Origin of the sequence: Crossiella sp. CA198 (assembly GCF_052078295.1) — a bacterium.
GTDB lineage: Bacteria > Actinomycetota > Actinomycetes > Mycobacteriales > Pseudonocardiaceae > Crossiella.
The window spans coordinates 1-55134 of record NZ_JBQJIM010000013.1 but is presented as its reverse complement, the minus strand read 5'-3'; the positions used below and the strand labels follow the sequence as shown (position 1 = coordinate 55134).

The window sequence follows — 55134 nt, the reverse complement described above, 5'->3', positions numbered from 1 at the left end:
TTGGAAACATCGCAACGTACTTGTCCTGGGCAACGGTGGCTGAAGGCGACACCGACGGAGTCACCGACAGGCTCGATAGTGATCCCAGATCCCGTCCGCCGCCACAGGCGGTTGCGACCAGGCTGACCAACACCAGGCTCGCGATTCCTCCGGCAGCACACCGCCCGCGGCCCAGGGACCCGGGAACCTGTCGCGATCTACGGGACGCGCTCACTCCCACGGCACTCCCTTCCACAGTTCTTCTTCCTCCTCGCCGGCGACTGGATCCTGCCGCCGCCTGGGCCGACTGGCCGGGGCCCCCGTAGCGGAGTCGGGTGAGGTGAGACCCGCCGCGGTGAACCCGTCCCATAGGTCCTGCTGCAGTTGACCACCGCGCGCCCGGGAAATCCGTTCGGCGTCCACCGTCAGACCGACGAGAGCGCCGGAACGGACTTGCAGCGTCAGGTATCCGTGTGGGCTGCGAATCTCCAGCACCTGCCCAGACCTGCCGTCATCCTCTGCCCGAGCCTCACGGAGTTGCCGGTCGAGGTTGGCGTGCCTGGCCTCGATCTTGGAGAGCCATTCATCCAGGCCGAGAACACCGTCGGATGCCTCGGTATCGGCGGTGGCTGTCTGTGCCCGGTTCCGTTCCCGTGCCTTGGACTCGACGACGGCGGCGGTCTCCGACGCGCTCATGTAGGTCGTCAACAGGGTGCTGGCGAACTCACCCGCGGGCAGGCGAGTATGCCAGCTGGTGCTCACCTCAAGACGGAGCACCTTTCCTTCCTTGTCGACCGTGATCCACAACGAGTTCGAGGAATCAGCCGCCTTGTACTCATCGGTCGGCTCGGCGGGAAATTCTCGGGCGGGGCCTGCGGGCCGACCGGCACCGACCGTGCTCACCGGCGGCAGGTTCAACTCGGCCAACTTCAGATTGCGCAGCTCTTCTTCCATCATGTGCTCACCTCACCGCCTGCGGCCAGGCGCCATTCGGATATGCTGCCAGATTGTTCTGGATACTGACCGCAGTATGCATGAAACCAATGGCGGATCCGTAGTACTTCGCGGTGTCAGCGAAGACGGAGATGGCGGATTTCACCAGTGTCCCAGCGAATTCACCAGCCTTGCCGAGAGCCTCCAGTGCGCCCACGATAGTGCTCGCGGTCACAAGGGCGGCCACGAACTTGCTGGCAAGTTCGCCAATCTTTTCGGCGTACTTGCTGAGAAACTCGATGTTCGCCTGGGCCACCTTGATCAACCACTCGGCGATGGCGAAAGCCTTGGAATGCGCATCGCCCAACGCCTTCGCCTGCGGCGCGACCACAACCTTCTGGTAGCTCGTGGCCGTGGGGCCGGTCCACCTGTCCAGGTTCCTGTCGACGGGGTCCTTCACCTTGGTCTCCATGTCCGAGACAGGCTTCTGGATCATGATCAGCCAGTCGAAACCGGCCTGAATCAACGATACGATGGGGAAGTGGTGCTTCGTGAACTCCTGCATGGCTTTCAAGAATTTGGCGACGTATCCACGCAGCTCGTCTACTTTGACAATCAGGCCGGTCATAAAGTTCGGCGCCAGGTAGATAAGCGGGTTGTTGTTGATGTTGTCGAGTCCAGCGTTGAACTTGTCCACGAGAAGTTTCGTGGCCTCGTTGGCGAGGCGAAAACTGTCGTTCAATGTTCGGATCAACGCCGGATATTGCGAAGTGTCAGGATTGGTCACGCTGTCCCCCCTGGTTTTCAGAAAACCTCGTTGAGGTCCATCTCGACGATTGCTTCATTCTGGTCGTACGTGTTGGCTATCTTGACCAGTGCGTCACCAATCTCCGAAAATTCAGTTTTCGCGCCACTGAGCAGCTTCTCCATGAACGAGCGGACAGCTTCGTATGAACTTGCCAGCTCTTCTGGTGGCGTGGGCAGATTCAGTGGAAACACCATCAGTGTGATCGGATCGAGCACGAAGAACGCCAGCGGTGAGAGCGTCATTCCACTCGCCGCACTGTGCGCCGGTGCGATTTGTTTCGCGAATTCATCCCACTTGGCCGCCTCTGTGCGAACCGCCGTGGTAATTACCTTGTAACCAGCCATGCGCCCCTCCTCGCCTGTGGTTGCGCCGGTCAGCCTAGCGCAGCAAGGGGAGTCGCACCCCGACTTGGGTGTTTTGCCTGCTGCACGGGAGAAGTGGGGAACCCTTCAAGGTGACTCTGGCTTCCGACACGCCGAGGGCAGTGAGGTGCTGTCTTCATCCGTTTCCTCGGGGTCGGACTTGGCGATGTTGTCCTCCCAAAACTCCCGCACCAATGGTGCGACCACAGTCATGGCGATCTGAATCGCCTCCCCGCGGCTGAACCGGAACCGGCGCCCCAGCTCGGGAGTCCACTTCGCCACGCCCTTCTCCCACAATCCATTACCCATTCGATCGAAGGAAGCGCTGTTGTGCCGCACCGCCCAACACGGTCCATCGGCATCGTCCGTGTCGCACCGGGTGACCATGACCGCCAGCTCCGGTAGATCCTCGTCCGCATCCTCCGGCCACACCGGGAACCGGAACTCAGTGGCGCGAGCGAGCAGCTCCTTGCGGGAGTGCACGCCCGAATCCGACCAGCCGGGCCGGAACCGCACGCTCCACCAGGCGATCAGACCCAGCACGAGGAACCCGGTGATGAAACCTGCGGCGACGATGACGTCGCGGAGTTCTGGAGACATTTCCTGTTCCCTTCAACGGGCCAACACATCCGGTTGACCGCGATCGCGTATCGACCAGACAGGTAACGCACTCCTGCCGCACGGCCCGCACAGCTCCCGACTCACCTGGTTGTGCTGCAACGGATGCTGGAGAAGATCGAGTGCTGGGTTCCGCGGCGATTCCGGGTGATCGCCCGCGACTGCGTCGCCCTCCAGCCCCGATACCGGAGCCGCGCCGACGCCGATCTGACGGCGCGGTACCGGCGACTACGTGAGTTGGCGCACCACCAGCCCCCGACCCACACGCTGCGCCGGTACCTCATGGCGCACACCTTCACCGTTGGCAGAGAAGCAATCCGTCGAACCCTGGGAATCGAGCACCGGCCAGTGCAACTACTCGGCGCCGCCGTAGTCGCACACGGGCACCTCGCCGAGATCGTCACCGGCGAGGGCAAGACGATCACCTTGTTCCTGGCCGCGGCCGTCCATGCCTTGCGCGGCAACGGGGTACACGTCATTACCGCCAACTCCTACCTCGCTGCCCGGGACGCGGCTGCCCTCGAACCCGCCTACCGGCTGCTCGGCCTGACTGTTGCCTCGGTACCTGCCGAAACTCACCGGAAGGCCCGCCGGAGCGCCTATGCCGCCGACATCACCTACGGCACGCTCGCCGACTTTGGGTTCGACCACCTCCGAGACGCTCTGGTCACCGATCCCGCGGACCGGGTGCACCGCGGGCACCACGTGGCGATCCTGGACGAGGCGGACGCGGTGCTCATCGACGAGGCCAACACCTCGCTGATCCTCACCACCTCAACCGACGCCGCGGCCGGCCGCTGGGCATCCGCGCTGGCCGCCGTTGTCCCGCGGCTGACGCCGGTGCTGGATTACCACGGCCGCCTGGGCGAAGGGCAGGTCGGCTACACCGACCGCGGCTGGCGCCGCCTCCACCAGTTCTCCGCTGTCGATCCCGAGGCGTGGCGATCCGCGGAATTTCTGGCCGCCGCACAGAACGCCCTCACCGCGCACCTGCTCTACGAGGTGGGCCGGGATTACATCGTTGACGATGAGCAGGTTCTCCTGGTTGATGTCCACACAGGACGATCACTGCCGGGCCGCCGTCTGGCAACCGGGCTGCATCAGGCACTGGAGGCCAAGGAGAAGTTGCCCGTGCGCGCCGATCCGGTTCCCCGGGCATCGATCAGCGTGCAGAGGTTTCTGCGGCAGTACCGCATCCTCGGCGGGGTCAGTGGCACTGTGATGTCGGAGGCCGCCGAACTCCGCCGCGTCTACCGGCTTCCGGTCACCCGCATCCCGCCGCACCGGCCCACGCGCCGAGTTGACCTGCCGGACCAGCTGTATCCGACCAGCGCCGCCCGGGATCGGGCCCTTGTCGACGAAGTGCTTGCCGCGCATCGGCAAGGGCGACCAGTGCTGGTGAGCATGCCCAGTTGCTCGGCCGCGAGGAACCTGTTCCGGCACCTGACGGCAGTCGGCCTCCGGCCTCGCCTTCTCACCGCCGAAGACGACCAGGCCGAGGCCCAGGTCATCAGCCAGGCCGGTCGAAGCGGCGCGGTCACCGTGGCCACCGGGCTCGCCGGGCGCGGCACCGACATCCGCTTGGGCGGCTCCGACACCGCGGAAGCCCGGCGAATCCGCAGGCTCGGGGGTCTGCTGGTGCTGGCGGCGGGGCGGTCGACATCACCTCGGGCGGACCGTCAGCTGGCTGGCAGGGCCGGGCGGCAAGGAGACCCCGGGACAACAAGGTTCCTGCTCTCCGCCGAGGACGACCTTCTCCTGGACAACGCCTCCACCGAGCTACGCCGCGTCCTCGACGCCCATCCCGGTCACACCGAAACGCCCTTGGTCGGCCGACCGGTTGACCGGCTTGTCCGTCGCGCTCAGGCCACTGCGGACTGGCGGCAGTTCCTTGCACGACGTCAACTCCAGCGCTACGACGAGGTGATCGACCACCAGTGGCAGGCGGTCACCCGCAGCCGCAACCACATCCTGACTGGCGACCTCCACGACGCTCTGCCCACACTCGCGGCCGCGGTCCGTGGGTGGGCGCCGGTCCAGCTCCGCGACGTCGGCGGCCGGATGTGGCCGGCAAGCGCGTTCTGCGGGCCGGATGGTGCCGAAGCCGCGACCCGGGACCGGATCGGGGACGCGCTTGTCCAGCACGGACAACAGGAAATCCGGCAGCGCCTGCTCGCCGTCGTGGCCCAGGCGTGGACCGGCCACCTCCACACACTGCTCGTGCACCAGGACGCCAGCCACGCCGCGGCCTGGCTGCACCTCGACCCGGTCGAGGAGTTCCGCCGAGTAGCGATCAGCAGCTATCAGAACATGATCACCTTGGCCCGTCGTGAACTCCTGCGAACACTCCTGCAGAACCCGTCGCCGCCTGTCCTCCCACTGCGACACCGAGATCGCCGCTGTCGGGGAACTGCACAGAACGAACCTCCGCAGGACCCGCCCTCGCACCGTCCGACCCGATAGCCGTGGCCGCTGGTGCAGGCGATCTGGATGGGTTCGGGCCAGCCTGCGTTACCTGGCCAAGCCGAAGGCCAGAACAGGAGGAGTGCGCCGTGCGACGCGACTTCTACACACCGTCCACACAGGACAACGACCCGGACGGCACCCCGATCGACGAAGACCTGCAGCGCGGGCAACAAGCCGTTGCGCATGCACGCCAGTTGCTGCGCGGAGACACCGACGCTGGCCGCCGGACCCGGGTGGGCCTGGCAGTGCTCGGCGGTATTGGCGCCTTGGCCGCTGCCGCCCCGATGGTCGCGGCCATCCAGGAACAGCCTCAAGCCCCTGCCCCGGACGCACCTGTGGCTCAATCACCAGAACGCGGCGGTGCGGCGGAGCAGTCACCGGCCGCGCCCAGCCCCCTGATCGCCCAGCTTGACCGCGGCGAGGCGCTGCTGCGAACCGTGGCGGGCTCGGTCGAAACGGCCGAGAAGGCCCTGAACTCAACCAACCGCAACACCACCACGTCGCCCGGCAAGGCCCTGCCCGCGGTCACCGAAGCCAAGGACAAGACAGCAGCGGCAGCGGCTCTGGTGGCCGAGCTGGTCCCGGCAATTGAACAGCTCGGCGACAGCGCCCTTACTCAGCGGGCCATCGGAGCCAGGGACGCCGCCGCGTCATTGGTCCAACGCGCGAACACCGCCTGGGAACAGCACCAGAAGGCGGTCGAGACCGCCAAGAAGACCAAGCTCGTCACTGATGCTCGTACCGCGTCGGCGACCGCCACCGGCACACTCGACACCGCCGCTGACGGGGTCCACGGCGCGCGGTCGGCGGTTGCCGCGGTGGTGGCCGCCGTGCGAGAGCGCAAGCCCGCCCTGCACGTGGAGAAGCTGCTTGACCAAGCCCGCACCACGCTGGAGGAGGCCGCGGCCAATCTCGCCACGGCTGGAGCCTCCGCACGCAAGGCCGTCGACACCGCGGAATCCGCAGGCGTTGCACAGCCGCGCCACGCGGCCAAGACCCTGCTCGACCGGGTGCGGCGCCTGGAGGACACCCTGGCCGCGGCGCGCGGTGAACTGCCCAAGCTGCTCGACAAGGTCGCCGACCTCCGCCGAGCGGAAGCGCTGGAGCTGGCGACCGCTACCGCCCGAGTCGCCGCCGACGCGGTTACCGCGACCAGCCACGGCCTGGACGCCGCAGCCGGCCCCCTCGCCGAGGCCGAAGCACAACGCAGCGCCCAGCAGTCCGCGGCGGAGGTGCGGGACTTCGCCACCACGACAGCCCGGCTCAGCCAAGCACGCCAACTCCACACCACCGCCGACCGCGCGCTGCGCACCGCGACGGAAGCACTGCCAGCCGACTCATCCGACCCCAGCGCACCGGCGACCCTGCTCAGGTCCGCGATCACCACGAACACGGCCAACAACGACCGGCTGGCCAACCTCGAACACCGCATCCAGACACTGGCCGCGCACCTGGCTCAACAGCCACCGCCGGCACCAACACCAGAGCCGCCGTCGCTCTCCCCGGCACCGGCCGCGCAAGCCCCGGCACGCCAAGTGGCAGGAGTCAGCGTGCAACTGCCCGGCGGACGCGGAACCGTTCAGGCCCCCAACGCCAAGGCCGCCAACGCGATCCGCGCGGCCCTGAGCCAGCTCGGCACCCCCTACGTCTGGGGCGGACAGCAGCCCGGCCGCGGCTTCGACTGCTCCGGCCTGACCAGCTGGGCCTACCGGCAAGCAGGCGTGCACCTGCCCAGGGTCTCCGCCGCCCAAACCGTCGGACCCCGCATCCAGGCAGGCCAGCTCCAACCCGGCGATCTGGTGGTGTGGGCCGGACACGTCGCGATGTACGTCGGCAACGGGTACATGGTCGAGGCGGGCAGCCCCGTGCAGGTCAGCCGCCTGCGTACGACGAACCTGAAGATGCGGTTCCTGGGCTTCCACCGACCGACCGGCTGAGCAACACGGGAGGGAGGCGCCCCGATTGGACGCCTCCCTCCCGAACAGCGCGCCGCTACAACGGCAGGCATTTCCTGCCGGTGCGGACCAGGTGCTTGGCCCACACCCAGCCGCCGCCCGAGCCGGTCAACTCGCGGACCATGTCGCCGGAGGCGCGGTGGGGGAAGGCGTGCTGGTCGGCCCACACGATGGTGCCGCTGTAGAAGTAGCCGATCCTGCTGGCCACGTCAGGGACGAACTGCTGGTTGGCGTACTTGTGCGTACCGCCACGCCAGACCGCGAACTCGCAGACGATGACCTGGTTGGTTGTCATCGGCGCGGCCGCCGCGGTCCCGGTCAACCCAGCGACCATGGCCAGCGTGCTGACCAGAAACAAGATCGCGATGTGCTTCATCAAGAGACGTTCCTTTCGAACAGACAACGGGAACGCCCTTCCAGGTAACGCGGCCGAGGCCGCCCCTGCGTTACCTGCTCCAGCACACAGAAACATCGGGAGGAGGCCGCGATGCGACGCGACTTCTACGCACCGTCCACATCGGACGAAGAACAGACCGAACCGCCAACCGCGTCGGCGCCACCTGCACCCGCCGCTGCTCCCGTCCGAGAGGCCGCCGGAGTCACGGTGCAACTCCCCGGCGGTCGCGGGACAGTGCAGGCCCAGAACGTCAAGGCCGCGGCCCGGCGACCTGGTCGTGTGGGCCGGACACGTGGCCATGTACATCGGGAACGGCTTGATGGTCGAGGCCGGCAGTCCCGTCCAGGTCAGCAGGCTCCGGACTACGAACTGATCAGGTAGGCAGCGTGGGCACTTTGTGGAATGTCCCCGGTGAGGTGACATCGGTTGCTGACCGGATCGTCGCTTCGTTGGTGCCTCGGGTGCCAGAACTCCAATCGGTGTCGACTATCCCGTTGCCTGAGCTGTCCGCCCTGCCCGGAGACACCTCGATGCTTTACGGAATGGGCACGGTGGACGCATCAGGCCGGGTGGCCGAGCGAGCTGTCGTCCAGTCGTTGTCCTGGAAGCAGGGAGATAGGCTACAACTGCACGTCGTCGAGAACATCGTGGTCCTGCGCGCCGCGCCACTGGGACAGACCGCGATAGTCTCCGGCCCTTACGTGGCTATTCCGGCAGCCGTACGAGTTCGACTCGGAATTCGAGCAGGTGATCGTGTGCTGCTTGCAGCAGCGCCTTCCTATCAGGTGTTGCTGGTCCTGACCAGTGCGGTACTCGACGTAGTGTTGGTGTCGTTCTGGCAACGTCAATAATGAAGGTCGGTGGCCGAACAAGCGGATGCGCGGCCACCGACCTCTCAGTAATCAGTTTTTGGCGAGTGGATGTGGCTCACCCGTCAAAGCCGCCAGAGCGGCGGCGACCTCATGGATGGATGCGCGAACGTATGTGTTCGTCGCCCCTGTGTCAGTTTTCTCTGCGTGTCCCGCGAAGGCACGAGCCACAGCGTAGCCAAAATTTCTCTCTACCCAGGTCAGAGTCGTGTGCCGGAGCCAGTGGGCAGTAATCATCTGTGTGTGCACCCATGGGAGGGTCATGCCGATTCGTTCCCATAGTCGGTCATATCGGTTGTATCCCATTGGGCGTCCGTTTCGGTATCGCAGTAGCTGCTCGGAAGGGTCGCCGCCGCATCGTTGACTGAAATGGGCTTGGAGATGTCTCATCAGGGTCGGTGAGACTGGCTGCCATCTATCTTTCTCCCCCTTTTCGTGCAGTAGGATAAGACATTGTTCAGGATCCAGGTCGCACGCTCTCAGTGCAACGGCTCCACCGCGGCGGCAGGCGGTTTCGATATGCAGCCGGAGCAAAATTCCGTCCAAGACCGGGTCATTTCCGGTTGTGGTCGCAACGGTGTTGATCTCAGCGAGGCGTGTGTCTTGCAGGCCGTGTCGCCTGCTTGGCTGCTGGCTTGGTTTCTTGACCTTGAGCGCAGGATTATCGTCCCTGCTCATCAGTTTGTCGTCGACGAGATGTCGATATAGGCATCGCAAGGCGGAGATGAAGTGTGCTGCCGCGCTGTGGCCTCCTCTGGCGCTGCGTCGGACGACGACTTTCGTGCGGACCTCCTCAACTTTGGTTCGAATTTCTGAGGGGGAGAGATCGTCCATCCTTCGGTCTCCCCAGAATTCTAGGATGCGATTCCAATACGGCTCGTACGTGTTTCGGGATCCCTTGGGAACTGCTGATGAGACGGCGGGGACGTACTCCTTGAATGTCGGAACGAGCGGCCGCGCCCGAGGTGTTTCCAGCAGATCCTCAGCGGTGAGTCCCATGCTGTGGAGCACCACTCTGGCCGCCTCGGTCTGGGTGGTTGCGGCCGGACTGTCGCGCTGGGTCGTCACTGGGCATCACCAGGCAAAAGAGAAGCGTGGTGATCGTGCAGCAGCTGGTCGAGGACCGGAGTGGTGTAGACGATGAGGTTCTGATGGGCTGGATGAGCCACCACGAACACCCGGTCACCACTGCGTAGTCCGCAGAGATGTCGGATCGGCGCCGGGATCGCGACGTAAGGGGCGTGCCACATCGTGGCCAGACCATGGGGGACTGGTCTGGCCACGATCACGCCGCCTGCGACCTGGAACTCCAGTCGATCGCCCGTTCGCCAGCCGAGTGCCTTCACCACCGTCCGGTTGGCGATCCTGCCGGACGCGTCGATGCTTCCCATGCCGTAGTACGTCGCGGGATTGGGGAGCAGCGAGGCCAGTTCGGCCAGGGGAGGGCGCCCGAGGTTCGGCCTTGACGTGGACGGGAGCCTGTCCGGCGAGTGTGCGTCGGTTGGTGGCAGCAGCGCCGAGATGATGGCTTCAGTCATGGTGACCGGCTGACTGGCCCGTCGGCGCCATGCTGTGAGCAAGCGGTTGCTGCCCGTGAGGATTTGTGGTAGCGGCGCTGGTCACGCCTGTTACATGGGGAGATCTCACCAGCCTGAGCGTCCGAACACCTGTTCGGTTACCCTGTTGTCCACATCGGGCCGGTTATCCACAGACGGCAAGTGCCTCCCGGCGGATTGTCGGTCCTGCCCGCTAGCGTGAGCGCGACCCCAGAGACCAGCCCGGAACAGAAGGCGGACAACGCGATGCCACCCGCAGCACCCGACAGAGACAAGGCCCTCGAACTGGCGCTGGCCCAGATCGACAAGCAGTTCGGCAAGGGCTCGGTGATGCGCCTCGGCGAGGAGGGGCGTCCGCCGATCGAGGTCATCCCGACCGGATCCATCGCGCTGGACGTGGCCCTGGGCATCGGCGGCCTGCCGCGCGGCCGGGTCGTGGAGATCTACGGTCCGGAGTCCTCCGGTAAGACCACGGTCGCCCTGCACGCGGTGGCCAACGCGCAGAAGAACGGCGGCATCGCCGCCTTCATCGACGCCGAGCACGCGCTCGACCCCGACTACGCCAAGGCGCTCGGGGTGGACACCGACGCGCTGCTGGTCTCCCAGCCGGACACCGGTGAGCAGGCCCTGGAGATCGCGGACATGCTGATCCGCTCCGGTGCGCTGGACGTGCTGGTGATCGACTCGGTGGCCGCGCTGGTGCCCCGTGCCGAGATCGAGGGCGAGATGGGCGACAGCCACGTCGGTCTGCAGGCCCGGCTGATGAGCCAGGCGCTGCGGAAGATCACCGGCGCGCTGCACAACTCCGGCACCACCGCGATCTTCATCAACCAGCTCCGGGAGAAGGTCGGCGTCATGTTCGGCAGCCCGGAGACCACCACCGGTGGCAAGGCGCTGAAGTTCTACGCCTCGGTGCGCCTGGACGTGCGCCGGATCGAGACCCTCAAGGACAGCGGTGACGCGGTCGGCAACCGGACCAGGGTCAAGGTGGTCAAGAACAAGGTCGCGCCGCCGTTCAAGCAGGCCGAGTTCGACATCATCTACGGCACCGGCATCAGCCGTGAGGGATCGCTGATCGACGTGGGTGTGGAGCAGGGCATCGTGCGCAAGTCCGGTGCTTGGTACACCTACGAGGGCGACCAGCTGGGCCAGGGCAAGGAGAACGCCCGCAAGTTCATGCGGGAGAACCCGGACGTGGCCAACGAGATCGAGAAGCGGATCAAGGAGAAGATGGGCATCGGCGCCAAGCTGGACGCCGACGACAGCGCGCCCGCCCCGGCCCCCGTCGACTTCTGATCGTGGGCTTCGGAACGCGCAAGCCGGAGCAGCCGCAGCCGCAGGATCCTGTGGCGCACGCCAGGGACATCTGCCTGCGGCTGCTCACCGCCCGCCCCCGCACCAAGTCGGAACTGGCGCAGAGCCTGACCCGCAAGGGAGTGGACCCGGAGGTCGCCGAGGGCGTGCTGGCCCGCCTGGACGAGGTGGGCCTGATCGACGACGCCGCCTTCGCCGAGGTCTGGGTCCGGTCCCGGCACGCCTACCAGGGCATGGCCAAGCGCGCGCTGAGCGTCGAGCTGCGCCGCAAGGGCGTGGCCGACGAGGTGGCGGCCGAAGCGGTGGCCGCCGTGGATCCCGCCGCCGAGGAGGAACGCGCCAGGGAACTGGTGCGCAAACGCCTCCGCGGCGGCAGCCTCCAGTCCGCCGACGAGCAAACCCGCATCCGCCGCCTGGTCGGCATGCTGGCCCGCAAGGGCTACTCCGAGGGCCTGGCCTTCCGCGTGGTCCGCGAAGAACTCCGCGAAGCCAACCTGGACGCCGACCTCCTGGACAACCCTCCGGACTGACCCCGGGCGCCGCCGGCGGCGCCGGTCCCATCGAACTCGCCCGGCTCGGCGGTGCTCCGCCGGGGCCGCGCGGCCCGCTGGCGTCGCCAGTTTTGCCAGAGCTGTCTGGCCGACCGGCGGCACTGGCCCCACCGGAACCGCCCGCCCCACTCGCGCCACCGGAGTCGCCCCGTGCCGCCGCCGCAAGACCCGCCGGACCCGCTCTCCGCCCTCCGAGCCCTCTGCCTCGCCCTGCCCGACACCACCGAACGCCTCAGCCACGGCGAGCCCGCCTGGTTCATCCGCGGCAAGAAAACCTTCGTCACCTACGCCAACCACCACCACGACACCCGCCTCGCCTTCTGGTGCGCGGCCCCGCCCGGTGCCCAGGAAGCCCTCATCGCCGAGGCTCCGGAGCGCTATTTCCGGCCGCCCTACGTCGGGCACCGGGGCTGGCTTGGCGTCTACCTGGATGTTCCCGGCCTCGACTGGGCCGAGATCGCCGAACTCGTCGAGGACGCCTTCCGCGCCGTGGCTCCCAAGACCCTGCTCGCCCGCCTGGACGCTTCCTGAGCACACCGGGTCACCGCCCGGCCACCGCTTGTCGCGTCGCCTTGCCCACCTGAGTACTATGCTTGTAGTGGTTGACGGGGGAGGTGGCTGGTGGTTCAGAACCTGGCTCGGCGGGCGGCACTGGTGGATGCGGCGATCGAGGTGCTGGCCCGGGAGGGGGCCCGGGGGCTGACGTTCCGGGCGGTGGATGCGGCGGCGGGGGTGCCCAAGGGGACCGCGTCGAACTACTTCGCCAATCGGGATGATCTGCTGCACCAGGTGGGCGGGCAGGTGCATCTGCGGTTGGGGCCGGATCCGGCGACGCTGGTGGACACCATGCGGGCGCCGCGGTCGCGGGAGCTGGTCGACACGCTGATGCACCAGTTGCTGGACCGGATGAACCGGGATCCGGCCGGGTACCTGGCACTGCAGGAACTGCGGTTGGAGGCGACCCGGCGGCCGGAGTTGCGGGCGGCGATGACCGAGACGATGCAGGCCAACTTCGACTCCTACGTGCAGTTCCATGTGGACAGCGGGCTGCCGGGTGGGGCGGAGACCGTGGCGTTGCTGTACCTGGCGATGACCGGGCTGGTGGTCGAGCACCTGACCCTGCCCGAGGCGATGCGGCCGTTCGCGGCCGCCGAACTGGTCTCGGCGCTGGTGGCGCGGATCGTGCCGGTGGAGTGACGGGTCAGAAGAACTCGTCCAGCAGGCGGTGGAAGCGGATCCGGGCGGGATCCGGTTCGGCGCGGCCGTAGCGGGAGAGGAAGCGGGCCGGGTCCAGGTTCGCGCGGGCCAGGCTCCTGGTGGCCAGGGCCAGATCCAGGTGCCGGTCGGCGCGGCCGAGGTGGCCCAGGTCCAGCACGCCGGTGACGGCCAGGGAGTCAGGGTCCAGCAGGACGTTCGGGGTGCACAGGTCGCCGTGGCACACCACGGGGTCCTCGGTGTCCGGGCGGGTGCGGTCGAGTTCGGCGACCAGGTCCGCGGTGGACCAGCCCGCGTACTCGGCGGCCAGGTGGGTCAGGTCGATCAGGCCGGCCGCGGCGGCGGCCTTGGCCAGCGGGACGGTGACGGCCAGGCCGCGGTCGAACGGGCAGTCGGCCACCGGCAGGGCGTGCAGGTCGCGGGCCAGTCCGGCCAGGGCGTCGACCACGCCCGCCGCCTGGCGGGCAGGCCAGGGATCGCTGATCGGGCGGCCGGGCAGGGCGGTGGTGACCAGCCAGGAGAAGCCGTCGCGGTCGCCGTGCTCGACCACCTCCGGGGCGGGGAAACCCTGGGCGGCCAGCCAGCTGCAGCGGGCGGCCTCGGCGGCGGGGGCGGCGGCCGGGTCGGGATGCGGCGAGGTGAGGGCGATCTTGAGGTAGTGCTTCGCCGTGCGCCAGACCCGCGCGCCGGACTCGCCCACGGTGACCGGAATCCAGTCCTGGCCGTAGCGGGCGCCGAGTTCGGTGATCAGGTCAGCCACTGCGGTCCGGGCCTGCCCTGGTCAGCTCGACGCGGATCAGCACCCGCCGCTCGGACTCCATCGCGGCCCGGTACTCGGCCCAGTCCTGATGCTCGCCGGTGACCCGGCGGTAGTAGTCCTCCAGGCCGGGCATGGCCTCGGGCAGGTCGACGACGGTGGCCGTGCCCTCGACCTGGATCCACCGGCCGAAGAAGGCATCCGGCAGCACGCACAGCCAGATCCGCGGATCGCGGCGCAGGTTCTTCACCTTGAACGCGGTGGTCCGGCTGCTGATCAGGATCGTGCCGTCCTCGGCCACTCCGGCCAGCACCGGCGACATCTGCGGGCTGCCGTCGGCGCGGGTGGTGGCCAGCACCGCGCGCGGCTGTTCCCGGACGATCCGGCGTGCCTCGCTGAGATCCATGACCCCATCATGCCCAGTGCCGCCCTATCGTGCCCGGCATGGACATCGTCGACGTCTGGGCCCAGCAACCCACCGACCGCTTCATGGCCGCGCCCTGGCTGGACACCCTGTTGCGCTGGACCGGCATCTCCCGGGAGACACCCACCGTGGCGCAGAACCTGGCCGCCATGGACGAGGCCGGGGTGTCCCTCGCCCTGCTCGCGGGCTGGCACGGGCCCACCGGCTCGCTGATCTCCAACGACGAGGTGGCCGCGGTGGTCGCCGCGCACCCGGACCGCTTCCGCGGTGTGGCCACGGTGGATCTGGGTGATCCGATGGGCGCGGTGCGCGAGATTCGCCGCTGTGTCACCGAATTGGGCTTCGTCGGGGTGCGGGTGGTGCCGTGGTTGTGGAACCTGCCGCCGAACGACCGGCGCTACTACCCGGTCTACGTGGCCTGCGTGGAGCTGGGCGTGCCGTTCTGCACCCAGATCGGGCACACCGGGCCGCTGTGCCCGTCCGAACCGGGCAGGCCGATCCCGTACCTGGACGAGGTGCTGCTCGACTTCCCCGAGCTAACCGTGATCGGCGGGCATGTCGGCTATCCGTGGATCCACGAGGTGCTCTCGCTGGCCACCAAGTACCCCAACTTCTACGTGGACACCTCGGCCTACGTGCTGCACCGGCTGCCCGCCGAGCTGGTGGACTTCCTGCGCGGGCGGGGCCGCGACCGGGTGATGTTCGGCACGAACTGGCCGATGCTCAGCGCGAGCAGGGCACTGGCCCGGATCGACGAGCTGGGGCTGGACGAGCAGGCGCGGCAACTGTTCCTGGGCGGCAACGCGCGCCGGGTGTTCCGGCTGGCGGCCGACTGAGCAGGTCGGCGGTCGACCGGGCAGGCCGGACCGGCGGGGCGGGCCGGACCGGCGGGGCTGGCGGGGCCGCGCCTGGCCGGGCGGCGCTGGTCAGCGGTGTGGCCGGATAATCGGGCGGGGGTTGTCGGTGCGGCGGCTTAGTATCCGGCCGTGACGACACGGGACCGCACACTCCGCGCCACACACGTTGTCTGGGACTGGAACGGCACCCTGCTGGATGACAACCAGGCGGTGCTCGACTCGGTGAACCAGGTCTGCGCCGGTTTCGGCAGGCCCTCGATCACCATGGACGCGTGGCGGGACACCTTCTCCCGGCCGCTGGTCGACTGCTACTCGCGGTTGCTGGACCGGGAGCTGACCGCCGAGGACTGGATCCGGCTGGACAAGACCTACCACGAGGCCTATCGGTCGGTGCTGGACACCTGCGCGCTGGCCGCCGGGGTGCCGGTGGCGCTGCACGACTGGGCCGCGACCGGCGGCACCCAGTCGCTGCTGTCCATGTGGTTCCACCACGAACTCGTCCCGCTGGTCACCGAGTTCGGGCTGCTGGACCTGTTCGCCAGGGTGGACGGGCTGCGGGTGGACACCGGGGGCGGCTCCAAGTCCGGGCACCTGGTGGCGCACCTGGCGGCGCAGGAACTCGATCCGGCCGAGGTGGTGCTGATCGGTGACGTGGTCGACGACTCCGATGCCGCCGAAGCGGCCGGCGCCTCCTGCGTGCTGGTCACCACGGGTGTGATGAACCGGCGCAAGCTGGAGGTCACCGGCCGCCCGGTGGTCGACTCGATCCCGGAGGCGCTGGCCCTGCTCCGGCGCCCCTAGACCGAGCCGCGGTTCTCGCTCAGGCTCCGCAGGCGGCGTCGCGGGTGCTGGTGAGCGAGAAGGTGTACGCGAGGTCGTGCTCATTCAGCACGAAGTGGTACTTCGCGTTGTCGTTGCCCGGGACCGGGGTCTTGTGCAGGTAGGGCTGGTCCGGGTCCTGGGCGAGCTTCGGGTAGATCACCTTGACGTCGCTGATGCGCATGTTCGGCCAGGCTCCCTCGCGGGTGAGCATCCGTGAGGTCGCGCCGATCGAGTTCAGCTTGCGGTGCTCGTCGAAAAGCACGCCGCTGTAGGCGGGCATGGTCCCCTCAGTGGTGACGAACCGGTAGCTGACGTAGTTCCCCAGTACCCGGTCAGGCTCCGCAGCCGGGGTCCTCGGTGAGCTGCATCGAGATATCGGTCGCGATGTTCTGGTTGTTGTTGACCAGGAAGACATACCTCGCGCGGCTGTTGCCGGGCACCGGGGTCTTGTACAGGTAGGGCTCCTGCGGGTCCTGGGTGAGCTGCGGGTAGATCGCCTTGACGTCGTCCAGGCGCATGTTTTCCCAGGCTCCCTCGCGGGTAAGCATCCGCGAGGTCGCGTCGATGGAGTGCACCTTGCCGTTCAGGCCGATGGTCACGTCGCCGTACTCGGATCCGGTGCCCTCGCTGGGCCGGAACCGGTAGGTGAAGCAGCTGCCCATCCCCTGCTTGTCGGTGAGCAGGCCGGTGGCCACCGCCTGCGCCTCGGTCATGTCCAGCTTCAGGGTCTTGTAGCCGGTCGGGCCGAGGTAGGGCAGTGCGGCCGGGGCGGCGGCCGCGGCGGTGGCGCCGCCCAGCAGCAGGACCGCCGCGGCGGCCGCGACAACCGGGACGTGCTTGTTCGCCAGAGCACTCATGTTGTTTTCCCCCAACGGGTTTGATGGCGACTCCAGCGCTCTCCCGCGCTGGATCCACCCTCAAGACGTCCCGCCCTGCCCGCGGGTTGCGTCCGGTCAGGGACGTTTCTTTCCCAGACCGCTACAGCTCGCTGGCCTGGAGCCCGAAGTCGGTGACCCGGCCGCCGTCCACGGTGAACCAGTAGTGCGCGCGCGGGTTGCCGGGGGCGGCGGCGCGGTAGATCCAGTCGCACAGCCGGTCGCGGCGCAGCACCGGGTAGGCATCGCGCAGGTCGGCGAGTTCGCTGCCGCGCCAGATGCCTTGCGGGGTCAGCATCTTCGAGGTGCCGCCGATCATGACCACGCCGTTGGTCGGTGAGATGAACACGCCGCTGGTCTTGGGCTGGCTGCCCTCGGCGGCGGCGAAGCGGTAGAAGCGGCACACCCCGCTGGTGTCGTCGGTGCTGAGCAGTCCGGTGTCGAGCGCGTCCGCCTCGCTCATGCCGAGCCGCAACGCGCGATAGCCGTGCGCGTGCAGAAGTCGCAACTGAGCGAGGTCCGTGTGTGTTGTGACGGACTCCGCGAGATTGGTCATGGTCCACCCCCGGGGCAGGAAAACGCAGCGCTGACACTTGTGACACGCATGGGCCGCGCGGGTGGTTGCCGATCTTCCGGACTTTTTTCCGGCTTCCCTCGAACGGGTGGTGCTCAGTCGCGCTGGAGCAGGGCGCGGATGGTGTCGGTGAGCACCGAGGCGGGCAGCGTGGGATCCAGCGCGCGCTGCATGCCCAGGCCGATGCCCAGGCTGAGCAGGGCGGGCGCGAGCACCTCCGCGGACAGTGCGGGCCGCAGGCCGAGTTCCGCGCTCTGCTGCTCGATCAGCGCGGCGATGGCCCGGTGCAGACCGCGGGCCCGCCGGGCCAGCTGCCCGCCCAGCTCCGGATCACGCCGGGCCTGCACCGCGAACTCCACCTCCAGCAGCGTCCAGCCGGTGTCGCCGAGCATGCGCTGGGCCCAGGCGTCGAAGGCGGCCAGCCGCTGCTCGCTGTCCGCGCTGGACTGGAAGGCGGCCACGATCTGCGCCGCCTCGGCCACGTGCAGCGCGTCCAGCACGGCCAGGCACAGCTCGTCCTTGTTGCGGAAGTTCGAGTACACCGCGCCCTTGGAGAACCCGGCCGCCTCGGCGACCTTCTCCAGCGAGGTGGCGTGGTAGCCGTCGCGCAGGAACAGCTCCCGCGCGGTGTCGACCAGCAGCTCCCGGGTGCGGGCCTGGCTTTCGGCGCGGCTCAATCGGGGCACCCGGACAGCCTAGGGCGCTGGCTCTCCGCCAGGAGGCCCCGGCCATCGCCGGGCGGCGCACACCCAGCGTGCCGGCACCCGCCAACGCGGCATAAATACTGCTAGTCTCCGGAAACCGTCGGTATCCGGAACGGGGTGTCGCTGATGACGAACCGGCTGACCAGGGATTTCCCGGTGCTCGTGGTGGGCGCCGGGGCGTCGGGAATCGGTGCGGCGGTCAAGCTGCGCGGAATGGGTCTCACCGACTTCGTGGTGCTGGAGAAGGCCGCGGAGCTGGGCGGCACCTGGCGGGACAACACCTACCCTGGCTGCGCCTGCGATGTGCCCTCGGCGCTGTACTCCTACTCCTTCGCGCCCAACCCGGAGTGGACCCGCGCCTTCGCCACCCAGCCGGAGATCAGGGACTACCTGGAGCACATCGCGCACCGCTACCGGGTGACCGGGCACCTGCGGTTCGGGGTGGAGGTGCTGGCCGCGCGCTGGGACGGCGAGCAGTGGGTGCTGGAGACCACCGACGGGCGCTACACCGCGCGGGTGCTCATCGCCGGGGCCGGGCCGTGGCATGAGCCCAAGGTGCCGGACATCCCTGGCCTGGCCGACTTCCCGGGCGAGAGCTTCCACTCGGCGCGCTGGAACCACGACTACGACCTGCGCGGCAAACGGGTCGCGGTGGTGGGCAGCGGGGCCTCGGCGGTGCAGTTCGTGCCCAGGATCGCGCCGGAGGTGGCCGAGCTGCACCTGTTCCAGCGGACCGCGCAGTGGGTGCTGCCCAAACCGGACCACTACGTGCCGCGGCTGGAACGCTGGCTGCTGCGGAACTTCCCGCGTGCCCAGCGGGCGCTGCGGGCGGCCGAGTACGCCGGACTGGAGGCGCTGGGCGTGGGCTTCCGGCATCCCTGGGTGCTGCGGCTGGTGCAGCAGGCCGGGCGGTTGCACCTGCGTGCCACGGTGCCGGAGCCGCGGTTGCGGGCCGCGCTGACCCCGGACTACACCTTGGGCTGCAAGCGATTGCTGCTGTCCAACAGCTACTACCAGGCGCTCACCCGGCCCAACGTGCGGGTGCGGCCGACCGAGCTGAGCCGGATCGAGGGCAGCGTGGTCGTTGGTGCGGACGGCGGGCGCACCGAGGTGGACGCGATCATCTTCGGCACCGGCTTCCACATCACCGACATGCCGGTGGCCGACCGGGTCTTCGACGGGCAGGGTCGCAGCCTGGCCCAGGTCTGGCGGGGCAGTCCGCAGGCGTACCTGGGCACCTCGGTGGCCGGGTTCCCGAACCTGTTCCTGTTGCTGGGCCCCAATCTGGGCACCGGGCACTCCTCGGCGTTCGCGATCATCGAGGCCCAGCTGAGCCACGTGCTGGCCGCGGTGCGGTTGCTGGCCGAGCGGGACTGGCCCGCGCTGTCGGTGCGCCCGGAGGCGCAGCAGCGGTTCAACGTGGCCGCGCAGCGGGCCCTGGCACGCACGGTGTACAACGCGGGTGGCTGTGCCAGTTACTACCTGGATGCCAACGGGCGCAACAGTTTCTCCTGGCCGTGGTCGACCGGCGAGCTGACTCGGCGGGTGGGCGCGTTCGACCCGGCGGACTATCTGCTGGTGGCGCGGACGGCCGCGGGCTCGGGGAAGGAGCCGGGCGGACCGGTCAGCTCAGGGCGTGCGCGAGATCGGCGATGAGTTCGCGGGACCTGGTGCGGGACAACGAGATCCCGTCCAGGTCGGTCAGGATTCGGCGGTAGGTGGCCAGGTCGGCGGGGGATTCCAGGTACAGGTCCTGGGTTTCCTGGGGCAGGTGCACGACCGGGCGGTCGTCGCCGTAGTGCAGCAGGGAGAAGGGGCCGCCCAGGCCGGGGCAGACGCCCGCGGACAGCGGCACCACCCGGATCTCCACGTGCTTCCAGTTGCTCAGGAAGACCAGGTGCAGCAGCTGCTCGGGCAGCACCGAGGGCGTGCCGACGGTGCGGCGCAGCGCGGATTCGTCCAGGTGGAACAGCGTGGTCGGCGGGTGGGCCCGGCGTAGCGGGGATGGTCGTTCCGGCGGGCGGCCCAGCGCCCTGGCGTAGTCGTCGGTGCGCAGCAGGGGCGGGATCAGCACCGGGGCGAAGGTCTGGATCGAGCTGGCCTGGTTCTCCTGCGAGGTGCGCGGGCGGGGGCAGGCCCAGACGCCGTCCGGGGCGTCGCGCAGCAGGTCGAGCAGGCGGGTGGTCTCGGTGTCGCTGGCGCCGTAGAAGCCGAGCACGTAGGCCACGTCGGCGACGGTGGTGCCGCGGTCGCCGGTTTCCAGGCGGGAGATCTTGCTGTGCGACCAGCCGGTGCGGCGGGCGAGGTCCATGCCGGTGTACCCGGCCTGTTCGCGCTTGCGGCGCAACTCGGCGCCGAGGGCGCGGGAGCGGATGGTGGGGGGTTGGGTGGGCATGGGGGTGAATCTATTGGGGGGTGGGGTGTGGGGGGTGGGGTGGAGCGGGGGAATCGCTGAAAGGTGTGGGGGTGTGCCGGGGTGGCACAGAGAGGGCGGTGCGGGCTGGTCACTGCGCGTGCCGGGGGCGGGCGGGGGTGTTGCCGGGTGGTGGGGATTGTGTTGCGGGGCAAGGGGATGGGGTGGCGGGGGTGCTGGGCGGGCGGACCCGGGTGGGTGAAGTGTGGCGTGGGGTGGGGCGGTGGGAACTTTCCTCTTGGGGTCTTGGGTGGGGTGGGAGTTGTTGTGGGGTAAGGGAATGGTGACCGGGGGCGCACCGGGGGAGTGGCCCCCGGTGCGCGCCGGTTCAGGTCAGCTCACCCACGGCAGGGTGACCTGCCAGGTGGCGTCCTCGGCGAAGAGGTGCGGGTTGTCGAAGGGGAAGCGGTTGCTGTTGTCGGCCAGGTAGATCCCGCCGTCGCTGTGCCGCAGGAAGCGGCCGGGCAGGTTGACCGACTCGAAGGAGACGTCCGCGCCGGTGCGGCCCTTGCGGGCGCAGAAGGTGGCGTCCTTGGCGAACAGCTCGGTGTTGTCGTTGCCAGCCAGGCTGATCCGGAAGTCGCGGTGCCGCAGGTAGCTGCCGCGGAAGTTCACCGACTCGATCGAGTAGCAGTCCGGGTCGGCCAGGCCGGGCACCACCATCCAGGTGGCGTCCAGCCGGTCCACCGGGCCGCTGATCGGGCTGATGACGGCGACACCGTTGGCGTGCCGCAGGTACGGCGAGCCGGACAGGCCCGGCGAGGTGGCGTGGAAGGACTGGCGCAGCAGCGGCGCGCGGTCCCTGGCGAGGAAGGCCGCCCGCTCAGCCGGACCAGCGGCCAGCGCTTCCTTGCCCGCCGTGACCAGCAGTGGGCTGACGCCGGTGTTCTCCGCGTGGGTGACCATTTCCAGGATCTTGCGCTGGTTGGCCTGGTCCTGCTTGACCGCGGCCTCGGCGAGGTCCTTGGCGTGCGCCTGGTGGATGCCGGTGAAGACGTAGTGCCGCAGCGCGCCGGGGTCCTCGCTGTTCAGCGCCTCGAGCGCCGCTTCGGCGACCCAGCTGAGCCGGGGCGCCGCCTGGTAGACCTCGAAGACGAAGCTGCGCTCCGGCATCCCCAGCAGCGCCTCGGTGACCGGCACGTTGATCACAGTCAGGGCCTTGGTCCTGGCCTCGATCACGCGCAGCCGCTCCTTCTCGGCCTCCTCCTTCTCCTTGGCCTCCTTGGCGATCCGCTCGTCGGCGGCCTGCTTGGCCGCGACGATGCCGGTGGTCAGGAATTCCTGCTCCTGCTCGGCGCTGCCCCGGTAGGCCACCAGCGCGGCGTCCCTGACCTCGGTGAATTCCTTCGGGCAGGCCTCCCAGAGGCGGAAGAGGAAGTTCTTGCGGTCCACCAGCAGCATGGACTCGGTGGGCGTCACGCCGATCACGGCCGCGGCCTTGATCCGCAGTGCCCGCTCGGCCTGCCGCGCGGCCTCGGCGGCCAGGTCCTGCTCGTGTGCCTGGTGGATGCCGGTGTTGACGAACTGAGCCAGCGCCTCGGGCGTGTTGGTCTGGTAGGCGAGCAGGGCCGCCTGCCGGACGTTGGCCGCCTTCTCGTTGTCCGCGGCGCGCCGCCACAGCTCGTAGACGAAGTTCCGGTCGGTGAAGACCAGCAGGCGGCTGAACTCGCTCTCCGCGAAGCCGACCAGTCTGGCGGCCTTGATCTTCGCCTCGTTGGTGATGACGTTCTGCTGTGCGGCGGGCACCGGCGGCGCCGCGGCCAGCGCGGTGCCGGAGGTGAGTGCCGCCAGTACGGTGGTCGCGGCGAACGCGCGCGCGACAAAGGACATGGGCTTAGCCATGCGATTACCCCCCAGGTGATCGATTCACTGGAAGCCTCGCAGGGCGGGCAGGACGGGTCAACCCGTTGTTTGGCAAGCGATCCGGTCCCGGCCCTGGCCTAGATCCAGGGCCGGGACGGGACGGGTCAGGCCAGTGCGGCGGCCTCGGCGGCGAGCTTCTCCACCACGGCCCAGTCCCCGGCGGCCAGCGCGGCCTTGGGGGTCAGCCAGGAGCCGCCGACGCAGGAGACGTTGGGCAGCGCCAGGTAGCCGCGGGCGCTGGTGACGGTGATGCCGCCGGTCGGGCAGAACCGCAGGTGCGGCAACGGTCCGGAGAGCGCCTTGAGGAAGGTGGTGCCGCCGGACTGCTCGGCGGGGAAGAACTTCAGCGTCTCGTGCCCGCGTTCGGCCAGCGCCAGCGCCTCGGAGATGGTGGCCGCGCCGGGCAGGAACGGCACCCCCGAGTCCTCCAGCGCGGAGAGCAGGCTGGGCGTGGTGCCAGGGGTGACCAGGAACCGGCTGCCCGCCTTGACCGAGGCGGTCGCCTGCTCGGCGGTGATCACGGTGCCGGCGCCGACCAGGATTTCCGGCACCTCGGCCGCGATCCGCTCGATCGCGGGCAGCCCGGCGGCGGTGCGCAGGGTCACCTCGATGACGCCGATCCCGCCCTTGGCCAGCGCCCGCGCCAGCGGCACGGCGTGCTCAACCTCGTCGATGACGACGACCGGGATGACGGGGGAGACGGCGAGAAGCTCCCGTGCGGTGGTCACTGAACTACCTCCATCGGCAGGCCCGGGGTCGCGGGCAGGGGGAAAACACTGGCGCCCTGGCTGGCCGGGCCGACCGCGGTGCGCAACGCGCCGAACAGCTCCCGGCCCACGCCGACCCACTCCTCGTCGGCGGGCGGGCCGTCCACGATCGCGCGGGCGGTCAGTTCGGCGTCGGGCACCAGCACCTCCAGGATGCCCGCCTCGGCGTCGAGGCGGATCATGTCGCCATCGCGGACCCTGGCCAGCATGCCGCCGACCGCGGCCTCCGGGGTGAGCTGGATGGCGGCTGGGATCTTGCCGGAGGCGCCGGACATCCGCCCGTCGGTGACCAGCGCGACCCGGTGCCCGCGATCCATCAGCACACCCAGCGCCGGGGTCAGCCCGTGCAGTTCGGGCATGCCGTTGGCGCGCGGGCCCTGGTTGCGGACCACCACCACGACATCGCCGTCCACCTCGCCAGCGGCGAAGGCGGCGCTGACCGCGTGCTGGTCGGTGAACACCCGCGCGGGCGCGTGCACCACCCGGTGTTCCGGGGCCACCGCGGACACCTTGATCACCGAGGTGCCCAGGTTGCCGTGCAGCACCCGCAGCCCGCCGTCATGGGCGAAGGGCTCGCGCACCGAGGTCAGCACCTCGGGGGCCTGGCTGCGCCGGGGCGCGTCCCGCCAGGTCAGCTCGCCGCCGGCCATGGTCGGCTCCTGCCGGTAGCGGTGCAGGCCGGGACCGGCCACGGTGCGCACGTCGGCGTGCAGCAGTCCGGCGTCCAGCAGTTCGCCGACCAGGTAGGGCACGCCACCGGCGGCGTGGAAGTGGTTGATGTCCGCGCTGCCGTTGGGGTAGATCCGGGCCAGCAGCGGCACCACCCTGGACAGGTCGCTGAAGTCGTCCCAGGTGAGCTGGATGCCCGCGGCCGCGGCGATGGCGGGCAGGTGCAGGGTGTGGTTGGTGGACCCGCCGGTGGCCAGCAGCGCGACCACGCCGTTGACCACGCTGCGCTCGTCCACCACCTCGCCGATCGGGGTGTACTCGCCGCGCCCGTGCGCCAGTTCCACCACCCGGCGGCTGGCGTGCTCGGTCAGCGCCTGGCGCAGGCCGGTGTCCGGCGGCACGAAGCTGGAGCCGGGCAGGTGCAGGCCCATCACCTCGACCACCAGCTGGTTGGAGTTGGCGGTGCCGTAGAAGGTGCAGGTCCCCGGCGAGTGGTAGGAGGCCTCCTCGGCTTCCAGGAGGTCCGCGCGGGTGGCCTTGCCCTCGGCGAAGAGCTGCCGGATCCTGGCCTTCTCCTTGTTGGGCAGGCCGGAGGCCATCGGACCGGCCGGGATCAGCAGGGTCGGCAGGTGCCCGAAGGCCAGCGCGCCGATCAGCAGACCGGGCACGATCTTGTCGCAGACGCCGAGCAGCAGCGCGCCGTCGAACATCTCGTGGGAGAGCGCGACACCGGTGGCCATCGCGATCACCTCCCGGCTGAACAGGGACAACTCCATGCCGCCGCGGCCCTGGGTGATGCCGTCGCACATGGCGGGCACGCCGCCGGCGAACTGGGCCACCCCGCCCGCGGTGCGCACCGCGGCCTTGATGATCTCCGGGTAGTCGGCGAAGGGCTTGTGCGCGGAGAGCATGTCGTTGTAGCTGGACACGATCGCGATGCCGGGCGCCCGGTTGGCGCGCAGCAGCGCCCGGTCCGGGCCCGTGATACCGGCGAATCCGTGCGCCAGGTTGCTGCACCCCAGGCCACCGCGGGCCGGTCCCTCACCTGCTGCGACGGCGAGTCGTCGCAGGTAGGCCGTTCGGGAGCGCTCGCTGCGGGCGGCTATCCGGTCGGTCACATCCGCGATGACGGAATGAAGCTGGCTCATGCCGGGGCTCCTCGTCGGTCCTTGGGCCACCTGGGTGACCCCGCGGAGACGACTTTGGCGCCGCGTAGCTGGCAGTCAGTACGTCTCACACGTTAGGCGTAACTCCCCGGTAACAGCAAAACCGATACAGAAGCGTGAAGCAGCCGAGTTTCGCCCGGATGAGACCACCGGATGAAACCTGGCGTGTGGGCCTTGTCACAAGGTCCACTGAGCGGGCAGAGTCTGCGGCACCACCACGACGCGTCGAGGGAGGTGTTCGGTATGCCGGACACGGAACTGGCCGCTCTGCAGCGAGCGATCGGCGATCTCCGCCAGAGTCTGACCCAGCTGCGGCTGCGCTATGGCGACACCACCGCGGTACGGCGGATCGCCAACGATGTCGACCGGCTCGACATCGACGCCGCCGAACTGTCCGCCCTGCCGGTCCCGCGCACCGCGGGCCAACGGGAGATGGTCGTCGTCTCCGACACCCCGTACGACCCCGACCTGTGGCGCGGGGCCGATGACGAGGGCGTCGGCGGCTACCGGGCCCAGGCATAGCGCAGGGCCATCCCGTTTCGGTCGAGACGGAGCACCACCCGCTGACTCGCAACGACGCGGACACCAGCGAACAAGGGACACCATGACGGTTTCCGACAACGCCGCCGGCCGGGCGCGCATCGACGCACGCACGTTGCGCACCGACCGGTGGTGGCTTTCTCCCCTGCTGACCTTCGCCGGACTGGCCACGTTCATCGTCTACGGGCTCGTCCGCACGTTCATGAACAGCGCGTACTGGGTGCCCCAGTACCAGTACCTGGCGCCGTTCTACTCGCCGTGCCTCTCCGAAGCCTGCGTTGAGGGCTCCGCGCACTTCGGCCGCTGGTTCCCCGATCTCGGGTTCCTGATCACGCCGCCGCTGTTCGTGCTGCCGTTCGTGCTCGGCTTCCGGCTGACCTGCTACTACTACCGCAAGGCCTACTACCGGGCGTTCTGGTTCTCGCCCCCGGCCTGCGCGGTCGCCGAGCCGCACGCGAAGTACTCCGGCGAGACCCGGTTCCCGCTGATCGTGCAGAACATCCACCGCTACTTCTTCTACGCGGCCATCCCGATCGCGGGCATCCTCACCTGGGACGCGGTGATCGCCTTCACCGGCAAGGACGGCGGCTTCGGCATCGGCCTCGGCAGCCTGGTCCTGCTCACCAACGTGGTGCTGATCTGGTGCTACACGATCTCCTGCCACTCCTGCAGGCACATCATCGGCGGGCGGCTCACCCACTTCTCCAAGCATCCGGTGCGGTACTGGCTGTGGGGCAAGGTGTCCAAGCTCAACGGCAGGCACATGCAGCTCGCCTGGGCCTCGCTGGCCTCGGTGGGGCTGGCGGACCTGTACGTGTCGCTGGTCGCGAGCGGTGTGCTCACCGACCTGCGCCTCTTCAACTGACCTTCGGGGCATCTGACAGCAAGGAATCAGACACAGCATGAGCGAAGTCGAACGGCACAGCTACGACGTCGTGGTGATCGGTGCCGGCGGCGCTGGCCTGCGCGCGGCGATCGAGGCCAGGGAACACGGCATGCGGGTGGCGATCGTGTGCAAGTCCCTGTTCGGCAAGGCGCACACGGTGATGGCCGAGGGCGGCATCGCCGCGGCCATGGGCAACGTCAACTCCGGGGACAACTGGAAGGTGCACTTCCGGGACACCATGCGCGGCGGCAAGTTCCTGAACAACTGGCGGATGGCCGAGCTGCACGCCCAGGAGGCGCCGCAGCGGGTGTGGGAGCTGGAGACCTACGGCGCGCTGTTCGACCGGACCAAGGACGGCCGGATCAGCCAGCGCAACTTCGGCGGCCACGAGTACCCGCGGCTGGCCCACGTCGGCGACCGCACCGGGCTGGAACTGATCCGCACCCTGCAACAGAAGATCGTGTCCTTGCAGCAGGAGGACTTCGCCGAATCGGGTGATTACGAGGCCCGGCTGAAGGTCTTCGCCGAGTGCACGGTCACCGAACTGCTCAAGGACGGCGACCGGGTCTCCGGCGCGTTCGGCTACTGGCGCGAGTCCGGCCGGTTCGTGCTCTTCGAGACCCCGGCGGTGGTGCTGGCCACCGGCGGCATCGGCAAGTCCTTCAAGGTGACCTCCAACTCCTGGGAGTACACCGGGGACGGGCACGCGCTGGCCATGCGCGCGGGCGCGGCGCTGATCAACATGGAGTTCGTGCAGTTCCACCCGACCGGCATGGTCTGGCCGCCGAGTGTGAAGGGCATCCTGGTCACCGAGTCGGTGCGCGGGGACGGCGGCGTGCTGCGCAACTCCGAGGGCAAGCGGTTCATGTTCGACTACGTGCCCGAGGTCTTCAAGGACAAGTACGCCAAGACCGAGGCCGAGGGCGACCGCTGGTACACCGACCCGGACAACAACCTGCGCCCACCGGAGCTGCTGCCCCGCGACGAGGTGGCGCGGGCGATCAACTCCGAGGTCAAGGCGGGCCGCGGATCGCCGCACGGCGGGGTGTTCCTGGACGTCTCCAGCCGGTTGCCCGCCGAGGAGATCATCCGGCGGCTGCCCTCGATGCACCACCAGTTCAAGGAACTGGCCGATGTGGACATCACCGCGGAGCCGATGGAGGTCGGCCCGACCTGTCACTACGTGATGGGCGGGGTGCAGGTGGATCCGGACAGCGGTCAGTCCAGGGTGCCTGGCCTGTTCGCCGCCGGTGAGGTCTCCGGCGGCATGCACGGCTCGAACCGCCTTGGCGGCAACTCACTGTCCGACCTGCTGGTCTTCGGCAAGCGCGCCGGGGCAGGCGCGGCGTCCTATGTGGAGGGTCTCGGGACGGTGCGGCCTGCCGTGCTCCAGTCCGATGTGGACAGTGCGGCGGAGGCGGCGCTGACGCCGTTCACCGCGGCCGCGGTCGACGGGCCGGTGGAGAACCCGTACACGCTGCACACCGAACTCCAGCAGGTGATGAACGACCTGGTCGGCATCATCCGCAAGGGCGAGGAGATGACCCTGGCGCTGAAGAAGCTCGACGACCTGCGGCAGCGCGCGGCGCACGCCGGGGTCGAGGGCCACCGGCAGTTCAACCCCGGCTGGCACCTGGCGCTGGACCTGGCCAACATGCTGCTGGTCAGCGAATGCGTGGCCAGGGCGGCGCTGGAGCGCACCGAGAGCCGCGGCGGGCACACCAGGGACGACTTCCCGGTGATGGATCCGACCTGGCGGCACACCACCCTGGTGTGCACTGTGGACGGTCCAGGGGTGGCCGTGGGCAGAGAGACGCCATCGTCGATGCGCGAGGACCTGCTGGCGCTCTTCGAGATCGGCGAGCTGCGCAAGTACTACACCGAGGCCGAGCTGACCGGGCATCCGGCTGGCCAGGAAGAGCGGGGCTGAGATGAGCTACCAGGCGCACTTCCGGGTCTGGCGCGGGGACAGCGCGGGCGGCGGTCTCACCGACTTCACCGTGGAGGTCAACGAGGGCGAGGTGGTGCTCGACATCATCCACCGCCTGCAGGCCACCCAGGCCCCCGACCTCGCCGTTCGCTGGAACTGCAAGGCGGGCAAATGCGGTTCCTGCTCCGCGGAGATCAACGGCAAACCGCGGCTGCTGTGCATGACCCGGATGTCCACCTTCACCGAGTCCGAGACGGTCACGGTGACCCCGATGCGCACCTTCCCGGTGGTGCGCGATCTGGTGTGCGACGTGTCGTTCAACTACGTCAAGGCCCGTGAGGTGCCCGCGTTCAAGCCACCGGAGGGCGTGGCCCCTGGTGACTACCGGATGCAGCAGGTGGACGTGGAGCGCTCGCAGGAGTTCCGCAAGTGCATCGAGTGCTTCCTGTGCCAGAACACCTGCCACGTGGTGCGTGACCACGAGGAGAACAAGGAGTCCTTCTCCGGGCCGCGGTTCCTGATGCGCATCGCCGAACTGGAGATGCACCCGCTGGACGCGGCCGACCGGCACCAGGACGCGCAGAGCAAGCACGGGCTCGGGCTGTGCAACATCACCAAGTGCTGCACCGAGGTCTGCCCCGAGCACATCCAGATCACCGACAACGCGCTGATCCCGCTGAAGGAACGGGTGGCGGACCGGCGCTACGACCCGCTGCTCAAGCTGTTCCGCAAGCGCAAGGACGAATGACAAAAGCCGACTCAGCCGGATAATTACCTAAAGTAATGAACCGGTTGCGGAGTGTGCTCACCCCTGCTTCAATCGAGGCCGGGAGGGGGAACACTCATGCCGGAGACGGGCACACCGCTGCCACCGGAGTTCCCGCCGATCCTCTACCTGCCGTGCGCGGAGGCGGAGCCGGTCGACGGGAACATCACGGTGCAGATGCGCGAGACCAGGGACGGCCGGACCGCGCTGCTGGCCTACTCCGCGCTGGACCGGCTCGTCCGCTGCTGCGGACCGGGGCAGCCGTGGGTGGTGGTGCCCACACCGAATCTGGAACGCCTGCGCCAGAGCAGGCCGTTCGAGCTGGTGCTGCTGGACGTGGCCATACCGGAGGACCGCCGCCACGGCGGTGGCGCGTCATGACCGGCGGCCGGGCGCTGGTCGACCACGGCGTGCTCGACGGCATCGCCCGCACCCTGCGTCAGACCAGCGCCGAGGTGGACGGCCTGGCCGGTTCGGTGCCGGGCGCCCCGGACGCGGGCAACGCCACCGCCGTGGTGACCGGCATGCTGGCCCGGTTCCTGGACAACGCGGGCCAGCTCATCCTGGGCGCGGCGGGGGCGGCCGATCAGGTGGCCGCCGGAAACGCCGACTACGCCGGGACCGATGCCCAGGCGGCCGATGAGGTGCGCGGCGACCGCAACCGGCCGAGGTGAGCCGGATGCCCATCGACACCAGGGTGCCCGGCCGGCCGGACAGCGTGCGCGGGGTCGCCCATTGGCTGCGCTCGTCCTTCGGCCGGACGGTCGCCGAGGCGGCTGGTCAGCTCTACCGGGCGCGCAACAGCGCTGACGCGGGCTGGCGGGGAGCGGCGGGCGAGGCGTTCCGGGGCAGGCTCACCGGCGGGGCGCGCAAGGCCGACGAGCTGGCCACCGGCGCACAGCAGGCAGCACAGCGACTCGACGACTACGCCGCCGGGTTGAACCGGGTGCAGGAGGACATGGCCCGGATCCGGGCCGAGGCGGCCGTGGCGGGGTTGCGGGTGGACGGGGACCGCGTCCACGAACCCGATCCGGGCGCCGATCCCCGGCAGGCGCTCGCCTACCGCACGGCGGTCGCCGCGGCCGAATCGGCGCGGCGGGCGCAGAAGTTCGTCGAGGACACCTTGGTCAACGCCTGGAACGACGTGCGCACCAAGTGGTTCATCACCGTCGGCGACCTGGTCAACGGCGGAGTGGACGGCCTGCGCACGGCCGCGGCCTCAGCCATGCTGCGTGAGTCCGGCCGGCTCTCCGACGAGGCCGCCAAGTTCACTAAGTTGGCCGCGGCGGGCGACGGGATCAACTCCGGACTCCTCTACCGCGACGCTGACACCGCGGCCGCTTTCCGGCAGCGGGCGGCCGAACTGGCCAAGGGCGGTGCCGACACCAAGGTCGCCGCGGGGCGCACCGGACTCAAGGTCGGCGGCGCGCTGGCGGCGGCCGGGATCGTCTACGACATCGCGGTGACCGACAAACCGGTCGGCCAGGCGGTGGTCTCCGGCGCGGCCGGGTTCGCCGCCTCGGTGGCCGCCGGAGCCGCCACCGGCGCCGCGGTCGGCACGCTTGTGCCGGTCCCTGGGGTGGGCACCGTCGCAGGCGCGGTGGTGGGCGCCGCGGTGGGTGTGTTCACCTCTGGCGCGATCGACTCGTTGTACCAGAACGGGATCGGCGCGATCGGGGACGCGGTGGAGGCCGGTGCGCAGGCGGTGGCGAACACGGGCAAGGCGATCGGCGATGCGGTGGGCGATGTCTTCGACGCCATCTTCTGAACCGCTTCCCTGGCCGGTGGAATGGCGACCGGCGCGCGGGCGCTGGTACCTGGCCCTGGGCTGGCTGACCTTGCTCGCGCTGGTGTCCTTCGGCTGTGCGGCGCTGATGTGGGGTGGGGAGTTCGATCCGGCGGTCAAGTACTTCGTGGTGTTCGGACTCGTCTTCGCGGTGACCGTCGTGGTCGGCTACGACAGCAGGGTCCGGCGGCGACGCGGCCAGGCGCGCGGTGTGCGCACGGCGCTGGATCTGACCGGGCGGCAGGGGACCGCGTTGCCTTATTCCTGGCTGGGGTTCACCGGGTCCACACTGCTCATGGTGCTGCTGGTGCTGATCTTCGGGCTGGCCGCCTACGACCTCGGGCGCAGTCCGGAGGTCACCGCCCCCGCCGCGGCCGCCGGAGTTTTCGGCGCGATCGCGCTGTTCCTGCTGACCTATCCGGCGCAGGTGCTGACCCGGCGGATCGTGCGCGGGCGGCTGCTGCTGACCCCGGACGGTGTCGAGCACCGCAGCTGGGGTTTCCGGAGCAGGCTGGGCTGGGACGGGGTGCGGCTGGTGACCGCGGTGGCCGGGGACGGGCCCGAGGTGTGGGTGCGGGCCTTCGACAACCGGATCGAGCACCAGCGGATCGCCTGGCTCTGGGGTGGCAGGCCACCGCGGGAGCCCGGGGTGCTCATCGAGGGGCGGATGCTGGGCGTGGATCCGGTGCTGGCGTACCGGATGCTGGACTTCTACGCCGCCCGGCCGGGGCTGCGGGCGGAGCTGGGCACGCCGGCCGCGGTGCGGCGGGCTCGGGCGGGGGAGTTCGACTAACGTTTGCGGGCCTGGGTGTGCGGGCCGATGACGGTGATGGTGCCCTTGCCGGCCGGCGCCGCCTCGGTGGCGGCCAGCTTGGTCAGCTCGGCCAGGCTGATCCGGACCCCGGTCAGGCTCAGCGCGAGGCTGGCGTGCAGGGCGTCGCGGAGGTGGTCGTCGGTGATGGACTCGATGGCGGTCAGACCCTCGCGGAAGCAGGCCTGCCGTTGGCGGTCGGCGCGGCGCAGGAAGACCAGGCCGAGCGCGACCGCGCCCAGACCGGCCAGGGCGGTGGCGCCCGCGCCGATCAGGCGGGCCGGGTCGCCGAGGTAGAGCGCCAGGGCGACCGCGATGGTGGCGAAGCCGATGAGCAGGCTGACCTGGCCCAGCGGGGTGTACCGGTCGGGACGCATGTCTCCAGGGTCGCCCCTGGTGCGCCCGTTGTTAACCCGGATCACCGCTGGTGATGAGTTCGAGAGCCGACCGTGACTACTTCACGCTCGGCGGCGCGGGCGCGGGCGAGCCGAAGCTCTCCTGGTACAGCTTCGCCCAGGACCCGTCACTGATCGCCTTGCCCAGCACCTCCACCAGCTTGGCGCGCAGCGCGCGGTCCCTGGCCGGGATGCCGACGAAGTAGCCCTCGGCGCCCAGGTTCCGGCCGAGCACGGTGAAGGCGCCGTTCTCCGCGGCCGCGTAGCCGCGCAGCACCAGGTCGTCCCCGGAGAAGGCGGTCACCGCGCCCGAACGCAGCGCGCTCACACAGGCGTCGCCGTTGCGCTCCTCGACGAGGTTGGCGCTGACCGCGCGGGCCTTCTCCGCCGCGCCCGACTCGGCCACCACGCACACCGGCTGACCGGGCGCGACCGAGCCGGTGCCCTTGCGGGTCAACAGGTCCTGGTGCACCGGCAGGTACGGGCCGACCAGGCCGATCTGCGGCTGCTTGCTGGCCTTGATGCCGCCGAAGGCCAGGTCCACGTCGCCACTCTCCAAAGTGGACAGACGGGTGGCCGCGGTGGTGCTGCGGAAGCGCACCGAGTCCTTGGGCAGCCCGAACCCGGTGGCGATCAGATCGGCCAGCCGGATGTCGAACCCGCTGTGCTTGCCGCCGTCCTGGTTGTACTTGCTCACGCCCGGCAGGTTGTCCGCCACCCCGACCACCATCCGCCCGCGGGCTTTGATCTTGTCGATGGTGGGGGAGCCGCTGGCCTGCTCGGAGGTCGGCGGGATGGAGACGCTGGTGGCGGTGCCGCCGGGGGTGGTGCCCGGGGCGGGGTCCGCGCCGCCGCAGGCGGTCAGGACGAGGAGACCGGTCAGGGCCACGAGGGCGATCCGCTGCACCGGCCCAGCCTAACGGCGACGGCCCGCCCCCGGGGTGGGGACGGGCCGTGGTCGAGCTTCGCGGCGGCTAACCCACGCCGCCACCAGCTTCGCCGGTGCGCATGCCGGTGGCCGCCATCGGGTCCGGGCCGGTCGGCTGCTCCAGGTGATCGGCCTTGACCCCGCGCGGCGGGCGGCTACGCCGGGACATCCGCTTCTCCAGCACCAGGGCCACCCAGCTGAGCAGGCTGTTGAGCGCGATGTAGATCAGCGCGATCACGATCATCGTCTGGAGCACGTTGTTGTTGTACTCGTTCGGCAGGATCCGGAACTGGCGCATCAGGTCGGAGAAGCTGAGCACCGCGCCGCCGAGCGCGGTGTCCTTCACGATCACCGCGACCTGGCTGACGATCGCGGGCAGCATCAGCGTCACCGCCTGTGGCAGCAGGATCATCCGCATGGTCTGCGTCTTGCGCATGCCCAGCGCCATGGACGCCTCGGTCTGGCCCTTGGGCAGGGACAGGATGCCCGCGCGCACCACCTCGGCCAGCACCGAGGCGTTGTACAGCACCAGGCCGGTGACCACCGCGAACAGCGGCCGTTCCTCCCGTCCGACGTCGGTGAAGGCCGCGTAGAACTCGTTGGCGAAGACCATCAGTAGCAGCACCGGGATGGCGCGGAAGAACTCCACGACCGTGGCGGCAGGCACTCGGATCCACACGTGGTCGGACAGCCGCAGGATGCCGAAGAGCGCGCCGATGGGCAGCGCGATCAGGAGCGCGAGCGCCGCGGCTTTGAGCGTGTTGAGCAGGCCGGGCAGCAGGAACGTGGTCCAGACCGTGCCTTCGGTGAAGAACGGGGTCCACAGTTCCGGCCGCAACTGGTCCTTGGCGCCGAGCTGGACGAAGATCCAGTAGAGCACCGCGAGCAGCACCACGGCGAAGATGATCGTGTAGACGACGTTGCGGGCCTTGGCCTTGGGGCCGGGCGCGTCGTAGAGAACCGAGGGGGCGCTCATCGCTTCACCGCCACCTTCCTGCTGACCCAGCCGAGCACCAGCCCGGTCGGCAGCGTGAGCACCACGAAGCCCAGCGCGAAGATCGCGAAGACCAGGATGATCTTGTCACTTTCCTTCTCGATCATGTCCGACATCAGCAGCGAGGCTTCGGCGACACCGATCGCGCTGGCCACCGTGGTGTTCTTGGTCAGCGCGATCAGCACGCTGGCCAGCGGGGCCACCACGGCGCGGAAGGCCTGCGGCAGCACCACGATGCCCAGTGTCTGGCCGAAGCCCAGGCCCAGCGCGCGGGAGGCCTCGGCCTGCCCGACCGGCACCGTGTTGATGCCCGCCCGGATCGACTCACAGACGAAGGTCGAGGTGTAGATGACGAAACCGAGCACCGCGAGCCGGAAGTTGTTGGTGTCCAGGAAGGTCAGGTCGCCGGGCAGCTCACGGGCCAGCTTCAGGCCCAGCACGTTGTACAGCGCCAGCGACATGGCCAGGATGATCAGCGTCAGCGGGGTGTTCCGGATGATGTTCACATAGGCCGTGCCGAACGCCCGCATGATCGGGACCGGACTGACCCGCATACCCGCGAGCACGGTGCCCCACACCAGGGAGCCGATAGCCGAGTACACGGTGAGCTGCACGGTGCCCCAGAAGGCGCCGAGCACGTCGTACTCGCTCAGGAAGTCCAGCATGGTCTCCTCGACCTATGACTTGGGGAAGACGATGGTGAACGGGGTGCCGGGCACGGACATCGCCGTACCCGGCACCCCGGGCTCAACTAGAGGTCAGCTCACTTCTCGGTCAGGGCCGGCGGCTCGCCGATCTTGAAGATGGAGCCGAGGTTCTTCTCGATGGCCTTCTTCCACTCGCCGGAGGAGTAGAACTTCTCCACCGCCTTGGCGATGTCGGCCTTGCGGGCGTCGCCCTTCTTCAGGCCGATGCCGTAGTTCTCCGTGGTGAAGGTCTTGCCGACCAGCTTGTACTTGCCCGGCTGCTTGGCGGCCAGACCGGCCAGGATGGTGGCGTCGGTGGTCAGCACGTCGATGGTGCCGGTGTCCAGACCGGACAGGCACTGGGAGTAGCCGTCGACCTGCTGCAGCGACGCTTCCTTGGCGAACCGGGTGACCACCGTGTCGGCGGAGGTCGAGCCCTTCACTGAGCACAGCTTCTTGCCGTTGACCGACTCGGGGCCGGTGATCGCGGTGTTGTCCGCCTTGACCAGCAGGTCCTGGCCGGTGACCAGGTACGGGCCGACGAAGTCCACCTCGGCCTTGCGCTTCTCGGTGATCGAGTAGGTGGCGGCGATGAAGTCGACGTCACCCTTCTTCAGCAGGCTCTCCCGGTCGGCCGACTTGGCCTCGACCCAGTTGATGTTCTTGGCGTCGACGCCCAGCTCCTTGGCGACGAAGGTCGCCACGTCGACGTCGAAGCCCTCGTAGCCGGTGCCGGTCTTCTGGCCCAGGCCGGGCTGGTCGAACTTGATGCCGACCGTGAGCTTCTTGTCGCCGCCACTGCCGGCGTTCCCGCCGCCACCGCAGGCGCCGAGGAGGGCGACCGCGGCGGCAACGGCCACACCCGCCTGGAGGACTCGGGTAACGCGCATCTGCTGTCCCTTTCGGATCATCTCAACTACGAGGCGGCTGCCTCGCCCGTTCATCTCGCTGGGGCGCCAAAGCGTTTCAGTGAGTGAGGATCTTGCCGAGGAAGTCCTTGGCCCTGGCCGAGCGCGGGCTGGTGAAGAACTCCGTCGGGGTGGAGTCCTCCACGATCTCGCCGTCGGCCATGAAGATGACCCGGTCCGCGGCCTTGCGGGCGAAGCCCATCTCGTGGGTGACCACGAGCATGGTCATGCCGTCCTTGGCCAGCGTGGTCATCACGTCCAGGACCTCCTGGACCATCTCCGGGTCCAGCGCCGAGGTGGGCTCGTCGAAGAGCATCACCTTCGGGCGCATGGCCAGCGCGCGGGCGATGGCCACCCGCTGCTGCTGGCCGCCGGAGAGCTGGGCGGGGTGCTTGTCGGCCTGGTTGGCGATGCCGACCCGCTCGAGCAGTTCCATGGCACGCTGCCGCGCATCGGTCTTGTTCAGCTTGCGCACCTTCATCGGGGCGAGCATCACGTTCTCGAGGATGGTTTTGTGCGCGAACAGGTTGAACTGCTGGAACACCATGCCGACGTCGGCGCGCAGGGCGGCCAGCTGCTTGCCCTCAGCGGGCAGCTGCTTGCCGTCGACCTCGATGATTCCGGAGTTGATCGGCTCAAGCCGGTTGATGGCCCGGCACAGCGTCGACTTGCCGGAGCCGGAGGGCCCGAGCACGACCACGACCTGGCCCTTGGGCACCTCCAGGTCGATGTTCTTCAGCACGTGCAGCGGCCCGAAGAACTTGTCCACGCCCGCCATTCGGATCATCGGCGGAGTGTGGGCGGCCGAGGTCATCAAACCTCCATAGTCGGCAGAACACGGGGTGGTGGACGATGGCGGAAACCTAGGGGTCGGAAACCACACCAGTCCAGGGCACTTGAGTAAGACTTAGGGTCTCAACTCTGTCACGGATGAGCCACGTGAGTCGGGAGGCACCACACGTGCGGGTACTGCTGGTCGAGGACGACGACCGAGTGGCCGAGGCTTTGGAGCCCGCGCTGACCAGGCGCGGCATGGCTGTCACCCGCCTGCCCTCGGGCAAGGGCGTGCTGGAGGCGGTGGGCAATGTCGACGTCGTGCTGCTGGATCTCGGGCTGCCCGACGTGGACGGCTTCGTGCTGTGCCGGGCGATCCGGGCGGCCAGCGATGTCGCGGTGATCGTGGTGTCGGCGCGCGGGGAGGTCGACGACCGGATCCTGGGCCTGCACTCCGGGGCCGATGACTACCTGGTGAAGCCGTATGACATCGGAGAGTTGGTGGCGCGGGTGCACGCGGTGCGCAGGCGCCGCGGCGAGGGCAGCGGCACCCCGGGCGCGGCGCTGACCTTCGGCGATGTCGAGGTCCACATGGGACGGTACGAGGTGACCGTGGCCGGCGCGCCGGTCGCGCTGTCCCGTAAGGAGTTCCAGATGCTGGCCATGCTGGCCCAGGCCCGCGGCGCGGTGTGCACCAGGGAACGGATCATCGCCGAGGTGTGGGGCCGCAGCTGGTCCGGGGCGAACCGGACCCTGGACGTGCACATCGCCACCCTGCGCACCAAGCTGGGCCGCCCGGATCTGGTGGAAACCGTGCGTGGCGTCGGTTACCGTCTGGCCAGTCCGGCGGAGGGCTGAGCGGATGCGGTCCAGGCTGCTGGTCATCGTGCTGTCGCTGGTCATCCTGGTGCTGCTCGGCCTCGGCGTGCCGCTGGCGCTGAACGTGGCCGGGATCGAGCAGCAGCAGCTGTTCCTGGACCGGGTCGGCGACACCAGCCGGTTCGCCAGCCTGGCGCAGAACCCGCTGCTGGCGGACAAACCGGACCTGATCCGGCCCGAGTTGCAGCGGTATCACCAGGTGCACGGCATCTCGGTGCTGGTCACCGACCGGGAGAACCATTTCCTGGTCAGCTCGGACGACTCGATCAAGGTCGGCGACCCGCGGATCGCGGACCGGCTCAAGCTGGCCCTGGCCGGCCGGGTGCCGGAGACCGAGAACGCGCTGATGCCCTGGGACAGCACCCCGCTGGTGCTGGCCGAGCCGGTGCGGGTGGGCGGCGAGGTGCGCGGCGCCGTGGTCACCGTCTCGCCCACCGATGCCAGCAGGCTGCGGGTGCTGGTGTGGTGGGGCGTGCTGGCACTGGCCAGCGTGGCGGTGCTGTGCCTCGGCGTGCTGCTCGCGCTGCCCATCGTGCGCTGGACGCTGCGCCCGGTCCGCCGCCTGGACGAGGCCACCGGCCGGATGGTGGCCAGCGTGGTCAGCGGCCGCCCGGTGGAACCCGTTGGCGGCGACACCGGCCCACCCGAGCTGCGGCACCTGACCCGCTCCTTCGACCAGATGGCCGCCAGCGTCAGCGATGTGCTGGCCGCCCAGCGCGCCTTCGTCGCCGACGCCTCCCACCAGCTGCGCAACCCCCTCACCGCGCTCCGGCTACGCCTGGGCAACCTGGAAGGGCACGTGCACGAGGACTCCGTCGACCAGCACAACGCGGCGATGGAGGAAACCATCCGGCTCAACCAGATCCTGGACGAGCTGCTGTCCATGGCCCGCGCCGAGGCCAGCTCGGTGGAACCGGTGCCCGCCGAGGTGGACGCGGCGGTGGCCGAACGGGTGGACGCCTGGCGGGTGGTCGCCGCGGCTCGCGGCATCGCACTGTCCACCCGGACGGAACCGGAGCTGTTCGCGCTGGCGCCGCCGCGGGGGGTGGAGACGGTGCTGGACGCGTTGCTGGACAACGCGCTGAAGTTCAGCCCGGACCGGTCCTCGGTGGTGGTGAGCGCGGAGCAGTCCGGGGAGATGGTCGTGCTGACCGTGCGCGACCACGGCCCCGGCCTGACGGCGGAGGAGCTGGACCGCGCCACCGACCGGTTCTGGCGCTCACCCAGCCACCAGAACATCACCGGCTCCGGGCTGGGACTGGCGATCGTGCGGCGAGTGGTGGAGCGCGCGGACGGCTCGGTCCGCCTGGACCTACCAGACGGCGGCGGCCTCGCCGTAGTCGTCAAACTCCCAGCCCTCGACCCAGGCCCAGACGAACACACCTAACCCTCCCCGGCGTGTTGGCCGTTGTCGTACGCCGAGTTGGCGGAACCGCTTTTGGCACCCATATCGTTACCTGCGACGACACGTCGAAGCAGCGCCCAAAGCGCCGCTGACGTGGCTCTAACAGGGGGGCTGACGGGGTAGGGCGGCAACGGCACAGTAGTGGGCATCCTGGGCCCGCCGCACTGCGGCGGAGGGGGTAGGGCACCGACGGCAAGTCATGGCAGGTCCCGTGGAGGTTCTGAGGCGGTTGCCGATTCAGAACACGCGGGTCGTTCTCAATCCTACCTGCCTCATGCCTCATGCCTCGGGCAGCCAGCAGCAACGTGCCGTCCGCATGCAGCGGACGTGGATCAGTGCGGGTCCGTGCGTAGCCTTCGCTGTGATCATGGCCGGTATGCTGGAAAGTATGTCTGGCTATCTTCAAGTAACGACTGTCGCCGACTCCGCAGACACAGCAGCGAGTCTGGCTCGATCTGCGGTCGCTGCACGATTGGCGGCTAGTGCTCAAGTAGTTGGGCCTGTTACTTCCGTATTTTGGCATCTCAATGAACTAGGAGAGGGCCAGGAATGGAAGGTTGAGTTCAAGACTACCTTGGCAACCTATGAAGCACTCCAGCGGCATCTGCTTTCTGAGCACCCTTGGGAAAATCCTGAGATTACGGCCGTTGAGATCACGAAGGGCACCGACCGCTACTTTGATTGGCTGGATCGAACAATCGGCCATCAAGGTTAAGTGCGCAGCTTCTCAAAGAGTTGAACCACAGGACCCGAATCCTTGTAGATTCGGAGCTTCTGCAACGTCTTGTTGATTCGATTCATGGGACGAACAGAACCGACACCTTGTGCCAAAGTCATAGATTTCTGCACCACAGAAACCGCACGCTCGATTTCCTGAGCATCAATAAGTGCATCAGCTAGCGATGTCATGTACAGAGCCTTGTCGCGAGCATGCGTGTCGTCAACGCGCCCTAGGGCATTCTCCAAGACAGAGACTGCCCTCAAAGGCTTCCGCAGCTCAGCCCAGCACCTTCCGGCCATGATGTCGATCTCGTTCTCGTCTACCCAGAAAACCCAATCTGGTTCCGGGCGATTGTCTTGATGATGCAAGGATGCCTTGGCTTCTTCGAGTGATTCTTCGGTGGCTTGAAAGTCACCAGCTGAGGCATGTGTCCATGCTTTTCGCTCAAGCAATAGAGCCTTCACTCTCGGGGTGGCGTCCCTTTTTGCGGCCGAGAACGAAGCCTCCGAAAGTTCGACATTAGGCTTGGAGATGCTAATTTCTTGATAAGCAAGAAAGGCAAGAGCGTTGCCCGCAAGTGCCCCATTCTCTACCTGCTTCGCGGCGCGCAAACTGTCATCATAGTGCCGCTTTGCCTCTATGTGCATTCCGGCGTCAAACGCTGCCCATCCGGCAAGTTGAGCTTGTTCGGCAATGACTTCGACAAGTTTTGCATGAACGGCTGGAGTGCAGCTAGCACTACGCACGTAATCAACTGTTGAAGCCAGTTCGGTCGCGTAGAGATTGTAGGTATCGCGGCCACCTAGATAGTTGTCCAAGCGACGCATGCGAGCAGTCCGGTCAAGCAAGTGACGACAATCGCGCTCTTCGGCCCTGAGTGAAGGCGGGGGCCACATCGGCGTGGCCATGTTCAACACTACGCCGCCCGCCATTCCCATAAATTCACGCCTGTCCACGTCGGCATCCCTATCATCTTCGAGAAGCAGTGCTTCCAAAACAGTCAGGGAAACTTTCAATAGACTAGCTAGCCTGGGTCTCCGATAAGCTAGGGGCTCGACTTCTCCAGACTCCCAGCGGCGCACGGTGGCACGATCCACCTTCATTGCCACAGCCAGTGCTTCCTGCGTGAACCCGGCAGCCTTGCGCGCCCTGATGAACTTCGCGCGTCGTACATCCATTGGGGTGACCTCCTGGCGCTTTGTTCATCTGACGTGCTGACGCATATGTCCACAGTCTACCCCATACAAGCACCACGAACGCACCAACAGTGCGCCATTTCCGCACTGTTACCTCGGGTTTCCTCTCTGTAGAAAGTTGTAGCACGAATTCATGACAGACAGAGAGTGTAGCCGCAGCGAAGACCCTTGATCCGGAACCCAGTAGAGAACTTGTTCCCGACATCGAGGATAGGCAGGGATGGGTGCGGTCCGCCATCTCCAGACTGCGTATGCGCTCTCGCTTCGTATAGAGGGCGCGTAGATCGCGCCGGGGAGGCGACTCCTATGGGAGAGTCCGAGGTCCAGCAAAGGTCAGAAATCCGAAGAGCCACGGAGCTGACGTGCGCTCGGGGTGTTGCGCATTTCGTGACCGCCACTGCACTAGCTGACGGACTGGCCGGAGAACACGGCGACTTTGTGGGGCTCTGCGGCCATTCTTTCCATGCGGCAGCCATGATCACACCTCCCGGCGTGCTGTGCGCGGAATGCAATGCTGTGCGGACCTTGCGCAATGTGGTCACCTCCACCGCGACTGGACGCCACGCCCGACAGTCCTTGCTTCATCGGTGTGCCAGATTTTTGCGGCGTCGTCTGTTCTTGCAGCCCGAGGACTTTGATCCCTATCTCCCGGTCAGGTTCATCTCCGGAAATCGCAAGGGGCGAGAATGAGCGCCGCCGAGTGGGATCGGGATCAGAATGAGCGGCGAGCGGCATGAACATTCAGGCTTCTGATCCCGTTGTCCATGTCGGCGTAGTGGTGTCCGCCGAGACGCCAGTTGGCATGCCGATCGTGCACGTGGCCACGATTCCAAAGGAGATTTACCACTCGCAAAGGGGCGGTCTTCTCCCAGAACGCGTCGCGCTCTGCTGCTCCAGAAACCTCGCTCGCGCATGCGTCGAAATGGTCACAGTCGAGGCCACCTCGGTCATGTGCCATGAATGCGTGCTCGCAGTTCCGGAAGAACACTGGGACTGCCTGCCCGTGGCCTACCGCGACAAGACTTTTCGCATCACTGTGGCCCGGATGGCTAACGAAGCTTGCGGCACTGACCACTACAAGGCGCTCTGGCTGTTTCGGCAGTCCCTGGCCCAGCCGGTGCGAGGTGACAACGGTGGGGACAAGTGAATACCCGACCGGGCAACTCGTCAGCCTCCGGGGCAGCGAGTATGACGGGAGGTCTCATCGGGTCATCGTGTTCGGCTCCGACAAGCGAGGAAGTCAGATTCTCACTGGATGCTACCTGTACCGCTGCACTACCAAAGTCGATAAGGGCTCGCGCCCCGACGCGGCAGCATGCCTGGACTGTAAGCGGCGACTGCAATATTTCCTTCCCCCGCCCGAGTGCTCTCCGTTAGTATTGAACGGTACGAATGGATAGCGTAGGTTCGGATTATATAGATGGGCTCTACGTGTAGGTACTAGCCGGGTACTAGGTGCCAGCTAGGCAGCTATTGCACGCTGATTACGCCACACTTACACAGGGCATGTCCGGCACGGTCGCACCACTGTCCACTGTGGATCCTGCGGGGGCAGCCGTGAGGGGATCCGCTGGTATCCCTGACTCACACACGCATGCACGTGGTGTCACCGGTTCCCACTGCGCCGGGACTGGGTCAGTGGGAACGACTGAACGCCAGTCGACATACCCAGCGACATACTGATCGAGGGTCCGATCGAGTTACCTGTTAGAGCGGTAACCCCTGTGAGAGCTGTTCTGGCTGCTCAGCGGCTATTACAGGGCTACCTATGCTGCGCCAGACTCGATGCCCTCCAGGGGTGTTTTGTGAAGTCGGCCGGCGAGGGCCAGGTGCCCGCGGCCGGCTGTCGTCTCCCGCGGAAGCCAGGAAATTCGCGTTCGCACTGTCCAATAACAGTGTCACCTTTGGATTTCAGAGGCATCAGCAGGTTCCCCGCCACCCCCGGGGACCTCCGCCGCCAGCAGGAGGCCGTGATGCCCACCGAACGCCGTGACGGCCGCCGCCGTCACCCGCACCCTGATCCACGTCGCGCGGCCGTCCACGGCCGCCCCAGCCCCGGCACGTCCCCGCCGTCCTCGCCGTCCTCGCCCGGCCTGCCCGAAGGGCAGGTGCCGAGGTTCAGCCCGCCCCGGCTCCGCGCCTACCGTCACCGCCGCCGCCTGGATCCGCCCGCCCTGGCCCGGCGGGCCCGCATCGGTCTGGCCGCTCTGCGTGCCGCCGAAGCGGGCACCCACACCCCCACCCCGGCCCAGATCGCCCGGCTGGCCGCCGCCCTGGACTGCGCCGCGCCGGAGCTGCACACCACCGCCGCCGATCCGGGTGACAACGCCCAGTACTGGGCGGTCATCGCGGCCACCGCCCCGCCCATGACCCCGGCCGAGATCGCCGGAACCGGGGCGATCCTGCGCCGTATCGCCCAACGCTCACGAGCGGCATAACACGCCACACCCACAACCGAAGAAACACAAAATGCGGTCGAGAAGCCACGTTCTTCTCGGCCGTATTTTGTGCTTTTTCGGGCATCAATCCTCCGCAAGAAACTCCTCTACCGACATATCCGAAGGAACGATGCGAACCCGCTTCGGGTCGAAGAATCGAACCGCCCCCGACTTGGGGTGATGTGATTTCTTCACTGCAATCCGGTCGCGTCCCAATGCGCGGATGAGCATCTCGCGCCTTTCGGGAACCGTGGCCGATTCCCATTCCTCGGCCAGAGCATCACGCGAAATGACCTCCACTGCCACCGGCGCATCGGAATTCAGCATCTTCTCCCGTTCCGCAAGTGCGCGGAGCTGTGTGGCGAGTGGCAGGTTCGCTCGATCGAACGCGTCCAAGTCGATTTCCAGACGGCCCAGCCTTTCCGTCAGACCTTTCTGGATAATTTGAATCTGCGTGATCTTCGCCTGTGCCTGGGCCAGTTCGTCAGCCGCCGCATCCCGTGCTTGTTTGATGGCAGCGGCGTGCCGGGGATCGGACAGCCGCTCCAGCACCAGTTCCCGCAATTGCTGGTCCACGCCCCGCTGGGACGCGCTGACGCCGCCGCAGCCGTGCCGGTCCTTGCGGCAGGTGTAGTTGCGGCGCTTCTCGGTCTTGGTGGGCTTGCCGGGAGCCGAGGTCAGCCCGCCGAAACACAGGCCGCACCGCAGGATTCCTGATCCGATCGACACTGTTCCCGGTGCACGTCCCCGGCGGCGGGCGGTGAACTTCGCACGCAACTGAAAGAACAACTCTGGACTGATGATGCGCACTTCTTCATGATTGCGCATCGGATAGAGAATCGTCTTGTGAGTCGCCCCCTCTTCCTTGGCTTCCTCCGGGTCGAGTTCTTCATCATGTTCGATCAGACCGGCATTGCTGGCCCGGTTGAGTATCTTTCCGATTTCTGACGGGCTGAGCACTCCGCCGGTAGTCGAGTAAATACTGTCGCGCTTCCACCGGTCATAGATTTCGGTCAGGGTCACGCCGTCCGCGTGATCCTGGCATGCCTGGGCGATTGCTTCGCGTTCGCGCTGAACCTGCTCGGCTGCCACCTCCGGCATTTCCGGAAGGTCCGCCCCCGCTTCCACCAGAGCCTTCGTCTCACCTTTCGCGCGGCGCACCCGGCCAGGCCACCCCAGGGACCGCGCACCGCCGTTAAGTTTCCCCTTGGCGCGTGCGCGCTTCTTCTCGCGTTTGACGCGCCGGGAGGTGTCGTCACTGGAGCGGGCGGCGTGGGCGACTTCGCCGCGCAGGATGTAGCGGTCATCCGGGCTCGACAAGTCCCGGACGCCGTGTGAGGAGAAGATGCGGAAGCCCTTGTCCGCCAACTCGATGAGGGTTTCCAGGTCCATGGGGCGGCGGAAGAGGCGGTCCACGTGCCAGATGCAGACACCCTGGGACTTGCCGGTGCGGACCCGCTCTAGGAGCACTTCCCAGTCCTTGCGGCGGACCCGGGGGTTCCAGGCGCTGAGTCCGTCAGCTAGGCGTAGACCTTCCTGGCAGCCTGCCTGGGCGATCCGGCGGCTGTTGTCCTTGTGCTGGCGGGCGATCTTCTCCAACTCGCCCGTGTCGGGGACACGGGACAGCCGCCCGTAGTTGTCGATGACCGGGCGGCTGTCGGGTGCTTGACCTGGGGTGACGTGGTTCTTAGGGCTCATGCCTTCGACGGTAGGTCACCAAATGCCGTTCCGCTTTGGCCGTTGCGGACGCCGAGTTGGCCCAACTCGTACGCCACGTTGGCCGTTGTGGGACGGCGGCGGGCCGGGGCGGAGGGGTGAAACCCCCACGACGAGGGCCCTCGCGTGTTCTCCGTACGGCCTGGAGCATGCAGACCACACCTCACCGAGCGGCCCCTGCAACACAAACCGCCGCCCTAGCCTCCCCACGCGACCGGGGCCGCTCGGTGAGGTGTGGTTGGCTGGCGGAAGGCCGTACGGAGAACACGCGAGCCCTCGGAGCCACGCTGGGTCAGGCCCCGGCAGCCCAGTCCCAGCCCCGCAACCCGCGCATCCCGGCTCTTGATCTGCCCCACCCCTCCGGTGGTCTGCCCGGCCGGCGAGGCCATCCTTTTTTGATCTTAAAACCGAAGATCAAGATCGTCCTCGCCGGACGGGCAGGAATCAAAGGATGGGGGGACGAACGAAGAGCAAGAGCCAGTGCTCGTGGGCGGTTCCCCATCCCCGTCAGCCCTCCGATACCAAACCACATCTCACCGAGCGGCCCCCGTCACGTTGGGTGGGTTCGGCGGCGGTTTGTGTTGCAGGGGCCACTCGGTGAGATGCGGTGTGTCCTCTCCAGGCTGACGGGGATGGGGAACCGCTCGGGGAAAGTTTTCGAAAAGCCACCCCCGCCGCCCGCCCCGGGCTTCGCCCGACCGCAGCGACCTACGGCGTCCAACAACGGCCAACGTGGACGGGGTCAGTCCGCGATCACCGCTGGGTTGAGGCCGGGGGCGATGCGATTGCCCGCCACCCGGTAGCCGCTGCTGCCGTGGAAGCGGAACAGCGGCGTGGCGTACGGCGGCGCGTCCGGCTCCAGCCTGCGCACCGAGTTGCCGGTGAAGCGCAGCCCGCCGGTGCTCTTCGCGTCCAGCACGCTGACATCGCCGATGGTGAACTCGTTGTGCGTCACCGTGATCCCGCGGTGCACCGGGTTGGCCGGATCGAGGATCCGGTTGGTTGGTTCGATGAAGATCGCGGGGTTGGCGGGGCGGGTGAAGGTGTTGCCGTGGATGGTCACGTCGGTGACGGGGCCGGATTCGTACCACTGGTGGGCGTCGGCGGAGAGGTAGACGCTGGCCATGGTCATGCCGTCGAAGTGGTTGCCCGCGATGAGCACCGGGCGGGGTGTGGTGACCAGGACGCCGCGGGTGGGCACGTTGCGGAAGACGTTGCCGGTGATGGTGACCGCAGGGGTGTAGGTGGTGTTCTCCAGCACCGTCTCGGCCATCACGACTCCAGGCGGGACCGGGCGGTCCAGGGTGACGGTCATGGTGGTCAGGGGCTTGTCGTGGTCCCGGCCGGTGGGGCCGTCCACGGCGCGCACCTTGACCGGGCCGCCGGGTAGCGGGCGCATGGTGCGTTTGTCGGTGAACTGGACCTCGTCGCCGGGGTGGAACTGCGGGAAACCGGCGGTCTCGTTGTGCTTGTAGTCCACGCGCACGGTGTCGGGGGCGGGCTGGGCGGTGACTTCCAGGTAGGTGCCGTGCACGTTGATCGGGTCGTCGTGCGGGCCGTCGAAGACGTTGCCGGTGATGGTCACCTTGCCGCGGACGCCGGACATCTGGATGTGGTCGGCGAAGGAGGAGGTGGTGCGGCCCGACGCGGGGTCGGGGGCGAAGTTCACCGCGTCGATGGTGATGTTCTCGCTGAACTGGCCGACGATGCCGAAGGACTGCAGGTAGTGCGCGTTCACCCGGCGCACGGTGACGTCACGGGACTCCCAGATCAGCGCGCCCGGTTCGGTGCGGTCGGTCAGGCGCATCTGGTAGACCAGGCCGGTGTCGGTGGGGCGGTCCGTGCTGGTGAAGTCGACGCGGATGCGCCTGCCGCCCAGGTCGGTCAGCTTGGCCACGTCGCGGAACAGCGGGTTGCTCAGGCGGAAGGTGCGGCGGGCGGCGGGGTCGTGGGCCTGGGTGTACTGGAGTTTGTCCTGGCCGGACCAGTACGGCTGACCGGTCACCGGGCTGGTTTCGCCGAGCCAGGTCAGGTGCGTGCCCTCAACCCGGTACGGGCTGCCGGGTGGGACGGTCAGCACCCGGTAGCCGGGGCCGGTCTCGGTCACGGTGGCCTCGACGACCTTGGGCGCGGCGTAGTCGAAGGCGAAGCCGGTGAAGGTGACCCGGCTGGAGCGGATCGCGGCGAAGGCGGTCTGCTGGCCGTGGAAGATCAGCTTCGCGCCGCCGCCGTCGACCGTCACCTCGCGCATGTCCTCCACGAGCAGGCCGATCCGCTTGTCCCGGTAGCGCTGGTCGGCGCCGACGGTGTTGGACACGTACAGCTCGCGTAGCTCGGCCTGCTCCGGGTAAAGCTGGAAGGTGCCGCGGCCGAACACGATCCGGGTCGGGCGGCCCAGGCCCTTGGCGTGACGGAAGGCCGCGCGGACCGCGGCCGCGGAGTCGGTCCGGCCGGTCGGGTCGGCCCCGAAATCGGTCACCCGGACCACCGCGGCGGTGGTCGCGGCCGCGAGTGGCGGGGTTAGACCTCCGATGAGTGCCAGTGCCGTTGTGGCAACCGCCAGTCGGTGCATGGGGCTCCTCCGCGAGGTCTCGGCCAGACGTCGGAGCGATCCTGCCCTAGGTCTTGGTCTGCCGGTAGTAGCGCAGGGCCCCTTCATGCAGGTCGATCGGGGCAGTCTCGATCGCCGAGCGGGAGTCCAGGGACAGCGCCACCGCGTTCGCCCGGATCAGGTCCTCCCTGGCCTCGAACAGGCCCTCGGTCAGCGCGGCCGCGGTGTCGGCCGGCAGCGCCTCGGTGGCCATCAGGAAGTTGCGCACCACCAGCGTGGTCACCGGCTTGTTGTCCATGCCGTAGCTGGAGGCCGGCACGCTGGCCTGGCCGTATACCGAGGAATATTTGTCCAGCAGGCCGGTCAGCACGTCGCTCAGGTCGATCATCCGCAGCTTCTGCCGCTTGGCCAGCTCGAACACCGCGCGGGTGGGCAGGCCGCCGGACCAGAAGAACCCGTCCAGCTCCTTGCGCTCCAGCGCCACGATCGAGTCCGACAGGTCGGTCGGCGACTGACGCAGGTCCGCGGCGGAGAGTTTCGCCTGCTCCAGCAGCCGGTCGGCGATCAAGCGGGTGCCCGACTCGGCCGAGCCGGTGCCGATCCGCAGCCCGCGCAGCTCGGACAGCTTGGTGGCCGGGACCTCGGCGCGGACGATCACGTGGAAGAAGTCGTCGTGCATCCGGGCCAGGGCGCGCAGCCGCCGGTTCGGGCGCTGCTGACCGAAGGCGCGCACCGCGGCGTCCGCGGCGGCGAAGGCCAGATCGGCCTCGCCGGACTCCAGCTTGCCCAGCGCGTCCACCGAACCCGCGGTGGTCTGCACGGTCGGCCGCGGCATGCCCAGATCCCGCTCCCAGGCCCCGGCCAGCGCGTTACCCAGCTGGTAGTAGACCCCGGCGGGGCCACCGGTGGCGATGGTCAGCCGCACGCCCTCCAGCGCACTGCCGCAACCGGCGGTGGCGAGTACGGCGGCCAGGACGAGCAGCAGACTCAGGAGTCGGCGGGGCACCGGTTCATCCTGCCAGGCGGCGCGCTCTACCCTGGACAATCGAACCGGGAAACCGGGAAAGGACGAGCGGGTGACACGCAGCTACCAGATCCGTACCTACGGTTGTCAGATGAACGTGCACGACTCCGAACGGCTCGCGGGCCTGATGGAGGACGCGGGATACGTGCGCGCCGCCGATGACAACGCCGACATCGTCGTCTTCAACACCTGCGCGGTGCGGGAGAACGCGGACAACCGGCTGTACGGCAACCTGGGACGCCTGCGCCCGGCCAAGGACGCCAACCCCGGCATGCAGATCGCGGTCGGCGGCTGCCTCGCGCAGAAGGACCGCGGCGAGATCGTCAAGCGCGCGCCCTGGGTGGACGTCGTCTTCGGCACACACAACATCGGCTCGCTGCCGGTGCTGCTCGAACGCGCCCGGCACAACGCCGAGGCCCAGGTGGAGATCCTGGAATCCCTCGAAGCCTTCCCGTCCGCCCTGCCAGCCCGGCGCGACTCCGCGCACTCGGCCTGGGTGTCCATCTCGGTGGGCTGCAACAACACCTGCACCTTCTGCATCGTGCCCTCGCTGCGCGGCAAGGAGAAGGACCGCCGCCCCGGCGAGATCCTGGCCGAGGTGGAGGCCCTGGTCGCCGAAGGCGTGCTGGAGGTGACCCTGCTCGGCCAGAACGTCAACTCCTACGGCGTGGAGTTCGGCCAGCGCACCGCCTTCTCCGACCTGCTGCGCGCCTGCGGCAAGATCGACGGCCTGGAGCGGGTCCGGTTCACCTCCCCGCACCCCAAGGACTTCACCGACGACGTCATCGCCGCCATGGCCGAGACGCCCAACGTGTGCCCGCAGCTGCACATGCCGCTGCAGTCCGGTTCGGACCAGGTGCTCAAGGCGATGCGCCGCTCCTACCGCGCCGACCGCTATCTGTCCATTGTGGACAAGGTGCGCACCGCGCTGCCGCACGCCGCGATCACCACCGACATCATCGTCGGGTTCCCCGGCGAGACCGAGCAGGACTTCCAGGGCACCCTGGACGTGGTGGCCGCCTCCCGGTTCAGCTCCGCCTACACCTTCCAGTACTCCAAGCGCCCCGGCACGCCCGCGGCGACCATGGACGGGCAGCTGCCCAAGCAGGTCGTGCAGGAGCGCTACGAGCGGCTCATCGCCTTGCAGGAGCAGATCTCCTGGGACCTCAACCGGGAGCAGGAAGGCCGCGTGGTCGAGATCGTGGTCTCCGAGGGCGAGGGCCGTAAGGACACCGCCACCCGGCGCCTGTCCGGCCGGGCCAGGGACGGCCGCCTGGTGCACTTCAACCCGGCGGGCGTGGTGGATCAGGAGATCCGCCCCGGCGACGTGGTCACCACCGAGGTCACCTACGGCGCCCCGCACAACCTGATCGCCGACGGCGAACTGCTCTCCCACCGGCGCACCAGGGCCGGTGACAACTGGGCGGCCGGCCGCAGGCCCAAGACCTCCGGCGTGACCCTGGGCCTGCCCGCCTTCGGCGCCCCGGCCACGCCCGAACCAGCGGCGGTGGGTGGATGCGGCAGCCGATGAACGCCGACGCGCGAGACGGACGGGATGAGATGGCCGAGTTCGCCGAAGAGCTGAAGCAGGTCGAGCGCCGCGTGGTCCGCCGGGTGGATCCGCACCCGCGCAGCGCCATGGTGATCGCGGGCGCGGTCTTCGTGCTGCTGGTGTCCGCGCTGCTGCCCTGGATGGGCGACGCGGCGGGCTGGCAGGTGCTGCTCGGCCAGACCGATCCGGCGCTCAAGGTCGGCGTGCTGCCCCGGCTTTTCGGCGGTTTCGCGCTGTTCTTCGGCGTGCTGCTCACCGCGCTCACCCTGAGCCTGCGGCTGTGGGCGCTGGCCTGGGTGGCCACCCTGGGCTGCTGGCTCTCGGTGATGCTGGGCCTGCTGTCGGTGTGGACCCGGCAGACGGTGTTCCAGGCCCCCGGCCCCGGCCCCGGTCTGTACGTGGCGGCGCTCGCGCTGGCGGTGCTCGGCATCCAGTGGTTCCGCCAGTCCTGGTCCCGCCCCTAGCGGCTGCGCCGGGCCAGTAGCTCCCTGGCCTGTTCGATCCGCGCCGGCTCGCCCAGGCTCTCGTACTGGGCGATGGCGTCGGTCAGCCAGACCTGGGCGTCGCTGTCCCGCTCGGCCCAGTCACCCTGCCGCACCAGCATGTCCGCGGCCCGCAGGTCCTCGCCGAACCTGACGAACTCCGTCCGTGCCGCGCGCAGCCGGTCCCGGCCCGCGCTGGTGGCCCAGGTCCTGTCCTTGCCCGTTGCGCTGAGCTGCTTGCCCAGCTGGAGCAGCGCCTCCGCCCACGCGGCCAGCGCGTCGGCCGCCGCCGGGTGCTCGTGCGCCAGGTACAGCTCGCGCGCCCGCCGGATCGAGGACGCCGCCTCGGTGAACTCGGCCAGTTCGACGAGCACCGCGCCCCGCAGGTGCAGGACAGTCGCCCACAGCAGCTCGTCGCCGGACTGGTAGGCATCGCCGACGGCCGCGTCCAGCACCAGCTCCGCCTTGCGCTGGTGACCGGCGTGGTAGAGCGTCCAGGCGGCCTGGTACCCGGTGTCGGCGGCGGTGCTGAACCCACCCCGCTCGCGCAGAGCGGCCAGTCCCTGCCGCAGCAACGGCACCGCCTCGGCGTACTCCCGGCACGCCAGCAGGCAGTGGCTGAGCCCGAGCAGCGCCTCGGCTTCGGCCACCGCCACGCCCGCCCGCCGCGCGATCGTGGCGGCGCGCTGGAACAGCGTGCTGGCCGCGTCCGGGTCGTGCGGCAGGGTGAGCCTTCCCAGTCTGCTCAGGGTGTCCGCCTGGCAGTCCGGGCAATCCGGCCAGGCGGCGTGGTGCCGGAACAGCCCGCTCAGTCCGTGCCGGTCCAGCAGGTCGTCGCATTCCCGCTGGAGCCCCCATTCGCACAGCGGCGACAGCGTGATCCGGCACAGCTCGACCAGGTGCTCGCCGCCGTCACGCAGGCAGGCCAGCACGTTGTGCCGCTCGGCGCGCAGTAGCCGCCAGCCGTCCGGGGCCAGCGGCAGCACCAGCGCCCGAGGGGAGTGCGGGCAGGGCGGATCGGCCAGGTGCGGGGTGAGCAGGTCCAGGTAGGCGCGCTGGAGATCGGTGCGCACCCGGGCGGGCAGGCCCGGCGGGTCCACGGTCGCGGAGACCTCGGTGATGGCGGTGCGCCCGGCCCGCCAGCGGTACCGGTCGCCGTCCCGGCCCAGCAGTTCCAGCCGGACACAGCGGTTGAGCCGGTCCTGGGCCTCGGCCTCGGTCAGCTCGTCCAGCCGGGCCGCGATGGCGGCGGTGAAGTCGGGGCCCGGGTGCCAGGCCAGGCGGCGGAGCAGGCGCTGGTGTGGGTCGTCCAGCGAGCGGTAGGCGGTCAGGGCGGCGCGGCGCAGCAGCCAGTCGCGCAGGGTGGCGTGCCGGAACCGGTAGACCGCGCCCTCCTGGCGCAGCACGTCCGCGGCGATCATGGCGTCCAGGAACGGGATCAGCCGCACCGGCAGCCGCCTGGTCAGGGCCAGGGGGATCCGGGCGGCAGCGAACCAGGGCCATTCCGCCCGGGTGCACACCGCCGCCGCGGCCACCAGCACCGCGACCACACTCGCCAGTGCCGGGTGCTCACCGACCCTGGCCAGCAGCGGGAAACTCAGCCGGTGGAACTCCACCTGGGCCGCGGCGAGCTGGATCAGCAGCACCAGTCCGGCCGACCCGCCCAGCAGGTACAGCAGCGACCAGCGGCGGTCGGTGGCCAGGCTGTGCCGTGGGTTGACCGCCTTGCCCGGATCGGCGTCCAGGTGCGGGGCCAGCTCGCCAGGCCAGTGGCCGAGGGCCTGGAACCGCACCCAGTCGGAGTCGTCCTCCGTCACCAGCGCCAGCAGCCCGCCCAGGAACAGCCCGATACCCACGCTGAGCACGGTCAGCAGCAGGTAGGGGTCGACCAGGAGAAGGTTGGGCATCAGGTCGCCGCCGCCGAGGGCCTGCCGGACGAGTTCCGGGAAGACCAGCGAGGTCAGCCAGATCAGCCCGCCGAAGGCCCAGATGAACAGCGCGCCTGCCACCAGACCGCGGGCGAACCGGCGCCACCGGCCAGACCGGGTCGCCCGCCAGCGATCCCGCAGCCAGGACCTGATCTCGGCCGGGGAGATCGTCCGCTGCGGCGCGCCGGGTGGCCGGAAGGACTCCGGTTCCAGCCAGGTGGGTGGCCGTCGCTTGCCGAGCACCGCCCGGCGCAGCTCCCACCAGCGGAACTCCTGGGTGTCCTGGCGTTCCAGGTGCCGGGCCAGGAAGGTCAGCCAGGTCAGCACCGAGCGTTCCCGGTAGTCGCGGTCCGCGGGCAGGTTTCGCTTGCGGCGCAACGTGGTCGGCAGCCAGGAACCCAGGATGTGGTCCTCGATGGCGGCCGCGCCGGTCAGTGCGGCGAGTTCGGCCGGATCGCGTTCGGGGTCGTGCCGGTGGTAGACCTCGGCGGCCAGCGCGACCAGCAGCGGCCGGGCCAGCATCCGGGCCAGTGCCGAGTCGGGATCCTTGCGGCACAACGAGAACAGTCGCTCCCAGCTGGCCAGCTGCCGCGCGGAGGCTTCCCGGCCGAGGATGCGCGCGCTGTCCGGGACCTCGATCGGGCGCAGCGTGAACACGGTGTCCACCGGCAGGCGGGGCGCGGCGGTGCGGCAGGTCAGGATCAGCGGCGAGCCCTCGGGCAGCGCGTCCCGCAGCGCCGCGCCCAGCGCGGTTCGCGGGCCCTCCGGCAGCTCGTCCAGGCCGTCCACCACCGGGAAGACCCGCTTGTGCAGGACCAGGTGCCGGGCCAGGGTGATCCCGGCGGTGGTCTTGCGGGACAACGCGCGGTGCTCGGTGCGCAGCTGGCGCTCCAGCCAGCGCGGCACCGGTTCGCCCTCGGTCCAGGAGGAGGCGGAGATCAGCACCGGCACCGGCTCGCCCGCCGCGCGTCCCGGCAGCCAGGCGTAGGCCAGCCAGCGGGCCAGCGAGGACTTCCCGGCGCCCGCCGGACCCACGATCAGCACCCTGGCCCGCTGTTTCCGCAACCGGGCCGCGGTCTCCTCGATCTGCGCGCGGGTGGTGCGGCGCAGCCGGAACTGTGGGTCGGGTTCGACCGGGTGGTAGGAACTGATCGCCCACGGCACCTCGATCAGTCGCCCGGATTGCAGGCCGCGGTGGTTCAACGCCTTGTCCCACAAGGCTTCCGAGGTCTGGGCCAGTGCGGTCACCGCGTCCTCGACCTCGGCGGGGCCCGCCGGTTCCCGCCCGGCCCAGGTGACGTAACCGGCCACCGCGGCGCTGACCGTGATCAGCACGCCGACGCCCAGCCAGGCCCATGGTTTGTCCCGCAACGCGGTCGCCTGGCCGATGAACACGGTCAGCGTGGTCCCGGCCCCGGCGGCCAGCACGGCCGCGACCACCCGGTGCCAACCCCGCCCAGCCACCCGACCTCCCGGTAGTCACCTGACTACCCTCCGCAGTGTGCCAGATCGCGTGCCGCCCGTAAAACGTCAATGCCGTAAAAAGTAAATTCTGTTCCGGAAAGCCGACTTCTCCTAGGCTCTGAATTGCCACCAAGCAATTCCCTGCCAAGGAGCAAACCATGTCGAAAACCACGCGCGCACTGAGTGTCGCGCTGTTGTCCGCGGTCGCCGTCAGCGGGTTCGCGGCCCTGCCCGCACAGGCCGCCGAGGGCGCGGTCCGGGGCGCCGACGCGGCCACCGCGGTGCCCGGCAGCTACCTGGTCGTGCTCAAGGACCAGGCCGCCAAGGCCAGCCCCGATGCGGTGTCCGGAAAGGTGGGTGCGCAGTTCAGACGGACCTTCTCCACCGCGTTGAACGGCTTCGAGGTCACCGCGGACGCCCGCGCCGCCCGCCGCCTGGCAGCTGACCCGAACGTGGCCTACGTGGAGCAGAACCAGGTCGTCGCACTGGCCGCGACCCAGCCGAACCCGCCGTCCTGGGGGCTGGACCGGATTGACCAGCGCAACCTGCCGCTGGACAACTCATACACCTATTCGACCACGGCCGCGAATGTGCACATCTACATTCTCGACACCGGAATCCGGGCCAGTCATCAGCAGTTCTCCGGCCGGGTCGGAAATGGATTCGACTTCGTCGACAACGACAGCAACCCGGATGACGCCAACGGCCACGGCACGCACGTCGCGGGCACCGCGGCAGGCACCGCCTACGGCGTGGCCAAGGGTGCGCGGCTGCACGGAGTCCGGGTGCTCAACGCCCAGGGCAGCGGCACCACCGCCGGGGTGATCGCCGGCGTGGACTGGATCACCCGCAACGCGGTGAAGCCCGCGGTCGCCAACGTCAGCCTCGGCGGCGGCGTGTCCGCGACCCTGGACGCCGCGGTGCAGCGCTCGATCGCCTCGGGCGTGACCTACTCGATCGCCGCAGGCAACAACGGCGTGGACGCGGTGAACAACTCCCCGGCCCGGGTCGAGCAGGCCATCACGGTCGGCGCCACCAGCCGGACCGACGCCAAGGCCAGCTGGTCGGCCTTCGGCCCCCGGGTGGACCTGTTCGCCCCCGGCGTCGACATCACCTCCTCCTGGCGCACCAGCGACACGGCGACCTACACCGGCAGCGGCACCAGCTTCGCCGCCCCCCACGTGACCGGCGCCGCCGCCCTGTACCTCGCCACCAACCCGACAGCCACCCCGCAACAGGTCCGCGACGCCCTGGTCGCCAAGTCCACCCCGAACAAGGTCACCACCCCCGGCGCAGGCTCCCCCAACCGCCTCCTCCACACCACCCCCTAACCCCAATGCCGCGTAGTTAGGGTTTGGGGTCTGTTGTCAAGCCTGCTGCTGTCAGCACGATCACGGTGATCTCTGCTCGATGGTTGGTGCGGTCGATGTCGCCTTTCGCGCGGTGTTTGGAGATCGCTC

56 protein-coding genes and 1 pseudogene (1 of these 57 only partly in view) are annotated in these 55134 nt (G+C 68.8%); 28 read left to right on the top strand and 29 right to left on the bottom strand.

The genetic code is table 11. The annotated features are described in order from the left end of the window. From ACTOWY_RS22190 to ACTOWY_RS22170, 5 genes are all read right to left on the bottom strand, one after another. Positions 1–133: the start of a hypothetical protein gene (locus ACTOWY_RS22190; protein WP_441311574.1), read on the bottom strand. 458 nt of this gene lie to the left of the window's left edge; 133 of the gene's 591 nt are visible here — the first part of the coding sequence; the start codon lies at positions 131–133; the stop codon falls past the left edge of the window. A gap of 77 nt (positions 134–210) precedes the next feature. After that, positions 211–936: a hypothetical protein gene (locus ACTOWY_RS22185; RefSeq protein ID WP_441311573.1), complete on the bottom strand. Its 726-nt coding sequence runs from the start codon at positions 934–936 to the stop codon at positions 211–213. 4 nt (positions 937–940) lie between these two features. Next, positions 941–1699, bottom strand: a complete 759-nt coding sequence (locus ACTOWY_RS22180; protein WP_441311572.1) for a hypothetical protein — start codon at positions 1697–1699, stop codon at positions 941–943. A gap of 17 nt (positions 1700–1716) precedes the next feature. After that, on the bottom strand, positions 1717–2064 hold the full coding sequence (locus ACTOWY_RS22175; protein ID WP_441311571.1) for a hypothetical protein: 348 nt from the start codon (positions 2062–2064) through the stop codon (positions 1717–1719). 105 nt (positions 2065–2169) lie between these two features. Further along, entirely contained in the window at positions 2170–2682 is a 513-nt protein-coding gene (locus ACTOWY_RS22170; protein WP_441311570.1) for a hypothetical protein, read from the bottom strand. A 123-nt stretch (positions 2683–2805) separates the two neighbouring features. Here ACTOWY_RS22170 and ACTOWY_RS22165 point away from each other — a divergent pair, with 123 nt between their 5' ends. Continuing rightward, positions 2806–5163, top strand: a complete 2358-nt coding sequence (locus ACTOWY_RS22165; protein WP_441311569.1) for a preprotein translocase subunit SecA — start codon at positions 2806–2808, stop codon at positions 5161–5163. An 89-nt stretch (positions 5164–5252) separates the two neighbouring features. Further along, entirely contained in the window at positions 5253–7103 is a 1851-nt protein-coding gene (locus ACTOWY_RS22160) for an NlpC/P60 family protein (RefSeq protein ID WP_441311568.1), read from the top strand. Positions 7104–7158: 55 nt separating this feature from the next. Here ACTOWY_RS22160 and ACTOWY_RS22155 read toward each other — a convergent pair whose 3' ends face one another. Then, the gene (locus ACTOWY_RS22155) at positions 7159–7497 is read right to left on the bottom strand and encodes a hypothetical protein (RefSeq protein ID WP_441311768.1); all 339 of its coding nucleotides are present in this window, start codon (positions 7495–7497) and stop codon (positions 7159–7161) included. A gap of 262 nt (positions 7498–7759) precedes the next feature. On the opposite strand from ACTOWY_RS22155, the pseudogene ACTOWY_RS22150 reads away from it, so the two are divergent. Both ACTOWY_RS22150 and ACTOWY_RS22145 read left to right on the top strand, forming a co-directional pair. Beyond that, a pseudogene (locus ACTOWY_RS22150) lies at positions 7760–7891 on the top strand (NlpC/P60 family protein); the annotation flags it as partial. A gap of 13 nt (positions 7892–7904) precedes the next feature. Beyond that, the gene (locus ACTOWY_RS22145; RefSeq protein ID WP_441311567.1) at positions 7905–8369 is read left to right on the top strand and encodes a hypothetical protein; all 465 of its coding nucleotides are present in this window, start codon (positions 7905–7907) and stop codon (positions 8367–8369) included. Positions 8370–8420: 51 nt separating this feature from the next. Here ACTOWY_RS22145 and ACTOWY_RS22140 read toward each other — a convergent pair whose 3' ends face one another. Beyond that, the gene (locus ACTOWY_RS22140) at positions 8421–8921 is read right to left on the bottom strand and encodes a tyrosine-type recombinase/integrase (protein WP_441311761.1); all 501 of its coding nucleotides are present in this window, start codon (positions 8919–8921) and stop codon (positions 8421–8423) included. Between ACTOWY_RS22140 and ACTOWY_RS22135 the strand changes: the two genes are divergently transcribed. Further along, positions 8841–9095, top strand: coding sequence for a hypothetical protein (locus ACTOWY_RS22135; protein WP_441311767.1), 255 nt, complete (start codon positions 8841–8843; stop codon positions 9093–9095). The genes ACTOWY_RS22140 and ACTOWY_RS22135 overlap by 81 nt on opposite strands. A gap of 356 nt (positions 9096–9451) precedes the next feature. Here the strand turns inward: ACTOWY_RS22135 and ACTOWY_RS22130 are convergent, their stop codons facing one another. After that, positions 9452–9925, bottom strand: a complete 474-nt coding sequence (locus tag ACTOWY_RS22130; RefSeq protein WP_441311566.1) for an AbrB/MazE/SpoVT family DNA-binding domain-containing protein — start codon at positions 9923–9925, stop codon at positions 9452–9454. A gap of 264 nt (positions 9926–10189) precedes the next feature. Here ACTOWY_RS22130 and recA point away from each other — a divergent pair, with 264 nt between their 5' ends. The 4 genes from recA (at position 10190) to ACTOWY_RS22110 (ending at position 13005) form a co-directional block, all read left to right on the top strand. Then, entirely contained in the window at positions 10190–11239 is a 1050-nt protein-coding gene (gene recA, locus ACTOWY_RS22125; RefSeq protein ID WP_185002529.1) for a recombinase RecA, read from the top strand. Between the two features lie 2 nt (positions 11240–11241). Further along, a complete protein-coding gene (gene recX, locus ACTOWY_RS22120; protein WP_441311565.1) occupies positions 11242–11787 on the top strand; it encodes a recombination regulator RecX in 546 nt (181 codons plus the stop codon). A gap of 171 nt (positions 11788–11958) precedes the next feature. Then, on the top strand, positions 11959–12339 hold the full coding sequence (locus ACTOWY_RS22115; RefSeq protein WP_441311564.1) for an MmcQ/YjbR family DNA-binding protein: 381 nt from the start codon (positions 11959–11961) through the stop codon (positions 12337–12339). A gap of 90 nt (positions 12340–12429) precedes the next feature. Further along, positions 12430–13005, top strand: coding sequence for a TetR/AcrR family transcriptional regulator (locus tag ACTOWY_RS22110; RefSeq protein WP_441311563.1), 576 nt, complete (start codon positions 12430–12432; stop codon positions 13003–13005). 4 nt (positions 13006–13009) lie between these two features. Here ACTOWY_RS22110 and ACTOWY_RS22105 read toward each other — a convergent pair whose 3' ends face one another. Together ACTOWY_RS22105 and ACTOWY_RS22100 are read right to left on the bottom strand one after the other, a co-directional pair. Then, positions 13010–13783 carry an APH(3') family aminoglycoside O-phosphotransferase gene (locus tag ACTOWY_RS22105; RefSeq protein WP_441311562.1) on the bottom strand — a complete coding sequence of 258 codons (774 nt, stop codon included), beginning with the start codon at positions 13781–13783 and terminating at the stop codon, positions 13010–13012. After that, positions 13776–14186: a PPOX class F420-dependent oxidoreductase gene (locus ACTOWY_RS22100; RefSeq protein WP_441311561.1), complete on the bottom strand. Its 411-nt coding sequence runs from the start codon at positions 14184–14186 to the stop codon at positions 13776–13778. Before ACTOWY_RS22100 ends, ACTOWY_RS22105 begins: the two co-directional genes overlap by 8 nt. A 38-nt stretch (positions 14187–14224) precedes the next feature. Here ACTOWY_RS22100 and ACTOWY_RS22095 point away from each other — a divergent pair, with 38 nt between their 5' ends. Both ACTOWY_RS22095 and ACTOWY_RS22090 read left to right on the top strand, forming a co-directional pair. After that, a complete protein-coding gene (locus tag ACTOWY_RS22095; protein WP_441311560.1) occupies positions 14225–15040 on the top strand; it encodes an amidohydrolase family protein in 816 nt (271 codons plus the stop codon). Positions 15041–15190: 150 nt separating this feature from the next. After that, entirely contained in the window at positions 15191–15862 is a 672-nt protein-coding gene (locus ACTOWY_RS22090) for an HAD family hydrolase (RefSeq protein WP_441311559.1), read from the top strand. Positions 15863–15881: 19 nt separating this feature from the next. Here the strand turns inward: ACTOWY_RS22090 and ACTOWY_RS22085 are convergent, their stop codons facing one another. The 4 genes from ACTOWY_RS22085 to ACTOWY_RS22070 all read right to left on the bottom strand — a co-directional run bounded on the left by ACTOWY_RS22085 (position 15882) and on the right by ACTOWY_RS22070 (position 18018). Further along, positions 15882–16163: a hypothetical protein gene (locus ACTOWY_RS22085; protein WP_441311558.1), complete on the bottom strand. Its 282-nt coding sequence runs from the start codon at positions 16161–16163 to the stop codon at positions 15882–15884. Between the two features lie 52 nt (positions 16164–16215). After that, positions 16216–16740, bottom strand: coding sequence for a hypothetical protein (locus ACTOWY_RS22080; protein ID WP_441311557.1), 525 nt, complete (start codon positions 16738–16740; stop codon positions 16216–16218). A gap of 121 nt (positions 16741–16861) precedes the next feature. Further along, positions 16862–17314 (bottom strand): hypothetical protein, encoded by a 453-nt coding sequence (locus ACTOWY_RS22075; RefSeq protein WP_441311556.1) that lies wholly within the window; start codon positions 17312–17314, stop codon positions 16862–16864. A 113-nt stretch (positions 17315–17427) separates the two neighbouring features. Beyond that, the gene (locus ACTOWY_RS22070) at positions 17428–18018 is read right to left on the bottom strand and encodes a TetR/AcrR family transcriptional regulator (RefSeq protein WP_247758776.1); all 591 of its coding nucleotides are present in this window, start codon (positions 18016–18018) and stop codon (positions 17428–17430) included. A 144-nt stretch (positions 18019–18162) separates the two neighbouring features. Here ACTOWY_RS22070 and ACTOWY_RS22065 point away from each other — a divergent pair, with 144 nt between their 5' ends. After that, positions 18163–19692 carry a flavin-containing monooxygenase gene (locus tag ACTOWY_RS22065; RefSeq protein ID WP_441311555.1) on the top strand — a complete coding sequence of 510 codons (1530 nt, stop codon included), beginning with the start codon at positions 18163–18165 and terminating at the stop codon, positions 19690–19692. Here the strand turns inward: ACTOWY_RS22065 and ACTOWY_RS22060 are convergent. The 4 genes from ACTOWY_RS22060 to edd all read right to left on the bottom strand — a co-directional run bounded on the left by ACTOWY_RS22060 (position 19661) and on the right by edd (position 24896). Further along, positions 19661–20431 carry a helix-turn-helix domain-containing protein gene (locus tag ACTOWY_RS22060; protein ID WP_441311554.1) on the bottom strand — a complete coding sequence of 257 codons (771 nt, stop codon included), beginning with the start codon at positions 20429–20431 and terminating at the stop codon, positions 19661–19663. The two genes, ACTOWY_RS22065 and ACTOWY_RS22060, sit on opposite strands and share 32 nt — an antisense overlap. 351 nt (positions 20432–20782) lie before the next feature. Beyond that, entirely contained in the window at positions 20783–22291 is a 1509-nt protein-coding gene (locus tag ACTOWY_RS22055) for an AbfB domain-containing protein (RefSeq protein WP_441311553.1), read from the bottom strand. Between the two features lie 125 nt (positions 22292–22416). Then, positions 22417–23040 (bottom strand): bifunctional 4-hydroxy-2-oxoglutarate aldolase/2-dehydro-3-deoxy-phosphogluconate aldolase, encoded by a 624-nt coding sequence (gene eda, locus ACTOWY_RS22050; protein ID WP_247758772.1) that lies wholly within the window; start codon positions 23038–23040, stop codon positions 22417–22419. Beyond that, a complete protein-coding gene (gene edd / locus ACTOWY_RS22045) occupies positions 23037–24896 on the bottom strand; it encodes a phosphogluconate dehydratase (RefSeq protein WP_441311552.1) in 1860 nt (619 codons plus the stop codon). Before edd ends, eda begins: the two co-directional genes overlap by 4 nt. Before the next feature lie 261 nt (positions 24897–25157). Between edd and ACTOWY_RS22040 the strand changes: the two genes are divergently transcribed. The 8 genes from ACTOWY_RS22040 to ACTOWY_RS22005 all read left to right on the top strand — a co-directional run bounded on the left by ACTOWY_RS22040 (position 25158) and on the right by ACTOWY_RS22005 (position 31615). Beyond that, positions 25158–25436 carry a hypothetical protein gene (locus ACTOWY_RS22040; RefSeq protein WP_185002544.1) on the top strand — a complete coding sequence of 93 codons (279 nt, stop codon included), beginning with the start codon at positions 25158–25160 and terminating at the stop codon, positions 25434–25436. Positions 25437–25518: 82 nt separating this feature from the next. Next, a complete protein-coding gene (locus tag ACTOWY_RS22035; protein WP_441311551.1) occupies positions 25519–26319 on the top strand; it encodes a hypothetical protein in 801 nt (266 codons plus the stop codon). 37 nt (positions 26320–26356) lie between these two features. Further along, positions 26357–28270 carry a fumarate reductase/succinate dehydrogenase flavoprotein subunit gene (locus ACTOWY_RS22030; protein ID WP_441311550.1) on the top strand — a complete coding sequence of 638 codons (1914 nt, stop codon included), beginning with the start codon at positions 26357–26359 and terminating at the stop codon, positions 28268–28270. 1 nt (position 28271) lies between these two features. Next, positions 28272–29018, top strand: coding sequence for a succinate dehydrogenase/fumarate reductase iron-sulfur subunit (locus ACTOWY_RS22025; RefSeq protein ID WP_441311549.1), 747 nt, complete (start codon positions 28272–28274; stop codon positions 29016–29018). Between the two features lie 96 nt (positions 29019–29114). Then, positions 29115–29417, top strand: coding sequence for an SAV_915 family protein (locus ACTOWY_RS22020; protein WP_441311548.1), 303 nt, complete (start codon positions 29115–29117; stop codon positions 29415–29417). Beyond that, positions 29414–29710, top strand: coding sequence for a hypothetical protein (locus tag ACTOWY_RS22015; protein WP_441311547.1), 297 nt, complete (start codon positions 29414–29416; stop codon positions 29708–29710). Before ACTOWY_RS22020 ends, ACTOWY_RS22015 begins: the two co-directional genes overlap by 4 nt. Positions 29711–29715: 5 nt before the next feature. Further along, positions 29716–30804, top strand: a complete 1089-nt coding sequence (locus ACTOWY_RS22010) for a hypothetical protein (RefSeq protein WP_441311546.1) — start codon at positions 29716–29718, stop codon at positions 30802–30804. A 16-nt stretch (positions 30805–30820) separates the two neighbouring features. Then, on the top strand, positions 30821–31615 hold the full coding sequence (locus ACTOWY_RS22005) for a hypothetical protein (protein ID WP_441311545.1): 795 nt from the start codon (positions 30821–30823) through the stop codon (positions 31613–31615). Here the strand turns inward: ACTOWY_RS22005 and ACTOWY_RS22000 are convergent. The 6 genes from ACTOWY_RS22000 to ACTOWY_RS21975 all read right to left on the bottom strand — a co-directional run bounded on the left by ACTOWY_RS22000 (position 31612) and on the right by ACTOWY_RS21975 (position 36331). After that, a complete protein-coding gene (locus tag ACTOWY_RS22000; RefSeq protein ID WP_441311544.1) occupies positions 31612–32010 on the bottom strand; it encodes a hypothetical protein in 399 nt (132 codons plus the stop codon). The genes ACTOWY_RS22005 and ACTOWY_RS22000 overlap by 4 nt on opposite strands. 76 nt (positions 32011–32086) lie before the next feature. Then, on the bottom strand, positions 32087–32935 hold the full coding sequence (locus ACTOWY_RS21995; protein WP_441311543.1) for a transporter substrate-binding domain-containing protein: 849 nt from the start codon (positions 32933–32935) through the stop codon (positions 32087–32089). Positions 32936–33002: 67 nt separating this feature from the next. Then, complete coding sequence (locus tag ACTOWY_RS21990) at positions 33003–33932, bottom strand: amino acid ABC transporter permease (RefSeq protein WP_441311542.1); 930 nt, start codon at positions 33930–33932, stop codon at positions 33003–33005. Then, on the bottom strand, positions 33929–34615 hold the full coding sequence (locus tag ACTOWY_RS21985) for an amino acid ABC transporter permease (protein WP_441311541.1): 687 nt from the start codon (positions 34613–34615) through the stop codon (positions 33929–33931). Before ACTOWY_RS21985 ends, ACTOWY_RS21990 begins: the two co-directional genes overlap by 4 nt. Before the next feature lie 98 nt (positions 34616–34713). Beyond that, positions 34714–35526: a glutamate ABC transporter substrate-binding protein gene (locus tag ACTOWY_RS21980; protein WP_441311540.1), complete on the bottom strand. Its 813-nt coding sequence runs from the start codon at positions 35524–35526 to the stop codon at positions 34714–34716. A gap of 76 nt (positions 35527–35602) precedes the next feature. Next, the gene (locus tag ACTOWY_RS21975) at positions 35603–36331 is read right to left on the bottom strand and encodes an amino acid ABC transporter ATP-binding protein (protein WP_247758761.1); all 729 of its coding nucleotides are present in this window, start codon (positions 36329–36331) and stop codon (positions 35603–35605) included. Positions 36332–36504: 173 nt separating this feature from the next. On the opposite strand from ACTOWY_RS21975, the gene ACTOWY_RS21970 reads away from it, so the two are divergent. The 3 genes from ACTOWY_RS21970 to cutA all read left to right on the top strand — a co-directional run bounded on the left by ACTOWY_RS21970 (position 36505) and on the right by cutA (position 39317). Then, positions 36505–37176, top strand: coding sequence for a response regulator transcription factor (locus tag ACTOWY_RS21970; protein ID WP_441311760.1), 672 nt, complete (start codon positions 36505–36507; stop codon positions 37174–37176). Between the two features lie 4 nt (positions 37177–37180). After that, on the top strand, positions 37181–38584 hold the full coding sequence (locus ACTOWY_RS21965; protein WP_441311539.1) for a HAMP domain-containing sensor histidine kinase: 1404 nt from the start codon (positions 37181–37183) through the stop codon (positions 38582–38584). Between the two features lie 385 nt (positions 38585–38969). Continuing rightward, a complete protein-coding gene (gene cutA, locus ACTOWY_RS21960; protein WP_441311538.1) occupies positions 38970–39317 on the top strand; it encodes a divalent-cation tolerance protein CutA in 348 nt (115 codons plus the stop codon). Here cutA and ACTOWY_RS21955 read toward each other — a convergent pair. Then, on the bottom strand, positions 39314–40501 hold the full coding sequence (locus ACTOWY_RS21955) for a helix-turn-helix domain-containing protein (RefSeq protein ID WP_441311537.1): 1188 nt from the start codon (positions 40499–40501) through the stop codon (positions 39314–39316). The genes cutA and ACTOWY_RS21955 overlap by 4 nt on opposite strands. 751 nt (positions 40502–41252) lie before the next feature. Here ACTOWY_RS21955 and ACTOWY_RS21950 point away from each other — a divergent pair. Together ACTOWY_RS21950 and ACTOWY_RS21945 are read left to right on the top strand one after the other, a co-directional pair. Beyond that, positions 41253–41666 carry a hypothetical protein gene (locus ACTOWY_RS21950; RefSeq protein ID WP_247764341.1) on the top strand — a complete coding sequence of 138 codons (414 nt, stop codon included), beginning with the start codon at positions 41253–41255 and terminating at the stop codon, positions 41664–41666. 826 nt (positions 41667–42492) lie between these two features. Beyond that, the gene (locus ACTOWY_RS21945; RefSeq protein ID WP_441311536.1) at positions 42493–42957 is read left to right on the top strand and encodes a helix-turn-helix domain-containing protein; all 465 of its coding nucleotides are present in this window, start codon (positions 42493–42495) and stop codon (positions 42955–42957) included. Between the two features lie 84 nt (positions 42958–43041). Here ACTOWY_RS21945 and ACTOWY_RS21940 read toward each other — a convergent pair whose 3' ends face one another. The 3 genes from ACTOWY_RS21940 to ACTOWY_RS21930 form a co-directional block, all read right to left on the bottom strand. Then, complete coding sequence (locus tag ACTOWY_RS21940; RefSeq protein ID WP_441311535.1) at positions 43042–44655, bottom strand: recombinase family protein; 1614 nt, start codon at positions 44653–44655, stop codon at positions 43042–43044. A gap of 760 nt (positions 44656–45415) precedes the next feature. Continuing rightward, positions 45416–47245 carry a hypothetical protein gene (locus tag ACTOWY_RS21935; RefSeq protein ID WP_441311534.1) on the bottom strand — a complete coding sequence of 610 codons (1830 nt, stop codon included), beginning with the start codon at positions 47243–47245 and terminating at the stop codon, positions 45416–45418. A 46-nt stretch (positions 47246–47291) separates the two neighbouring features. Then, on the bottom strand, positions 47292–48230 hold the full coding sequence (locus tag ACTOWY_RS21930; RefSeq protein WP_441311533.1) for a TAXI family TRAP transporter solute-binding subunit: 939 nt from the start codon (positions 48228–48230) through the stop codon (positions 47292–47294). Positions 48231–48300: 70 nt separating this feature from the next. Here ACTOWY_RS21930 and miaB point away from each other — a divergent pair, with 70 nt between their 5' ends. Further along, positions 48301–49779, top strand: a complete 1479-nt coding sequence (gene miaB / locus ACTOWY_RS21925) for a tRNA (N6-isopentenyl adenosine(37)-C2)-methylthiotransferase MiaB (RefSeq protein WP_441311532.1) — start codon at positions 48301–48303, stop codon at positions 49777–49779. After that, positions 49764–50264 (top strand): Rv2732c family membrane protein, encoded by a 501-nt coding sequence (locus tag ACTOWY_RS21920; RefSeq protein WP_441311531.1) that lies wholly within the window; start codon positions 49764–49766, stop codon positions 50262–50264. The genes miaB and ACTOWY_RS21920 overlap by 16 nt, the downstream gene beginning before the upstream one ends. On the opposite strand, the gene ACTOWY_RS21915 is transcribed toward ACTOWY_RS21920, so the two are convergent. Next, positions 50261–53674: an NACHT domain-containing protein gene (locus tag ACTOWY_RS21915; protein ID WP_441311530.1), complete on the bottom strand. Its 3414-nt coding sequence runs from the start codon at positions 53672–53674 to the stop codon at positions 50261–50263. The genes ACTOWY_RS21920 and ACTOWY_RS21915 overlap by 4 nt on opposite strands. Before the next feature lie 158 nt (positions 53675–53832). Here ACTOWY_RS21915 and ACTOWY_RS21910 point away from each other — a divergent pair, with 158 nt between their 5' ends. Next, positions 53833–55005, top strand: a complete 1173-nt coding sequence (locus ACTOWY_RS21910) for a S8 family peptidase (RefSeq protein ID WP_441311529.1) — start codon at positions 53833–53835, stop codon at positions 55003–55005. Positions 55006–55134: the final 129 nt, after the last annotated feature.

What these genes read in the sequence shown, in the direction of transcription:
- ACTOWY_RS21965 (WP_441311539.1), top strand. Translation starts at nt 37,181, where the DNA reads ATGCGGTCCAGGCTGCTGGTCATCGTGCTGTCGCTGGTCATCCTGGTG.
- ACTOWY_RS21990 (WP_441311542.1), bottom strand. Translation starts at nt 33,932, where the DNA reads ATGAGCGCCCCCTCGGTTCTCTACGACGCGCCCGGCCCCAAGGCCAAG.
- ACTOWY_RS21950 (WP_247764341.1), top strand. Translation starts at nt 41,253, where the DNA reads ATGAACATTCAGGCTTCTGATCCCGTTGTCCATGTCGGCGTAGTGGTG.
- recA (WP_185002529.1), top strand. Translation starts at nt 10,190, where the DNA reads ATGCCACCCGCAGCACCCGACAGAGACAAGGCCCTCGAACTGGCGCTG.
- ACTOWY_RS22035 (WP_441311551.1), top strand. Translation starts at nt 25,519, where the DNA reads ATGACGGTTTCCGACAACGCCGCCGGCCGGGCGCGCATCGACGCACGC.
- ACTOWY_RS22020 (WP_441311548.1), top strand. Translation starts at nt 29,115, where the DNA reads ATGCCGGAGACGGGCACACCGCTGCCACCGGAGTTCCCGCCGATCCTC.
- ACTOWY_RS22155 (WP_441311768.1), bottom strand. Translation starts at nt 7,497, where the DNA reads ATGAAGCACATCGCGATCTTGTTTCTGGTCAGCACGCTGGCCATGGTC.
- ACTOWY_RS22085 (WP_441311558.1), bottom strand. Translation starts at nt 16,163, where the DNA reads ATGCCCGCCTACAGCGGCGTGCTTTTCGACGAGCACCGCAAGCTGAAC.
- ACTOWY_RS22060 (WP_441311554.1), bottom strand. Translation starts at nt 20,431, where the DNA reads ATGCCCACCCAACCCCCCACCATCCGCTCCCGCGCCCTCGGCGCCGAG.
- ACTOWY_RS21935 (WP_441311534.1), bottom strand. Translation starts at nt 47,245, where the DNA reads ATGCACCGACTGGCGGTTGCCACAACGGCACTGGCACTCATCGGAGGT.
- edd (WP_441311552.1), bottom strand. Translation starts at nt 24,896, where the DNA reads ATGAGCCAGCTTCATTCCGTCATCGCGGATGTGACCGACCGGATAGCC.
- ACTOWY_RS22065 (WP_441311555.1), top strand. Translation starts at nt 18,163, where the DNA reads ATGACGAACCGGCTGACCAGGGATTTCCCGGTGCTCGTGGTGGGCGCC.
- ACTOWY_RS22025 (WP_441311549.1), top strand. Translation starts at nt 28,272, where the DNA reads ATGAGCTACCAGGCGCACTTCCGGGTCTGGCGCGGGGACAGCGCGGGC.
- ACTOWY_RS22010 (WP_441311546.1), top strand. Translation starts at nt 29,716, where the DNA reads ATGCCCATCGACACCAGGGTGCCCGGCCGGCCGGACAGCGTGCGCGGG.
- ACTOWY_RS21910 (WP_441311529.1), top strand. Translation starts at nt 53,833, where the DNA reads ATGTCGAAAACCACGCGCGCACTGAGTGTCGCGCTGTTGTCCGCGGTC.
- cutA (WP_441311538.1), top strand. Translation starts at nt 38,970, where the DNA reads ATGGCCGGTATGCTGGAAAGTATGTCTGGCTATCTTCAAGTAACGACT.
- ACTOWY_RS22040 (WP_185002544.1), top strand. Translation starts at nt 25,158, where the DNA reads ATGCCGGACACGGAACTGGCCGCTCTGCAGCGAGCGATCGGCGATCTC.
- ACTOWY_RS22165 (WP_441311569.1), top strand. Translation starts at nt 2,806, where the DNA reads ATGCTGGAGAAGATCGAGTGCTGGGTTCCGCGGCGATTCCGGGTGATC.
- ACTOWY_RS21975 (WP_247758761.1), bottom strand. Translation starts at nt 36,331, where the DNA reads ATGATCCGAATGGCGGGCGTGGACAAGTTCTTCGGGCCGCTGCACGTG.
- ACTOWY_RS22095 (WP_441311560.1), top strand. Translation starts at nt 14,225, where the DNA reads ATGGACATCGTCGACGTCTGGGCCCAGCAACCCACCGACCGCTTCATG.
- ACTOWY_RS22015 (WP_441311547.1), top strand. Translation starts at nt 29,414, where the DNA reads ATGACCGGCGGCCGGGCGCTGGTCGACCACGGCGTGCTCGACGGCATC.
- ACTOWY_RS22130 (WP_441311566.1), bottom strand. Translation starts at nt 9,925, where the DNA reads ATGACTGAAGCCATCATCTCGGCGCTGCTGCCACCAACCGACGCACAC.
- ACTOWY_RS21985 (WP_441311541.1), bottom strand. Translation starts at nt 34,615, where the DNA reads ATGCTGGACTTCCTGAGCGAGTACGACGTGCTCGGCGCCTTCTGGGGC.
- ACTOWY_RS22175 (WP_441311571.1), bottom strand. Translation starts at nt 2,064, where the DNA reads ATGGCTGGTTACAAGGTAATTACCACGGCGGTTCGCACAGAGGCGGCC.
- ACTOWY_RS21945 (WP_441311536.1), top strand. Translation starts at nt 42,493, where the DNA reads ATGCCCACCGAACGCCGTGACGGCCGCCGCCGTCACCCGCACCCTGAT.
- ACTOWY_RS22185 (WP_441311573.1), bottom strand. Translation starts at nt 936, where the DNA reads ATGATGGAAGAAGAGCTGCGCAATCTGAAGTTGGCCGAGTTGAACCTG.
- ACTOWY_RS21980 (WP_441311540.1), bottom strand. Translation starts at nt 35,526, where the DNA reads ATGCGCGTTACCCGAGTCCTCCAGGCGGGTGTGGCCGTTGCCGCCGCG.
- ACTOWY_RS21920 (WP_441311531.1), top strand. Translation starts at nt 49,764, where the DNA reads ATGCGGCAGCCGATGAACGCCGACGCGCGAGACGGACGGGATGAGATG.
- ACTOWY_RS22080 (WP_441311557.1), bottom strand. Translation starts at nt 16,740, where the DNA reads ATGAGTGCTCTGGCGAACAAGCACGTCCCGGTTGTCGCGGCCGCCGCG.
- ACTOWY_RS22100 (WP_441311561.1), bottom strand. Translation starts at nt 14,186, where the DNA reads ATGGATCTCAGCGAGGCACGCCGGATCGTCCGGGAACAGCCGCGCGCG.
- ACTOWY_RS21955 (WP_441311537.1), bottom strand. Translation starts at nt 40,501, where the DNA reads ATGGATGTACGACGCGCGAAGTTCATCAGGGCGCGCAAGGCTGCCGGG.
- ACTOWY_RS22170 (WP_441311570.1), bottom strand. Translation starts at nt 2,682, where the DNA reads ATGTCTCCAGAACTCCGCGACGTCATCGTCGCCGCAGGTTTCATCACC.
- ACTOWY_RS22000 (WP_441311544.1), bottom strand. Translation starts at nt 32,010, where the DNA reads ATGCGTCCCGACCGGTACACCCCGCTGGGCCAGGTCAGCCTGCTCATC.
- ACTOWY_RS22055 (WP_441311553.1), bottom strand. Translation starts at nt 22,291, where the DNA reads ATGGCTAAGCCCATGTCCTTTGTCGCGCGCGCGTTCGCCGCGACCACC.
- ACTOWY_RS22075 (WP_441311556.1), bottom strand. Translation starts at nt 17,314, where the DNA reads ATGACCAATCTCGCGGAGTCCGTCACAACACACACGGACCTCGCTCAG.
- ACTOWY_RS22030 (WP_441311550.1), top strand. Translation starts at nt 26,357, where the DNA reads ATGAGCGAAGTCGAACGGCACAGCTACGACGTCGTGGTGATCGGTGCC.
- ACTOWY_RS21940 (WP_441311535.1), bottom strand. Translation starts at nt 44,655, where the DNA reads ATGAGCCCTAAGAACCACGTCACCCCAGGTCAAGCACCCGACAGCCGC.